50 protein-coding genes (1 of these 50 running past the window's edge) are annotated in these 56,426 nt (G+C 68.4%); 18 read left to right on the top strand and 32 right to left on the bottom strand.

Annotated elements, in window-relative coordinates:
• A protein-coding gene (locus tag ASG79_RS14730) for a glycogen debranching N-terminal domain-containing protein (RefSeq protein WP_056392194.1) crosses the window boundary here: on the top strand, positions 1-1,652 show its 3' portion. It extends 517 nt beyond the left edge of the window; the window shows 1,652 of its 2,169 coding nt (coding positions 518-2,169); its start codon lies off the left edge, out of view; its stop codon occupies positions 1,650-1,652.
• Between the two features lie 31 nt (positions 1,653-1,683).
• Here the strand turns inward: ASG79_RS14730 and ASG79_RS14725 are convergent, their stop codons facing one another.
• Together ASG79_RS14725 and ASG79_RS14720 are read right to left on the bottom strand one after the other, a co-directional pair.
• Complete coding sequence (locus ASG79_RS14725; protein WP_056392192.1) at positions 1,684-2,217, bottom strand: GNAT family N-acetyltransferase; 534 nt, start codon at positions 2,215-2,217, stop codon at positions 1,684-1,686.
• Between the two features lie 14 nt (positions 2,218-2,231).
• A complete protein-coding gene (locus tag ASG79_RS14720; RefSeq protein WP_056392191.1) occupies positions 2,232-3,191 on the bottom strand; it encodes a D-2-hydroxyacid dehydrogenase family protein in 960 nt (319 codons plus the stop codon).
• A 130-nt stretch (positions 3,192-3,321) separates the two neighbouring features.
• Between ASG79_RS14720 and ASG79_RS14715 the strand changes: the two genes are divergently transcribed.
• On the top strand, positions 3,322-4,515 hold the full coding sequence (locus ASG79_RS14715) for a CynX/NimT family MFS transporter (RefSeq protein WP_018771875.1): 1,194 nt from the start codon (positions 3,322-3,324) through the stop codon (positions 4,513-4,515).
• A 206-nt stretch (positions 4,516-4,721) separates the two neighbouring features.
• Here ASG79_RS14715 and aceB read toward each other — a convergent pair whose 3' ends face one another.
• From aceB to ASG79_RS24310, 3 genes are all read right to left on the bottom strand, one after another.
• Entirely contained in the window at positions 4,722-6,374 is a 1,653-nt protein-coding gene (aceB, locus tag ASG79_RS14710; RefSeq protein WP_056392190.1) for a malate synthase A, read from the bottom strand.
• Between the two features lie 217 nt (positions 6,375-6,591).
• Positions 6,592-7,908: an isocitrate lyase gene (gene aceA / locus ASG79_RS14705; protein WP_018770809.1), complete on the bottom strand. Its 1,317-nt coding sequence runs from the start codon at positions 7,906-7,908 to the stop codon at positions 6,592-6,594.
• On the bottom strand, positions 7,892-8,020 hold the full coding sequence (locus ASG79_RS24310; RefSeq protein WP_261377443.1) for a hypothetical protein: 129 nt from the start codon (positions 8,018-8,020) through the stop codon (positions 7,892-7,894). Before ASG79_RS24310 ends, aceA begins: the two co-directional genes overlap by 17 nt.
• 37 nt (positions 8,021-8,057) lie before the next feature.
• Here ASG79_RS24310 and ASG79_RS14700 point away from each other — a divergent pair, with 37 nt between their 5' ends.
• On the top strand, positions 8,058-9,569 hold the full coding sequence (locus ASG79_RS14700) for a helix-turn-helix transcriptional regulator (protein ID WP_056392189.1): 1,512 nt from the start codon (positions 8,058-8,060) through the stop codon (positions 9,567-9,569).
• A gap of 109 nt (positions 9,570-9,678) precedes the next feature.
• Here the strand turns inward: ASG79_RS14700 and ASG79_RS14695 are convergent, their stop codons facing one another.
• From ASG79_RS14695 to ASG79_RS14685, 3 genes are read right to left on the bottom strand one after another with little or no spacing between them, the layout of a single operon-like run.
• Positions 9,679-10,701, bottom strand: a complete 1,023-nt coding sequence (locus ASG79_RS14695; protein ID WP_056392188.1) for a TAXI family TRAP transporter solute-binding subunit — start codon at positions 10,699-10,701, stop codon at positions 9,679-9,681.
• Positions 10,685-12,136, bottom strand: coding sequence for a sensor histidine kinase (locus ASG79_RS14690; RefSeq protein WP_056392187.1), 1,452 nt, complete (start codon positions 12,134-12,136; stop codon positions 10,685-10,687). Before ASG79_RS14690 ends, ASG79_RS14695 begins: the two co-directional genes overlap by 17 nt.
• Entirely contained in the window at positions 12,133-12,804 is a 672-nt protein-coding gene (locus tag ASG79_RS14685) for a response regulator transcription factor (protein ID WP_056392517.1), read from the bottom strand. Before ASG79_RS14685 ends, ASG79_RS14690 begins: the two co-directional genes overlap by 4 nt.
• Positions 12,805-13,035: 231 nt before the next feature.
• Here ASG79_RS14685 and ASG79_RS14680 point away from each other — a divergent pair, with 231 nt between their 5' ends.
• Both ASG79_RS14680 and ASG79_RS14675 read left to right on the top strand, forming a co-directional pair.
• Complete coding sequence (locus ASG79_RS14680; RefSeq protein WP_056392186.1) at positions 13,036-14,427, top strand: MFS transporter; 1,392 nt, start codon at positions 13,036-13,038, stop codon at positions 14,425-14,427.
• 162 nt (positions 14,428-14,589) lie between these two features.
• On the top strand, positions 14,590-16,338 hold the full coding sequence (locus ASG79_RS14675; protein ID WP_056392184.1) for a pyruvate dehydrogenase: 1,749 nt from the start codon (positions 14,590-14,592) through the stop codon (positions 16,336-16,338).
• A gap of 93 nt (positions 16,339-16,431) precedes the next feature.
• Here ASG79_RS14675 and ASG79_RS14670 read toward each other — a convergent pair whose 3' ends face one another.
• From ASG79_RS14670 to ASG79_RS14655, 4 genes are all read right to left on the bottom strand, one after another.
• Positions 16,432-17,289, bottom strand: a complete 858-nt coding sequence (locus ASG79_RS14670; RefSeq protein WP_056392182.1) for a hydroxymethylpyrimidine/phosphomethylpyrimidine kinase — start codon at positions 17,287-17,289, stop codon at positions 16,432-16,434.
• Between the two features lie 71 nt (positions 17,290-17,360).
• The gene (locus tag ASG79_RS14665; protein WP_156400217.1) at positions 17,361-17,606 is read right to left on the bottom strand and encodes a hypothetical protein; all 246 of its coding nucleotides are present in this window, start codon (positions 17,604-17,606) and stop codon (positions 17,361-17,363) included.
• Positions 17,607-17,766: 160 nt separating this feature from the next.
• The gene (locus ASG79_RS14660) at positions 17,767-18,678 is read right to left on the bottom strand and encodes a TIGR01777 family oxidoreductase (RefSeq protein WP_056392179.1); all 912 of its coding nucleotides are present in this window, start codon (positions 18,676-18,678) and stop codon (positions 17,767-17,769) included.
• A 22-nt stretch (positions 18,679-18,700) separates the two neighbouring features.
• Positions 18,701-19,357, bottom strand: coding sequence for a TetR/AcrR family transcriptional regulator (locus ASG79_RS14655; protein ID WP_056392177.1), 657 nt, complete (start codon positions 19,355-19,357; stop codon positions 18,701-18,703).
• Between the two features lie 197 nt (positions 19,358-19,554).
• Between ASG79_RS14655 and ASG79_RS14650 the strand changes: the two genes are divergently transcribed.
• Positions 19,555-20,316: a queuosine precursor transporter gene (locus tag ASG79_RS14650; protein ID WP_056392175.1), complete on the top strand. Its 762-nt coding sequence runs from the start codon at positions 19,555-19,557 to the stop codon at positions 20,314-20,316.
• Between the two features lie 123 nt (positions 20,317-20,439).
• On the opposite strand, the gene ASG79_RS14645 is transcribed toward ASG79_RS14650, so the two are convergent.
• The 7 genes from ASG79_RS14645 to ASG79_RS14615 form a co-directional block, all read right to left on the bottom strand.
• Entirely contained in the window at positions 20,440-21,378 is a 939-nt protein-coding gene (locus ASG79_RS14645; protein WP_056392174.1) for a type IV toxin-antitoxin system AbiEi family antitoxin domain-containing protein, read from the bottom strand.
• Between the two features lie 167 nt (positions 21,379-21,545).
• On the bottom strand, positions 21,546-22,295 hold the full coding sequence (locus ASG79_RS14640) for a dienelactone hydrolase family protein (protein WP_056392172.1): 750 nt from the start codon (positions 22,293-22,295) through the stop codon (positions 21,546-21,548).
• Between the two features lie 22 nt (positions 22,296-22,317).
• Positions 22,318-23,613 carry a tRNA guanosine(34) transglycosylase Tgt gene (tgt, locus tag ASG79_RS14635; protein WP_056392170.1) on the bottom strand — a complete coding sequence of 432 codons (1,296 nt, stop codon included), beginning with the start codon at positions 23,611-23,613 and terminating at the stop codon, positions 22,318-22,320.
• A gap of 51 nt (positions 23,614-23,664) precedes the next feature.
• Entirely contained in the window at positions 23,665-24,393 is a 729-nt protein-coding gene (locus ASG79_RS14630; protein WP_056392168.1) for an SRPBCC family protein, read from the bottom strand.
• A gap of 72 nt (positions 24,394-24,465) precedes the next feature.
• A complete protein-coding gene (locus tag ASG79_RS14625; RefSeq protein WP_018770826.1) occupies positions 24,466-25,461 on the bottom strand; it encodes a DUF6707 family protein in 996 nt (331 codons plus the stop codon).
• An 88-nt stretch (positions 25,462-25,549) separates the two neighbouring features.
• A complete protein-coding gene (locus ASG79_RS14620) occupies positions 25,550-26,089 on the bottom strand; it encodes an NUDIX hydrolase family protein (RefSeq protein WP_018770827.1) in 540 nt (179 codons plus the stop codon).
• 9 nt (positions 26,090-26,098) lie between these two features.
• A complete protein-coding gene (locus tag ASG79_RS14615) occupies positions 26,099-26,857 on the bottom strand; it encodes a hypothetical protein (RefSeq protein WP_056392167.1) in 759 nt (252 codons plus the stop codon).
• Positions 26,858-26,982: 125 nt separating this feature from the next.
• Between ASG79_RS14615 and ASG79_RS14610 the strand changes: the two genes are divergently transcribed.
• Both ASG79_RS14610 and ASG79_RS14605 read left to right on the top strand, forming a co-directional pair.
• Positions 26,983-27,591, top strand: a complete 609-nt coding sequence (locus ASG79_RS14610) for a YdeI/OmpD-associated family protein (RefSeq protein WP_056392165.1) — start codon at positions 26,983-26,985, stop codon at positions 27,589-27,591.
• Between the two features lie 125 nt (positions 27,592-27,716).
• On the top strand, positions 27,717-29,357 hold the full coding sequence (locus tag ASG79_RS14605; RefSeq protein WP_056392163.1) for a glycoside hydrolase family 32 protein: 1,641 nt from the start codon (positions 27,717-27,719) through the stop codon (positions 29,355-29,357).
• Here the strand turns inward: ASG79_RS14605 and ASG79_RS14600 are convergent.
• Positions 29,354-30,673 (bottom strand): glycoside hydrolase family 76 protein, encoded by a 1,320-nt coding sequence (locus tag ASG79_RS14600; protein WP_056392161.1) that lies wholly within the window; start codon positions 30,671-30,673, stop codon positions 29,354-29,356. The genes ASG79_RS14605 and ASG79_RS14600 overlap by 4 nt on opposite strands.
• A 124-nt stretch (positions 30,674-30,797) precedes the next feature.
• Between ASG79_RS14600 and ASG79_RS14595 the strand changes: the two genes are divergently transcribed.
• Entirely contained in the window at positions 30,798-31,592 is a 795-nt protein-coding gene (locus tag ASG79_RS14595; protein WP_056392160.1) for an SDR family NAD(P)-dependent oxidoreductase, read from the top strand.
• A complete protein-coding gene (locus ASG79_RS14590) occupies positions 31,589-32,794 on the top strand; it encodes an acyl-CoA dehydrogenase family protein (RefSeq protein ID WP_056392159.1) in 1,206 nt (401 codons plus the stop codon). Before ASG79_RS14595 ends, ASG79_RS14590 begins: the two co-directional genes overlap by 4 nt.
• Here the strand turns inward: ASG79_RS14590 and ASG79_RS14585 are convergent.
• Positions 32,791-33,663 (bottom strand): DUF1684 domain-containing protein, encoded by an 873-nt coding sequence (locus ASG79_RS14585; protein ID WP_056392158.1) that lies wholly within the window; start codon positions 33,661-33,663, stop codon positions 32,791-32,793. The genes ASG79_RS14590 and ASG79_RS14585 overlap by 4 nt on opposite strands.
• 132 nt (positions 33,664-33,795) lie before the next feature.
• Between ASG79_RS14585 and ASG79_RS14580 the strand changes: the two genes are divergently transcribed.
• From ASG79_RS14580 to ASG79_RS14570, 3 genes are all read left to right on the top strand, one after another.
• Positions 33,796-34,368 (top strand): hypothetical protein, encoded by a 573-nt coding sequence (locus ASG79_RS14580; RefSeq protein WP_056392157.1) that lies wholly within the window; start codon positions 33,796-33,798, stop codon positions 34,366-34,368.
• Between the two features lie 79 nt (positions 34,369-34,447).
• The gene (gene ppc / locus ASG79_RS14575; protein ID WP_018770837.1) at positions 34,448-37,255 is read left to right on the top strand and encodes a phosphoenolpyruvate carboxylase; all 2,808 of its coding nucleotides are present in this window, start codon (positions 34,448-34,450) and stop codon (positions 37,253-37,255) included.
• 124 nt (positions 37,256-37,379) lie between these two features.
• Positions 37,380-37,685, top strand: a complete 306-nt coding sequence (locus ASG79_RS14570; protein WP_056392155.1) for a hypothetical protein — start codon at positions 37,380-37,382, stop codon at positions 37,683-37,685.
• On the opposite strand, the gene ASG79_RS14565 is transcribed toward ASG79_RS14570, so the two are convergent.
• Positions 37,682-38,341 carry a DedA family protein gene (locus ASG79_RS14565; RefSeq protein ID WP_018770839.1) on the bottom strand — a complete coding sequence of 220 codons (660 nt, stop codon included), beginning with the start codon at positions 38,339-38,341 and terminating at the stop codon, positions 37,682-37,684. The genes ASG79_RS14570 and ASG79_RS14565 overlap by 4 nt on opposite strands.
• Between ASG79_RS14565 and ASG79_RS14560 the strand changes: the two genes are divergently transcribed.
• Complete coding sequence (locus tag ASG79_RS14560) at positions 38,340-38,870, top strand: O-acetyl-ADP-ribose deacetylase (RefSeq protein WP_056392153.1); 531 nt, start codon at positions 38,340-38,342, stop codon at positions 38,868-38,870. The genes ASG79_RS14565 and ASG79_RS14560 overlap by 2 nt on opposite strands.
• On the opposite strand, the gene ASG79_RS14555 is transcribed toward ASG79_RS14560, so the two are convergent.
• Positions 38,842-39,816, bottom strand: coding sequence for an RluA family pseudouridine synthase (locus ASG79_RS14555; RefSeq protein WP_056392151.1), 975 nt, complete (start codon positions 39,814-39,816; stop codon positions 38,842-38,844). The two genes, ASG79_RS14560 and ASG79_RS14555, sit on opposite strands and share 29 nt — an antisense overlap.
• A gap of 110 nt (positions 39,817-39,926) precedes the next feature.
• Between ASG79_RS14555 and ASG79_RS14550 the strand changes: the two genes are divergently transcribed.
• Together ASG79_RS14550 and ASG79_RS14545 are read left to right on the top strand one after the other, a co-directional pair.
• Positions 39,927-40,565: a winged helix-turn-helix domain-containing protein gene (locus ASG79_RS14550; protein WP_056392149.1), complete on the top strand. Its 639-nt coding sequence runs from the start codon at positions 39,927-39,929 to the stop codon at positions 40,563-40,565.
• A complete protein-coding gene (locus ASG79_RS14545; protein ID WP_056392148.1) occupies positions 40,562-41,254 on the top strand; it encodes an SRPBCC family protein in 693 nt (230 codons plus the stop codon). Before ASG79_RS14550 ends, ASG79_RS14545 begins: the two co-directional genes overlap by 4 nt.
• A gap of 145 nt (positions 41,255-41,399) precedes the next feature.
• Here the strand turns inward: ASG79_RS14545 and ASG79_RS14540 are convergent, their stop codons facing one another.
• Entirely contained in the window at positions 41,400-42,881 is a 1,482-nt protein-coding gene (locus tag ASG79_RS14540; RefSeq protein WP_056392146.1) for a PLP-dependent aminotransferase family protein, read from the bottom strand.
• A gap of 61 nt (positions 42,882-42,942) precedes the next feature.
• On the opposite strand from ASG79_RS14540, the gene ASG79_RS23740 reads away from it, so the two are divergent.
• Entirely contained in the window at positions 42,943-43,578 is a 636-nt protein-coding gene (locus ASG79_RS23740) for a YczE/YyaS/YitT family protein (protein WP_056392143.1), read from the top strand.
• A gap of 22 nt (positions 43,579-43,600) precedes the next feature.
• Here ASG79_RS23740 and ASG79_RS14530 read toward each other — a convergent pair whose 3' ends face one another.
• The 7 genes from ASG79_RS14530 to ASG79_RS14495 all read right to left on the bottom strand — a co-directional run bounded on the left by ASG79_RS14530 (position 43,601) and on the right by ASG79_RS14495 (position 53,910).
• Complete coding sequence (locus tag ASG79_RS14530; RefSeq protein WP_056392142.1) at positions 43,601-44,431, bottom strand: Fpg/Nei family DNA glycosylase; 831 nt, start codon at positions 44,429-44,431, stop codon at positions 43,601-43,603.
• Complete coding sequence (locus ASG79_RS14525) at positions 44,424-49,445, bottom strand: ATP-dependent helicase (RefSeq protein ID WP_056392140.1); 5,022 nt, start codon at positions 49,443-49,445, stop codon at positions 44,424-44,426. The genes ASG79_RS14530 and ASG79_RS14525 overlap by 8 nt, the downstream gene beginning before the upstream one ends.
• Positions 49,446-49,610: 165 nt before the next feature.
• Positions 49,611-51,218: an FAD-dependent oxidoreductase gene (locus ASG79_RS14520; protein ID WP_056392138.1), complete on the bottom strand. Its 1,608-nt coding sequence runs from the start codon at positions 51,216-51,218 to the stop codon at positions 49,611-49,613.
• 90 nt (positions 51,219-51,308) lie between these two features.
• Complete coding sequence (locus tag ASG79_RS23870) at positions 51,309-51,962, bottom strand: DUF4232 domain-containing protein (protein WP_200953184.1); 654 nt, start codon at positions 51,960-51,962, stop codon at positions 51,309-51,311.
• Positions 51,963-52,063: 101 nt separating this feature from the next.
• Positions 52,064-52,834, bottom strand: a complete 771-nt coding sequence (locus ASG79_RS14505) for a YcnI family protein (RefSeq protein WP_056392135.1) — start codon at positions 52,832-52,834, stop codon at positions 52,064-52,066.
• An 83-nt stretch (positions 52,835-52,917) separates the two neighbouring features.
• Positions 52,918-53,550: a hypothetical protein gene (locus tag ASG79_RS14500; protein ID WP_056392133.1), complete on the bottom strand. Its 633-nt coding sequence runs from the start codon at positions 53,548-53,550 to the stop codon at positions 52,918-52,920.
• A 150-nt stretch (positions 53,551-53,700) separates the two neighbouring features.
• Positions 53,701-53,910: a hypothetical protein gene (locus ASG79_RS14495; RefSeq protein ID WP_018770853.1), complete on the bottom strand. Its 210-nt coding sequence runs from the start codon at positions 53,908-53,910 to the stop codon at positions 53,701-53,703.
• A 215-nt stretch (positions 53,911-54,125) separates the two neighbouring features.
• Here ASG79_RS14495 and ASG79_RS14490 point away from each other — a divergent pair, with 215 nt between their 5' ends.
• On the top strand, positions 54,126-54,473 hold the full coding sequence (locus tag ASG79_RS14490; RefSeq protein ID WP_018770854.1) for a hypothetical protein: 348 nt from the start codon (positions 54,126-54,128) through the stop codon (positions 54,471-54,473).
• A 59-nt stretch (positions 54,474-54,532) separates the two neighbouring features.
• Here ASG79_RS14490 and ASG79_RS14485 read toward each other — a convergent pair whose 3' ends face one another.
• A complete protein-coding gene (locus ASG79_RS14485) occupies positions 54,533-56,248 on the bottom strand; it encodes a thiamine pyrophosphate-dependent enzyme (RefSeq protein WP_018770855.1) in 1,716 nt (571 codons plus the stop codon).
• Between the last annotated feature and the right edge of the window lie 178 nt (positions 56,249-56,426).

Here is a 56,426-nt window from a genome sequence, read left to right as displayed (position 1 = left end):
TCGGGGCACGGGGTGCAGAGGTGGACACGGACGGGTTGCGTTTTCACATCACCGTCCCTGCCCGGGGCAAATGGGCCACCAGCGTGATTGTGGTGCCGCTGGTGAACGGGGAGGCGCCGGAAAAGCCCTTCAAGGAAGGGCAGCTTCCGCACCACCGGGAAGGTGTGCGGCGGCATCTGGCCTGGGAAGAGAACGTCCCGCGGATCAGCGTCGAGGACGCAAGCTTCCAGAACGTGCTCAACCGGAGCCAGAGCGATCTTGGTGCCCTGCGGATCTTCGACGCCCATCACCCCGACCGCGCGGCCGTAGCCGCAGGTGCGCCCTGGTTCATGGCGTTGTTCGGACGGGATTCGCTGCTGACTTCCTACATGAGCCTGATGGTCAACCCGAACCTTGCGCTGGGCACGCTGCAGACCCTGGCCGGGATCCAGGGGAAGAAGGTTGACCCGGACTCAGAGGAGGAACCCGGCCGCATACCGCACGAGGTCAGGCTTGGTGTCACCGCCGGCCTGTCGTTGGGCGGCACCGCGTATTACGGCACCGTCGACGCAACCCCCCTGTTCGTCTCCACCCTGGGCGAGTTGAGCCGGTGGGGGCTCTCCCGGGATGCGATCCAGCCCTTGCTGGCGCACGCGGACCGGGCCCTGGAATGGATCGAAAAGTACGGCGACCGCGACGGCGACGGCTTTGTGGAATACCTTCGTCCCAACGACCATGGCCTGGTGAACCAGGGCTGGAAGGACTCCTGGGACGGGATCAACTTCGCGGATGGGACCATCGCGGAGGCGCCGATCGCCCTCTGCGAGGTCCAGGCTTATGTGTACTCCGCCTACCTGGGCAGGTCCTTGCTGGCCCACTGGAGCGGCGATTCGGGGCTGGAACAGCATTGGGCCGGAAAGGCGGCAGCTTTCAAGGAGGAGTTCAACAAGAAGTTCTGGCTGCCGGACAAGGGGTACTTCGCGGTGGCACTGGACAAGGACAAGCGGCATGTTGATGCGCTGACCTCCAACATTGGCCATTGCCTATGGACGGGGGTGGTGGACGAGGACAAAGCCACGTCCGTCATGGAGAACCTGATGTCCCCGCAGATGTTCACGGGCTGGGGCATCCGCACGCTGGCGTCGGACATGGGCGCCTACAACCCCGTCAGCTACCACAACGGCTCGGTGTGGCCACACGATACCGCGCTGGTGGCCACCGGGCTGATGCGCTACGGATTCGTGGACGAAGCCAGGCGGGTGGCCTTGGGCATCCTCGACGCTGCCGAGCACTTTGACGGCCGGCTGCCGGAACTGTTCTGCGGCTTTGACCGCGGCGAATTTCCCGGCCCCGTTCCGTATCCCACCGCTTGCTCACCGCAAGCCTGGGCTGCGGCCGCGCCGGTGCAGCTCGCCCGGATCCTGCTCCGGTTCGACCCCGTCTTCACCCGCGGGGTGGTGCACCTCGCACCGATCCTGCCGGAGTCCGTGGGCTCGTTCCGGGCGGAAAACGTCCTGCTGGACAGCAGCCGGGTGACCATCAGCGCCGCCGGATCCACCGGCACCATCGACGGTCTCCCGCCGGGGCTGAAACTCCTGGACGAACCGCGTCCGCCGCTGGCCTACCCGGTGGAAAGGGTGGGCGCCGGCGCGAACGCCAGCAGGCTGCACTGACAGCGGCGCTGCTAAGCAAGGACCTGGACCGCTACGGCAGTGCGCGCTCCAGCACGAAATCATGCTCCACTGTGCTGCCCAGCCGGAAGGATTTGGTACCCACCCTCCGGAAGCCGGACTTTTCATAGAAGCGGATGGCGCGGGCATTCTGGCTGTTGACACCCAGCCATGCCCCGGCGCCGCCGGACGCTGCGGCAGCCGCCAGGCTGGCATGCATGAGTTCGGCGGCGGCGCCCAGTCCGTGGTAGTCCGGGTGGACGTAGCATTTGCTGATTTCCACGGACGGCAGCAGGGTCAGGACGGACGCCACATCCGGATCCGCGGCTGGCCGGTCCACCAGCAGGCTGTAGCCGTTGAGCCGGCCGTCCGCGTCGATGACCAGGATGGTGGTGTCCGGGTCCGCGAGGTATCCCTTGAAGTGTTCCTCGCTGAGCGTGTTGGCCAGGTGCGCGGCGATGTCGGCAGGTGACGACGACGGCGGGCAGGCCAGCGGAAAGGTGACGGAAGCCAGGGCGGCGAGCGGGCCGGCGTCGTCCGTTGTTGCCCTGCGGATGGTGTGGGTCATGCGTTTCTTCCAGGTCAGGCGGTGAGGGTCCGGATGGGGGCGCCGGCGAGCCAGGCGGTGATGTCCTCAAGGGCGCCGCCGTAAAACAGCCGGTAGCTTTCCTGGGTGACGTAGCCCAGGTGGGGGGAGAGCACGGTGTTCGGCGCGGCCAGGAGCGGATGGCCGGCCTGAAGGGGCTCCTGGTCGAAGACGTCCAGGGCGGCGCCGCGGATCCACCCCTGGTTCAGCGCCGTGACCAGCGCGTCCTGGTCAACCAGCGGGCCGCGGGCGGTGTTCACCAGGATGCCGTCCGGGCCCAGCAGCCGCAGCTCGGCCTCGCCCACGGTGTTCTCGGACCGCGGGGAGAGCCGCAGGTGGAGGGTGGCGACGTCGGCTGCCGTGAAGAGCTCCTCCTTGGACACCAGCCGGGCGCCGGCCTGTGCGGCGTCCTCAGCCGTGAGATTCTGGCTCCAGGCCACCACGTCCATGCCGAACGCCTGCCCGTAGGCGGCCACCCGCCGGCCGATCTTCCCCAGACCCACGATGCCCAGGGTTTTGCCGGCGAGCTCCACCCCCACCGTCGACTGCCAGGTGCCCGCCCGGAGCGAGTTTTCCTCCGCCGGCAGGTGCCGGGCGATAGCCAGCAGCAGGGCCCAGGTCAGTTCCGGCGCAGCGGAGGGCGAACCCGGCGTACCGCACACCGTCACCCCGTGTTCAGCAGCTGCCGCCAGGTCGATGGAGGCGTTCGCCATCCCGGTGGTGACCAGCAGCTCAAGTGCCGGCAGTTTTTCGAACACCTCACGGGGGAAGGCCGTCCGTTCGCGCATCGCGATGACCATGGTGGTGTCTGCCAGCGCCGACACCAGCGCATCCGGGGATGTGAAGGGCTCCCGGTAGGACGTCACGGTGACATCCTTCGCCTCCAGGGCCGCGAAGTCGGCGAAGCCGTGGGCCACGTCCTGGTAGTCGTCGAGGATGGCAAGGCGGTGCGTCATGGCTGTCCTTCGCGGTGTCCTACGTCCTTGGGTCACGTTCATCGTATGGCAGGGTGCCTGAAACTCCCGTCACGCCGGGCATGATAGCAATGGGAGTGATGAATCCACGCCCATTCCCGATTTTGCCCCTGTGAGCGGCCACGTCCTCTCCCGTGTCCCGAAGAGTTGGGTCCTGCTGGCCTGCATCGGCCTGCTGGCGCTGAACCTCCGCGGCCCCTTCGTCGCCGTCGCGCCCCTGGTGGACCCCATGCAGGCGGAACTGCACTTTTCGCCGGTCCTGCTGGGACTGCTCACCAGCATTCCGGTGCTCTGCTTCTCGCTCGCGGCTCCGCTGGCGTCCCTGGCCGCCCGGAAATTCGGGGCCGAGTTCGCGGTCACGCTGACCATCCTGGGCGTACTGGCGGGCGTGCTGGTGCGCTCCGCCGGGGGCCCGGTGCTGGTGGTGGCCGGCACGGTGGTCATCGGGTTGGCCATCACCGTGGGGAACATCGCGGTGCCGCTGATCATCCGCCGTGATTTTGCGCCGCGCCGGCAGGGGACAGCGATGGGAATCTACACCGCCGCCCTGAATATCGGGTCCTTCCTGACCTCGGTGGCCATGGCCCCGCTGGCGGCCGTGACGGGGTGGAGGCTGGCCCTGGCCGCCGTCGCCGTCCTGGCAGTCGCCGCGGTGGTGGTGTGGGTCCTGGCCGTGGGACCGCGGACGGCGTTCCTGGTATCGGGGGACGACGGCGGGGACGCGCCGCTGCCCCGGGCGGCCGGTTCGGGCTGGACCACCTTCGGCCTCACGGCCGGCTTCGGCGGCCAGGCGTTCTCCTACTACGGCGTCACGGCATGGTTGCCCAGCTACCTCCACGACGAGCTCGCCATGTCCACGTCCGAGGCGGGCGCCGCGTCCTCGATCTTCCAGATCCTGGCCATCGTGGGCGGCCTCGGCGTGCCCTTCGCGGCCAAATACATGAGTACGACGGCGGTGGCGGTCACCCTGGGTACGTTGTGGCTGGCGGTTCCCCTCGGGCTGCTTTTGCTGCCTGAGCTCTGGTGGCTGTGGTCCACGTCCGGCGGCATTGCGCAGGGCGGCGGCATTACCCTGATCTTCATCGCCATCATCAAGCTGGCACGCGACCAGGCTTCCGCCGGCCGGATGTCCGCCACCGTCCAGGGCCTGGGCTACTGCCTCGCCGCAGTGGCCCCGCCGCTGGTGGGCTTCGTCCACGACAGCTCGGGATCATGGACTCCCGCACTGCTGGTCATCCTGGTGTCGGTACTGGCCTTCTTCGTCAGCACTACCCTGTCTGTGCGGAAGGTGCCGAAAGGGCGCTGAGGCGGGCGTCCGCCGTCGAACGTTCCGCCACTCAAACGCCCGCCCACTTTCTTTGGGAAAGTGAGCGGGCGTCTTGGTTTTCCCGCACCAAGTGAGCGGGGGTGTGGCGGTTGCTCCGTCGCCGGGCCGGCGCCCCGGATTTCGGGGGGCCTGTTGCGGAGGGCGTGCCGGCCCGGCGGACGGAAGTGTGTGGTGCTGGTCCCTGGCTAGGCTGCGGCCAGCTCCTCGACGGTGGCCTTTTCGCGGGCCTCGGTGAGGTAGCGGGCGTAGGCGGGGAGGGTGAGGAAGGACGGGAACTCACGGGCCAGCGTTACTTCTTCGAAGATGTCCCGGGCGTCTTCGAAGCGGTCGCCGTCGAAGCGTTCGAGCCGGGCGAATTCTTCGTCGAGGAGTTCTTCGATCCAGTGGTGGGTGATGATCTCGCCGTGGTCGGTGATGGCGCGGGCGTAGATCCACTGCCAGAGCTGGGACCGGGAGATTTCGGCGGTGGCGGCGTCTTCCATGAGGTTGTGGATGGCCACCGCGCCGTTGCCGCGGAGCCAGGATTCGATGTAGCGGATTCCGACTTCGATGTTGTTCCGGATGCCCTGTTCGGTGATGGTGCCGGTGGTGGCGGCCACATTAATCAGGGCGCGGTCATCGGGGGTGACGTCCTCGCGGAGCCGGTCCAGCTGGTTGGGCTTGTTGCCGAGGACGCCGTCGAACACTTCGCGGCAGACGGGCACCAGGTCCGGGTGGGCTACCCAGGAACCGTCGAAGCCGTCGTTGGCCTCGCGGGTCTTGTCCGCACGGACCTTTTCGAGGGCGTTGGCGTTGGCTTCCGGGTCCTTGCGGTTGGGAACGGCCGCGGCCATGCCGCCGATGGCCATGGCGCCGCGCTTGTGGCAGGCCCTGACCAGCTGTTCGGTGTAGGCGCGCATGAACGGCTGCGTCATGGTGACCTGGCCGCGGTCCGGGAGGACGAAGCGGGGGCCGCGGGTGCGGAAGTTCTTGATCAGGGAGAAGATGTAGTCCCAGCGGCCGGCGTTCAGGCCCGAGGCGTGGTCGCGCAGTTCGTAGAGGATTTCCTCCATTTCGAAGGCCGCGGTGATGGTTTCGATGAGCACCGTGGCGCGGATGGTGCCCTGCGGGATGCCAAGCAGGTCCTGGGCCAGGATGAAGATGTCGTTCCAGAGCCGGGCTTCGAGGTGGTTCTCGATCTTGGGCAGGTAGAAGTACGGGCCCTTGCCCTGGGCCAGGAGACGGCGGGCGTTGTGGAAGAAGAACAGGCCGAAGTCCACGATGCCGCCGGCGATGGGCTGGCCGTCGATGAGCATGTGCTTTTCCGGCAGGTGCCAGCCGCGGGGGCGGACCACGATGGTGGGCAGGTCACCGGCGGGGCGGAGCTTGTATTCCTTGCCTTCTTCGCTGGTGAAGTCGATCCGGCGTTCCAGGGCGTCGGTGAGGTTCAGCTGGCCCTTGATGACGTTCCGCCAGGTGGGGGTGGAGGCGTCCTCCATGTCCGCGAGCCACACCTTCGCGCCCGAGTTCAGGGCGTTGATGGTCATCTTCTTGTCCACCGGGCCGGTGATCTCCACACGGCGGTCCTCCAGCCCGGGTGCCGGGGGAGCCACCCGCCAGGACGGATCATTCCGGATCTCCTCGGTCTCCCGCAGGAAGCGGGGGTCCGCCCCGGCGGCAATGTCGGCCCGCCGTGCCCGCCGTGCCTGCAGCAGCTCCTGCCGCCGCTCAGCGGTGGCCCGGTGCAGCTTGGCAACGAACGAGAGGGCGTCCGGAGTCAGCACCTCGTCCTGCCGGCAAATGGGCTGGGCGGTCAAGGTAATGCCATTGATCGTGAAGCTGTCAGTAAAGCTGTTCATCTCAGTCTCCTTAAAGACGAAAGGGAAGTTCGACGGCGGGTAGCAGCAGGGTGGCGACTGAGGCACGAGGCCGAGGAGCCGGTGTCGCGGCAGCCTGCGTAAAAGGGGCCCTGCGTCCGGCCTCGGCGAGTTCTACGAGCCCAAGGCCGGACGTGGGGAATAGCAGGCAGAGCGATGCCGGTCCGAAGGCCGGACGGAAGCGCCGCCGTCGTAAGCGTTAGTGGAACTGGCCCTCTTCGGTCGATCCGACCAGGGCGAGGGTGGAGGCGTTGGGGTTGAGCGCCGTGGAGATGGTGTCGAAGTAGCCGGTGCCGACTTCGCGCTGGTGCTTGGTGGCGGTGTAGCCGCGGGATTCGGAGGCGAATTCCTTTTCCTGGAGCTCGACGTAGGCGCTCATGCCTTCACGGGCGTAGCCGTGGGCGAGGTCGAACATCGAGTAGTTCAGGGCGTGGAAGCCGGCCAGGGTGATGAACTGGAAGGTGAAGCCCATGGCGCCGAGTTCGCGCTGGAACTTGGCGATGGTGGCATCGTCCAGGTGCTTGCGCCAGTTGAAGGACGGCGAGCAGTTGTAGGAGAGCATCTGGTCCGGGAACTCGGCCTTGACGGATTCGGCGAACTTGCGTGCCAGTTCCAGGTCCGGGGTGCCCGTCTCCATCCAGATCAGGTCGGAGTACGGGGCGTAGGCCTTGGCGCGGGCGATGCAGGGTTCGATCCCGTTGCGGACCTTGTAGAAGCCCTCGGCGGTGCGCTCGCCGGTGATGAATTCCTGGTCGCGTTCGTCGACGTCGGAGGTGATCAGGGTGGCCGCCTCGGCGTCAGTGCGGGCAATGACGACCGTGGGGGTGCCGGCGACGTCGGCTGCCAGGCGGGCGGCGTTCAGGGTGCGGACGTGCTGCTGGGTGGGGATCAGCACCTTGCCGCCGAGGTGGCCGCACTTCTTCTCCGAGGCGAGCTGGTCCTCCCAGTGAACGCCGGCCGCGCCGGCCTGGATCATGGATTTCATGAGTTCGTAGGCGTTCAGCGGACCGCCGAAGCCGGCCTCGGCGTCCGCGACGATCGGCACCATCCAGTCCTCGACCGTCTGGATGCCCTCGGAGAACTCGATCTGGTCCGCCCGGAGCAGGGCGTTGTTGATGCGGCGGACCACCGTGGGAACGGAGTTGGCCGGGTAGAGCGACTGGTCCGGGTAGGTGTGGCCGGAGTTGTTGGCGTCGGCCGCCACCTGCCAACCGGAGAGGTAGATGGCACGCAGGCCTGCCTTGACCTGCTGCACGGCCTGGTTGCCCGTCAGGGCACCGAGGGCGTTGGTGTATCCGCCGGTCTTGTGCTCCTCGGTGAGCTGCTTCCACAGCTTCTCCGAACCGCGGCGGGCCAGGGTGTGCTCTTCGGAGACGCGGCCGCGGAGACGGACGACGTCGGAGGCTGAGTAGTCCCGGGTCACACCTTCCCAGCGGGGGTTGGCGGCCCACTCGAGCTCCAGGGCGGCGGCCTGCTGTTCGGGCGTCTGCTGGGTGGGCTCAAATGCTGCGGTCATCGTTGATCTCCTTGATTGAGCTCCGGATGGGGTAGGTGGGAACCGCGCCGTTGAGGTTCCCACCGGCTTTTCCGGTGCGGTGTTTCTTTCCGTAGCCACTACTTTTCAGCACTTCCAGCCCCCTTTCTAGAGAAAAAGGGTGGAAAGAAATGCAGTTCTTCACGTATTCTTCAGAAATGTCACCTTCAAGCTGGAACAGGGACGTTTCCCAGCCGTCGTCCACCGCCGCCCCGGAACTGGACGTCATTGCCCTGGGTCGCCGCGTCCGCCATCTGCGCAAACAAGCCCGGCTCACGCTCGATGACCTGAGCGCCGCCGTCGGCACCGCTCCCAGCCAGCTCAGTTTGATCGAAAACGGCAAGCGTGAACCCAAGCTGACCCTGCTCCAGCACCTCGCGGGGGCGCTCAATGTCACCATCGACCAGCTGCTGGGGGCCGAGCCGCCCAGCCGCCGCGCCGCCCTGGAAATCGAGCTGGAACGGTACCAGCGCGGTCCGCTCTACGAATCCCTGGACCTGCCGAAAATCCGCATCAGCTCAAGGCTGCCGCTGGATGTGCTGGAGGCCCAGGTGGGGCTGCTGCATGAGCTCGAACGGAAGATGAACGAGCAGGTGGCCACCCCCGAGGAAGCCCGCCGCGCCAACGGGGAACTGCGGGCCATGATGCGGGAACGTGGGAACTACTTTCCGGAGTACGAAGCCGAGGCCCAGAAGGTCCTCAAGGAGGTGGGCTACACCACCGGTCCGCTGAGCCAGCACGTCATCGCAGATATCGCCGCGCACCTCGGTTTCACCCTGCACCACGTGGGTGATTTGCCGCATTCCACCCGCTCAGTGACGGATTTGAAGAACCGCAGAATTTACCTGACCCAGAGCCAGCGGCAGGACCACGACCCCCGCTCCGTGCTGCTCCAGGCTCTTGGCCACTACGTCCTGGGCCACGAAACGCCCCGGAACTACGGCGACTTCCTGGCCCAGCGGGTGGCCACCAACTATTTCGCCGCCGCCCTGCTCCTGCCCGAGCAGGCCACCGTGGAATTTCTGCAAAAAGCCAAGGCGGCCAAGGAAATCGCCGTCGAGGACATCCGGGACGCGTTCGCTGTATCCTACGAGACCGCCGCGCACCGGTTCACCAACCTGGCCACCAAGCACCTGGGCATCACCACGCATTTCCAGAAGACACACCAGAGCGGCATCATCTACAAGGCGTATGAGAACGACGGCGTGAACTTCCCTCAGGACCATACCGGCGCCATTGAGGGCCAGCCGTCGTGCAAGGCCTGGACGTCACGTGCGGTGTTCGACGTGCCGGACAAGTTCAGCGCGTACAGCCAGTACACTGATACGCCGTCCGGGACCTACTGGTGCACCGCCCGTACCGAGCGCTCGGCCGCCGGGGAGTTCTCCCTGAGCATCGGGGTCCCGTACCAGCACGTGAAGTGGTTCCGCGGCCGGGAGACCACTGCGCGGGCCACATCCAACTGCCCGGATCCCACCTGCTGCAAGCGGCCACCAGCCGAACTGGCCACGCAGTGGGCCGGCAACGCGTGGCCCTCAGCGCGGGCGCACTCGCACCTGCTCGCCGCCATGCCTCCGGGAGCCTTCCCGGGCGTGGACGAAACCGAGGTGTACAGCTTCCTGCAGGCCCACTCGGGGAGCTGAACAACGCCCCATCACTTTCTGCAGGTTTCTTCCTGACGCCCCATCACTTTCTCGGCGAAAGTGATGGGGCGTTTCGGTTTGTGGGACAGAAAGTGATGGGGCGTTTTGGTTAGCCGTGCAGCGCCCGGTACGCGTCCGCCGCGGCCGGGTGCAGGGGGACCCCGGCGGTGTTGATGAGGCTCTCGGCGCTGAGGAACTGCACGCCCAGGCTGGACTGCGGGATCAGCTCGGCGGCCGAATGCACCAGCAGCTGAACCGTCCGCTCCACGGTGGCATTGTCCAGGTCCCGGCGGCACAGGAGCAGGTTGGGAGCGCCCACCGTCCACACCTCCGGCACTCCGGGATAGCTGCCCTCCGGGATGAGCACGCGGTCGTAGATGCCGCCGTACCGCCGCCGCAGTTCCGGCAGCAGGCCGGACAGGTCCAGAAGGCCCAGGGCCACCTCCTGCTGTGCCGCGGCGATGGCGGCAGTGGGAACGCCACCGGACCAGAACAGGGCGTCGACGGCCCCTGCCTTGAGGGCGGCGATGCCGTCGTTCAGGCCAAGGTTTTCGACGGCGGCGCTTCCGGCCGGGGGCGCCGCGGCACCCGTTGAGGTACCCAGTCCCGCCGCTTCGAACAGCCGCGGCGTGGTCAGCGACGTGCCGGAGCCGGGCTGGCCCACGGCAACCCGGCGTCCGGCCAGACCGGAGATGTCCCGGATGCCGCTGTCCTTCCGCACTACACAGTGGACATAGTTTTCGTACACCTTGCCGATCGCGGCGATCCCGGCAGCATCAGGGCCCGGCTCCTGGCCCGCAGCGTCCGCCAGGGCAACGGCAAACGCGGCGCGCCCAGCCCGCAGTTCCGCGATGTTGTCCAGGCTTCCCCCGGTGGTCACGGCCCTGGCGTGCTGCGCCAATCCGTGGCGTTCCAGGGCAGCGGCCAGCAGGGTTGCGAACTCAAGGTAGAAACCGCCCGGTTCGCCGCCCGCCACAATGAGGCTCTCCGGCCGGTCCCCGCCGGTGCAGGCACTGAGCGCAGGCGGCAGGCATGCGGAGAGTCCGACGGCGAGGGCTGACTTGAGCACGGAACGCCGCCGCGGGTGGGCGGCAGCACCGCCCGGGGCGCCAGGTTCACGCACGGGCACCATCCCTGCCGGAGCCAACTGCCAGCTGGGCCGCCGATGGGGTGGGGAACCGGATCCGGGCCGCGAGACCGTGGGGGGCCGCTTCGGCCAGCACCAGCCGGGCCCCGTTCGCGGCGGCAAGCTCGCCCACAATGGTCATGCCCAGTCCGGTCCCCGGAACCGAAGAGTGCCTCGGAGACCGCCAAAACCTGGTGGCAGCCGAGGCGCGCTCGGACTCCGAAAGCCCCGGCCCGTCGTCGGAAATCTCCACCACCACCGCGTCCTTTTCCGTCCGCACGGCAGCGGTGACGGTGGCACCCGGGGCGTACTTGATGGCGTTGTTGAGCAGTTCGCCGGCCATCTGCGCCAGTTCTGCCGGGTGGCAGGCAACCAGTGCCGCCGGCTGCGGCGCCGCGGCAAGGACCAGCCGGCAACCGGCCTGCTCCGCCAGCGGTGCTGCCCGCTCCAGCTCCCCCTGGAGGATGGGAAACGGGTCCACGGGCTGGGCGGCCGCATGGTCTGCGGGAGTGCCGGACGCCCGCAGGTACCCTTCGGATGCCCTGTGCTCCGCGGCGGCGAGCTTCAGGACCCCGTCCAGGATCTCCTCCACCCGCTCAAGCTCCGTCAGGGCGCGCTCGGCGGCGTCGTGCTCGCGGGCGGTCTTCAGCTCGAGCTGGAGCAGGTCCAGCCGCAGCCGGAGTGCCCCCACCGGGTTCCGCAGCTGGTGGGACGCGTCCGAGATCAGCTGCCGCTGGGCCGCCATGCTGGCGCTCACGGTCCGTGCCATCGCCGTGAAGGACCGGCTCAGTTCCCGCAGTTCGGGCGGTCCGTCGTCCGGGAGGCGCCCGGCCCGCCCGGTCCGCTCCAGCTCGTGTACCGCTGAGTCCAGCCGCAGGACGGGCCGCAGCACCCAGCCGGTGACCCGCGCGGCGCCCACCAACAGCACGGCGGCCAAGGCAAGCGCAGCGATACCCACCGCGAGCCACCGCTCCCGGAGTTTTTGCTGCGCCGTGCCGGCGCGGACGTCAAGGACCACGGCGCCCAGGACCTGGCTGGCACTGCCGAAGGGCCTGAAGATGACGCGGGAACTGGAACCGAAGGGCTCCAGCGGTTCCAGGGATGTGTTGCTCACGTTCAGCCGGGCAAGGGACAGGGCATCCTGCACGTCGGACCGCCCTGCATCCAGGCCGCCGGACGCCAGCGTGTCCTGCTGGACCCGTACTACGATTCCTTCCCCGTAAAGCCCGGAATAGGTGTCCATCTCCCGCTGCAGCCGCACGGTGTCGCCGTCGCCCGCGGCATCAAAAGCGACCTGCGCCAGCCGGTTCAGGGACGCCGCCCGGTTAATCTGGAGTTCCTGCGTCAGCTCGCGGGAGGCAGACCCCAGGATGGTCCCCGAAATCAGGAAGACCACCACCAGGCAGAGCACGCTGAGGACGCCCAGCACCCGGAGCCTCATGCGCCGGCCGCCTCCACCCGGTAGCCCACCCCGCGGACATTGATGATGAAACCTGGTTTCTGCAGTTTTGCCCGCAGCCCGGTGAGGTGCACGTCCAGGGACCGGGAAGAGGCCAGGAACGCATCGCCCCACAGGGCGTCCAGGATCTGCTCACGCGTGACCACAGAGCCGGCATGCCGTGCCAGCAGTGCGAGGAGTTCGAATTCCGTGGCCGTGAGGGGGAGCGGGTCACCGCCCTTGGATGCGGTGCGCCGGTTGAGGTCGACGGCAAGGTCGTCCAGGACAATAACGTCCTCCTGCGGTGTCCCGCGGCTCCGTCCCGCCCGCCGCGTCACGGCTTCAATCCGGGCCAGCAGCTCCACCAGCTTCACGGGCTTGACCAGGTAGTCGTCGGCGCCGGAGCGGAGCCCGAGCACCACGCTGCGTTCGTCGTCGCGGGCGGTCAGGATCAGGATGGGCACGTCGGTGACCTGCCGCAGCTTGCGCAGCACCTCCAGCCCGTCCATGTCCGGAAGCCCCAGGTCCAGGAGGATCACCTGGAAGTTCCGATGCGAGAGCAGCGCGTCCGCACCCCGGGACAGCCGCTGCGGGTGATGGCCGGCGCTTTCGACGGCAGCGGTCAGGGCACCGGCCATGGCGTCGTCGTCCTCGACGATCAGCACGTCCATGGCCATCTTCCTTGCTGTAGTGCGGTGTCCGGTTCACCCCCGCTTGGTGAGATTACCGCGTGCCGGCCCGATTTGCCCGGCTGCAGCGGGCAGAACAGCGGAGCCGGGCGCCGAATCCTAAGGAAGTGTTAGGAAATGCCCCACAACGTTGGTTGTGCGGTGGATCACCCATACCGTGGATGAGGCCCTCCGCTGCCGGAGGCCGCCGTCACTACAAGGAGGAACTCGCCGATGAGCACCCAACAGACCGCACCCCCATCGGAGGCAGCCCAGACCCGACGGGCCGTGGGCAATATCCTGAAGGGCTCCGCCGGCAACCTTGTGGAATGGTACGACCTTTACGTCTACACCGTCTTCGCCGCCTACTTCCAGGCCCACTTCTTCAACTCCAAGGACGAGCTCCAGGCCGGCCTCGAAGCGATGGCCGTGTTCTCGACGTCGTTCCTCATGCGCCCCATCGGCGCCTGGTTCTTCGGCCGGTACGCGGACCGCAAGGGCCGCAAGGCGGCGCTCACGCTCAGCGTCACCATGATGTCCGCCGGCTCATTCGCCATCGCGGTGCTGCCCACGCAGGACGTGATCGGCCTGTGGGCCATGATCCTGCTGGTGCTCATCAGGGTGATCCAGGGCTTCTCGGTGGGCGGTGAATACGGCACCAGCGCCACCTACATGTCAGAGGCGGCCACCACTAAGCGCCGCGGCTTCTTCTCCAGCTTCCAGTACGTCACCCTGATCGGCGGCCAGATGCTGGCCCTGCTGGTCCTGGTGATCCTGCAGAACGCCATGCCCAAGGGCGACCTCAACGAGTGGGGCTGGCGGATCCCGTTTGCCATCGGCGGCGTGGCGGCCCTTGTTGTCCTGTGGCTGCGCCGCTCCATGGAGGAGACCGTCTCCGCCGAACAGATCAACGCCGCAAAGACTCCCGCCGTGGCCGGCCAGGCCCAGCCGGGCACCATGAAGCTGCTGTTCACCGGCTACTGGAAGCCGCTGCTGGTCTGCATTGGCATCACCCTTGGCGGCACCGTGGCCTTCTACACCTACACCAACTTCATCCTGAAGTTCATGAACGATACGTCCGGCATCGCCAAGACCGACACCTCCGTGATCAACTTCTGGGCCCTGTTTATCTTCATGCTGCTGCAGCCCGTCTACGGCATCATCTCGGACAAGGTGGGCCGCAAGCCCCTGCTGCTCTGGTTCGGCATCACCGGTGTGCTGTTCACCTGGCCGCTGCTGTCCACGCTGGCCGGCACCAAGGATCCATTCACCGCGTTCCTGCTGATGATGGGCGGCCTGCTGATCGTGGGCGGCTACACCTCCATCAATGCCCTGGTGAAGGCCGAGCTCTTCCCGGCCTCCATCCGTGCCCTGGGCGTGGGCCTGGGCTACGCGATCGCCAACTCCCTCTTCGGCGGAACCGTGCCGCTGATCGGTGCCGCCTTCCAGAAGTCCGGACGGGAGGACCTGTTCTTCACCTACGTCACGGTGGCGGTGGCCATCTCGCTGGTGGTCTACATCTTCGCCCTGAAAAACAAGAAGGCCACGCACCTCGACGCCGAACAGGGCCACGCATGGGCATCCAACGCGGCCGACGGCGAAGAGCGCGTGGGTGCCGGACGGTAGCCTTTAGCGGCACCCGGGGGCCAGCTCCCCAAGGAGGCGTACGACGGCGGCTGCCAGGCCGCCGTCGTACGCCTCCTCTGCATGCCCGTCAGGTGCCAGCCCAGGTGGGCGGACTATATTGGGCCATGTCAGCCACCACCACAAATGCGGGAGTCTGCACCCATGGCCAAGGAACTTGCCACCCAGCTCATCGAACAACTCCAGGCTGCCGGCGTGCAGCGGATCTACGGGATTGTGGGTGACAGCCTCAACCCGATCGTGGACGCCGTCCGCCAGACGGGTGGCGCCGCGAAGGGCGGCATTGACTGGATCCACGTCCGCCATGAGGAAGCGGCCGCCTTTGCCGCGGCTGCAGAGGCGCAACTCACTGGCAAGCTCGCAGTCTGCGCCGGCTCCTGCGGCCCCGGGAACCTGCACCTGATCAACGGCCTCTACGACGCCAACCGGTCCGGCGCGCCGGTGCTGGCCATCGCCTCGCACATTCCCAGCAAGCAGATCGGCAGCAGCTTCTTCCAGGAGACCCACCCGGACCGGCTGTTCAACGAGTGCTCGGTGTATTCGGAGCTGGTCAGCACCGCGGAGCAGGCGCCCCGCGTGATGCACAGCGCCATCCAGCACGCGCTGGGACTCGGCGGAGTCGCCGTCGTGACCCTTCCCGGCGACATCGCAGGCCTGGAAGCCACGGCACCCACGCCGCTCCCGGCCACCTTCCGGCCGGCCAGCCTGGTCCCGGACCCGGCAAGCGTCCAGTCGCTGGCGGACGCCATCAACGACGCCGGGAAGGTGGCCATTTTCGCCGGTGCCGGCGTGGAAGGCGCCCACGGCGAGCTGATGGCGCTCGCGGAGCTGGCGAAGGCGCCGGTGGGGCACTCGCTCCGCGGCAAGGACTTTGTCCAGTACAACAACCCGTTCGATATCGGCATGACCGGTTTGCTGGGCTACGGTGCCGCGGCGGAGGGGATCGAGGACGCGGACCTGCTGATCCTCCTCGGCACGGATTTCCCGTATGACCAGTTCCTGCCCGACACCAGGACCGCGCAGGTGGACCGGGCGGCGCACCGGCTGGGCCGCCGGACGGACGTGGACATCGCCGTCCACGGCGACGTGCTCCCCACCCTGCGCGCACTGCTGCCGCTGGTGAAGGCGAAGAAGAGCCGCCGGTTCCTGGACCAGATGCTCAAGAAGCACGACCGGCTGATGAACAAGGCGGTGGGCGCCTACACCCGCAAAGTGGAGAAGAAGCAGCCCATCCACCCGGAGTACGCGGCCTCGCTGCTGGACCAGGTGGCGGCGGAGGACGCCATTTTCACGGCCGATACCGGCATGTGCAACGTCTGGACCGCGCGCTACATCAACCCGCTGGGCACCCGCCGGCTGATCGGGTCCTTCTTGCATGGCTCCATGGCCAACGCCCTCCCGCATGCCATCGGGGCCCAGTTGGCCAACCCGGGCCGCCAGGTCATCTCGGTTTCGGGTGACGGCGGGCTGTCCATGCTGCTGGGCGAGCTGATCACCGCGGCCGCGTACAAGCTGCCAGTCAACGTGGTGCTGTTCAACAACTCCACCCTGGGCATGGTCAAGCTGGAGATGCTGGTGGACGGGCTGCCCGACTTCGGCGTGGACGTGCCGGACGCCAACTATGCGGCCGTGGCCAAAGCCCTGGGCTTCCATGCCGTGCGGGTGACCGATCCTGCGCAGATCGAGTCGGCGTACCGGGAGGCCTTCGCCCACCCGGGCCCGTCACTGGTGGAGCTGATCACCGATCCCAAGGCGCTGTCCATCCCGCCCAAGATTTCCGGCTCGCAGGTGATCGGATTCGCCACCGCCATGTCCAAGGTGGTCCTGAACCGCGGGGCGGGCGAGGCCGTGAGCATGGCCCGCAGCAACCTGCGCAACATCCCCCGGCGCTAGCCACACGTCGAGCTCGCCGGGAACTGCCGGGTTCGCCGGAAATTCCCGGCGATCTCGAGGGTTTCCGGCGAACCCGGCGCGGGGAGATCGGTTCTACCGGGCGCCGCCCTGCCAGAGGGCGTCGAACGGGGCGCCGGAGGCAACACGGTTGCGGATGCCGGCGGTGACGAAGTCCTTTGCGGTCCGTGCAGCCTCCAGCGGGCTGGCGCCCTTGGCCAGCTCCGCGGTCACGGCCGCGGCGAGTGAGCAGCCGGCACCGGAGACGGCAACTTCGCCCACCTTCGGGGCGGTGAGGACTTCCAGGGTTTCGCCGTCGTAGAAGACGTCGACGGCGTCCGGGCCTTCCAGCCGAACCCCGCCCTTGGCAAGAACTGCCGCGCCGCTGAATTCGTGGATGCGGACGGCGGCGGCCTTCAACGACTCGATGTCGGTGATTTCCAGGCCGGACAGGGACTCCGCCTCGAAGTGGTTGGGCGTGACGAACGTTGCCAGCGGCAGGATCTGCGCCTTCAGGGCCTGGTCCGTGTCCAGTGCATGCCCGGGCTCCTGGCCCTTGCAGATCAGCACCGGATCCAGGACCACGTTGGCGAAGCTGTTCTCCTGCAGGGCAGACGCCACCGTGCTGATGGTCGCCGGGCTGCCCAGCATGCCGATCTTCACCGTGTCCAAAGCCGAGGGGGCGCCCGACGCCGGACCGTACGCCGCCGTCGTCGCCTCCAGTTGGTCGGCGATCACCTGCTGGTCCACCGGCACGAAGCGGTGGTTCCAGCTGTCCTTGGGGTCGAAGGACACGATGCAGGTCAGGTTGGCGATGCCGAAGACGCCCAGTTCCTGGAAGGTCTTCAGGTCCGCCTGCGCGCCGGCGCCGCCGGTGGCTTCGGAGCCGGCGATAGTGAGGACGACGGCGGGGCCGGCGGCGGACAGCGTTGCGTCAGGGGTAGCGGAAGTCATGCACCCATCCTGCCACCCGCCGTCGGACGCTTTCCATGTGTCACCGGACAGGGCGCCAGGACGCCGTATGGTCAGGGTTCCAGCGGTGGGCCGGGCTTCTGCGCAGCCACGGGTTCCCGCGCGGGCGCGTCATGGATTGTGACGAGGCCGGACACAGCTGCCCGCCCCAGCGCCGCGCAGCACCCCGTCCACAGGACCATGCCCCGCATCGCGGACCAGTGGCTGCCTGTGATGAACATGAGCGTAAGCATCCCGGTTGCCAGCCCTGCCACGCCGACGGCCAGGACGTGCAGCAGCTGGTTGCGGACGGTCCGCATGCAAATCCCGGCAGCCGGCGCCAGGGGCATTCCCAGAAGCAGTGCGGCGAGCGTTCCGTAGAGATAGCCGGGGAAGCCCAGGGGGAACCCGAAGACCAGGACCGTAAGGCCCGCGCCGGGAAGGAACGCGCAGGACCGAAGGTGACGCGGAGCGGGCGGCTCATTCCCGGCCCTTGGCGATCTGCAGCAGTGCCCGGCCCAGCTCCGGCTGGCTGTAGACGAAGCCCGCGTCGAGGAGTTTCTGCGGCTGGACCCACCTGCTTTTGAGCACAAGCTCGGTTTCGGTGCGGATCAGGACGGCCCCTGCACGGAGGAGCCACGCAGGGGTGGGGAGCCCGAAGCGGGCGCCGTAGGCGCGCCGCACCAGGCGCATCATTTCCCGGTTGCTCACCACGTCCGGCGACGCCACATTAACGGGTCCGGTGACGTCGGTCCGCATATGCAGGAAGCGGATGCTGCGGTACAGGTCCTCCACGTGGATCCAGCTGAACTTCTGCCTGCCGTCGCCCATGTGGCCGCCCAGGCCCAGCCGCGCCAGGTTGGCGAACGGCGCCAGCGCGCCGCCGCCGCGGCCCAGCACGATGGCGATCCGCAGCGGGATCTTCCGGGTGGCCGGCGTGGTGGCCGCCGCGAGGGCGGCCTCCCACGCTTTGGCCACGTCCACGGAGAACCCGGAGCCAAGCTCGCCGTCGGTTTCAGGCTGGGGGCGGTCCCTGGCATCGCGGTAGATGGTGCCGGTGCTGGCGTTCAACCAGGTCGACGGCGGCTCCGGGCATTGTGCGATGGCACGCCCGAGCGCCTGGGTGGTGGCCACGCGCGAGTCCATGATGATCGCCTTGTTCCGCCGGTTGTAGCGGCAGGAGACGGACCGTCCGGCGAGGTTCACCACCAGCCCGGCGCCGTTGAGCACCCGGGCCATGCCGGCGTCGTCGGCCCATACTGCCGCGGAACTGCCGGTTCCCTTGCGTCCAATGGTGCTCACGGTCCATCCGTCTTCCTGGAAGCGCCGGCGAAGGTACGTGCCGATGAAGCCGGAAGCCCCCGCCACCACAACGGTCTTTGTGCAGCCCATCTTTTCCCCCAATGTTTCTTCTCTAATCGCGGATGCTGCGGCCCAGGTCCAGGACGTCGTCCAACACCTTGCTGACTCCCGGGATGCGGGCCAGAGCGAGACCGCGGGCAATGAGTGGGGCCGCGCCGTCCACCAGCCTCCTGGTCCGCCTCTGGCTCTCCGAGGCGTCATAGACCCAGAAGAGGGTGATGCCCATGTAGCAGAGCCACAGCAGCTCCGGCAGATCGGTCCGCAATTTCTTCGGTACGCCGGGCCGGGCCCCATCCACAGTGCGCCTGAAGATGTCCAGGGAGGCCTCGCGCGCAGGCGTGGACCGTGCTGAGAAGGGGTTCACCGGTGATGTTGGCCGGATTGCGGTGGCCACGAAGTCCGCGCCGAACCGGTGGTAAGGGGCCATGACGTCCAGGCCGGCATGCAGCGTGGCCTTCAGGCGCTCAGCCAGGGAAGCGGTCCCGTCCAACGCTTCCGAGGCCCGCGCCGCGTGCTCTGCCTGCACCTGGATGTACAGCTCGTGGACCAGGTCATCCTTGGACGCGAAGTAGTAATAGGCGTTGCCGACGGAGACGCCTGCCCCGGCGGCGATGGCGCGCATGGTGGTCTTCTCGAACCCGATATCTCGGAACATGCGCAGCGCCGTGTCCGCCACCAGCTGCCTGGTCTGTTCGCTCTTCGCTGCCATCGGCATCCCCATTTTTTGAACATGTTCAAAAGCAGTGTGCCACAATAGTTGAACATGTTCAAAAACTGTCGGGGCTAATCAACCCTTCTCCTTTGGGGAGCTTTGCCACGCGGCCCGGTGCGAGAATGGCACGAGTGCTAATACAACCGGCCGCCCAGTACGGCAGGCCGGCCAACCACTCCTGAACGGATCCCTCGATGACCTCCGCCCCCGGCCACAGTGCCCTGCCCCAAACCGTCCAACCCACTGCCGCAGGTCCCGCCGCCAGATTCGCGGACATCGGTTCGCCCTACTTCGGGATCATGCTGGCAGCCATGGCAGTGGTGCTGATCCTGTCAAACATCGGAGCGTCCAAGGGGGTGGCATTCGGCCCCATCGTCACCGACGGCGGCTTCTTCCTCTTCCCGCTGGCTTACATCCTCGGCGACGTGATCAGTGAGGTCTACGGCTTCAAGGTGGCCCGCAAAGCCATTTTCACCACATTTGCGCTGTCCGTCTTCGCTTCCCTCTGCTACTGGGTAGTCATTGCGCTGCCCGGATTCGACGACGAGTACGGTGCCGCCAAGCAGTCCGCCCTGGAAGGGGCGCTTGGCCCCGTGCCACAAATCGTCCTGGCCTCCCTGCTGGCATTCCTGGCGGGGCAGACCATCAATTCCTGGATCCTGGTCCGGATGAAGGCCCGCACCGGGGAGAAGTCCCTATGGGCGCGGCTCATGGGATCCTCGGGCGCCGGGGAGTTTGTGGACACGATGATCTTCTGCAGCATCGCCGCACCCGTCATCGGCATCGCCGACCCCGGCAGCTTCGTGAACTACGTGCTGGTGGGTTTCGTCTACAAGACCGTGGTGGAGTTCCTCTTCGTCCCCGTGACCTCGCTGGTCATCAACTGGGTCAAGCGTCGCGAGCCCAGTTACGGCGTCGCGGGCCCCGCCGCGGAAGCGGTGACAAACGCCGCATAGCTGCCGCCCGGCGTCGTACGTTCCAACTGCTGATCGCGTGGGATCGCCGGAAAGCTGCCGGATCGCCGGAAATTACCGGCGGCCTGGTCCCGTTCCGGCGATTTGGCGCTCCGGCCGGCGTGGCTAGGGCCGGAGCGCAGCAAGGACACGGGCTTTGAACTCATGTTCACGGAAAAGGTCGGCCCATGTCAGGCGAAGGAAGGTCCAGCCATTCTCGGTGAGGGCCTTCTCCCGCTGCCGCTCCTGAAACAGCACCTCAGCCGTTGGCCCATAGTCGAAGTACTTCGTTTTCCCGTCGAATTCGAGTGCCACCTTCTTATCCTTCCAGGCGAAATCCAGCCGGTACCGGCCAGCACGTGTTGCCACCAACACTTGAGGCTCCGGCAGGGGAAGTTTCAGCCGCGTCAGGAGTTCGCGGGTTAGTGTTTCACCAGCTGACTCCGAACGTGGATCTGCGTGGGTAAGGGCGCGCCGGAGGGTCCGGACCCCGCGGCGTCCCTCCAGGCCCTCGGCCATGCTTTCCAGGAGGGTTTTGTCGGCCCCAAGCCGGAGGGCGTGATCGGTGAGCACCAGGGCCTGCCGGTAACCCAGCATCATGGCGCAATCCACTACCGTCCGCTCCAGCGAGGTCGCTCTGAGGCCGCCGAGGGTTACCACCTCCGACGCTGTCCACGGCCGGGTATGGCCCCGGACATCCTTGCCGAGCCGCTCGCTGGAAGGGTTCCCCGGCAGCAGAAGGTGGATCGTGTCATCGACTGCCCACAAGTGCAGACCGTGCAGCCGGGCGGCAGAGGTATGGCTGTACACATAGCCGCCCGCAGACCTGGTCAGCGTCCCGTGCGCGTGGGCGCGAATCAACTGCTTGCTGCGGACGGGACTTGTCTGCTTCTCCCACAGCTCAGCGCGGATGTAGCAGCCGTGGCGAAGACGTACCAGCTTCCCGTGGAGGACCAATGCCTTGATGGCCCGGGAATTGAGGCCTCTCTCGTGCAACTGCCCCGTCCGCCACAGGTTGCCGGTGCTCGGAAGGGAGGGGAGGCGGACTGGCGGCTGGGGTGTCATCCCGACAGGATCCTGCCGCTGCGACAGCTCAGGAAGGCGCCGCCGTCGTCATGTGGAAAACCTGCCAGGCCCGTCCTGCCTCCCGGGATCGCCGGAACCCGTCCGGCTCGCCGCAACGTTCCGGCGATCCGGCAGCTTTCCGGCGAGTTCGACGGCGGCCGGCCGGGTCAGCCCTTCAGTGTCCCGTCCAGGAGGGCACGCAGCTCACGGAAATGGCGTTCGGTGGCATCAGGGTGGAAGGCCGACGTGTCCGCCATCGTGTACCCGTGGGGCGCCCCTTCATAGACGACGTTGGACGCCTCGAGCCCCGCAGCCTGGAGCGCCTTGCCCAGCCGGGCGACGGCGTCGGGAGCCATGCTCCGGTCATGGTCCGCGTGGCCGAACACGAACCGGGCCCGCGCCTTCCCGAGCCCAAGGTGCGGGCTGTCCGGCTCGTCAGTGGCCAGTCCGCCGGCGTGGAAGCCGCCGCAGGCAGCCACCACTTCAGGGTGGGAGGTGGCGGTGCGCACAGCCAGCCGGGCGCCCATGCAGTAGCCCACGGTGCCGATGGGGCCGGGGGTGACGCCGTCCAGTGCCGCCAGCGCCGAAATCCACGCGTCGATGTCCGGCAGCGCCTTGTCAGGAGTCAGGCGGCCAATCCGCGGGAAGGCGGCCCTGCCCGCCGCTTCCCGGCCTTGCTGGGTGGTCATGTCCGTGGCGGGGGCGAGTTCGGCGGCCGTTCCGTCCCGGTAGAAAACGTTGGGGGCCAGCACCACGTAGCCCCAGTCGGCGATGCGCTGGGCCATCTCCTGGATGCGGGGGCGCAGGCCGAAGGCGTCCATGTAAAGGATGACGCCGGGAAAAGGACCGGTTCCGGTGGACGGGCGGGCCACCAAGGCCTCTGCAGTACCTTCCGCGGCAGGGATATCAATGAGCATCCGGCCAGCCTAGCGGACGTGCCTAGGAGTAATACCGGCCCAGGGTTTCCGCCTTGAAATCGAAGAAGGTGCCGGACTCGATGGCCAGCCGGGCGTCATCCACCATCTTCACCACGAACCGCTCGTTGTGGATGGAGATCAGGGTGGCGGACAGCATCTCCTTGGCCTTGAACAGGTGGTGGATGTACGCCCGCGAGTAGTTGGCGCAGGCGTAGCAGTCGCAGCCTTCCTGCAGCGGCCCGAAATCGCGCTTGTACTTGGCGCCCGAGAGATTGAACCGGCCGTCCGGGGTGTAGAACGCGGAATTCCGGGCCACCCGGGTGGGGGAGACGCAGTCGAAGGTGTCGGCACCGTTTTCGATGGCCGTGAAAATGTCATCCGGCTCGGAGATCCCCAGCAGGTGGCGTGGCTTGTCCTCCGGCAGTTCCTCGTTGCACCACCGCACGATGGTGCCCAGGTTCTCCTTCTCCAACGCCCCGCCGATCCCGAACCCGTCGAACGGCATGGCACCCAGGTCCCGGCAGGCCTTCCGGCGAAGGTCCTCGTACTGGGCGCCCTGGATCACGCCGAACAGGGCCTGGTAGGGCTTGCCGGCCCGGGCCTCCGTGAGGCGGAAGTGCTCCTCGAGGCACCGCTCCGCCCATAGGCGCGTGCGCTCCAGCGACTCCTCCTGGTAGCCACGTGAGTTCTGCAGGGTGGTGAGCTCGTCGAACGCGAACATGATGTCCGCCCCGATCTGGTGCTGGACCTGCATGGAGATCTCGGGGGAGAACCGGTGGCGGTCCCCGTTGAGGTGGCTCTTGAACCAGACGCCATCGTCGTCGATATGGGCCAGGCGTTCCTTGCCGGGGGCCACGGCATCGTCCGGTCCGGGCGCGCCCGCGGCGGCCACAGTCTTCATGTCGATGACCTTCTTGAACCCGGAGCCCAGGCTCATCACCTGGAATCCGCCGGAGTCCGTGAAGGTGGGGCCCGGCCAGTTCATGAAGGCCCCCAGGCCGCCGGCCGCGTCCAGGATGTCCGGCCCCGGCTGCAGGTACAGGTGGTAGGCGTTGGCCAGCAGCGCCTGGGCGCCCAGGTCTGCCATGGATTCCGGCAGTACGGACTTTACCGTGGCTTTGGTCCCGACGGCGATGAACGCCGGCGTCTGGATTTCACCGTGCGGCGTGGTGATGGTGCCGGTGCGGCCCAGGAACTCCCCGCCGTTTTCAGCCGTCCGGGCGGCAGCCGGCGGACAGGTCTCCGCCAGGCGGGTGCCCACCGTGAAGGAAAACTGTGACCGGGTATCAGGCAGGGCAAAGGCGGGATCGGCAGGCACGGTACCAGTGTGCCAGCAATTGCCGCTGCCTCAATAAACCAGCCGGCGCCGTCAGCTGACCGGTTCCGAGTCCGGGTAGTTCCTGGAGCGCCACGAATCCCAGGCGGACCGGATGGCGTCAACCTTGCCGGCGCCCAGGTCGTAGGTGGAGGCGATGACCAGCGACCCTTCACCCTCTGCCCGGACGTCCTTGATGGCGGGATGGTCGGCCACCACCAGCAGCCCCTCGCCATGCTCTGCGTAGCCGTGCACGGTGAGTCCCACCTGGTGGCTGGTCCGGTACCAGACCTTGCCGCTGATTTCCTCTCCGGTATCCAAGGTGACCTGGTACGGCTCGCCCGGGGCAGGGAGGTCGGCCAGCCCCAGCTTCTCGATCGCGGAGCCCTTCCCCTCTGTCAGGTGCAGGAACAGGGTGTGCCGCTTGCCGTGCGGGTGGCGTTCCAGGGCAAAGCGGAGCTGCTGCAGGAAGGTCAGCCAGCCCTGGGTGATGTCCTCGTCCCAGGCAGCCCACTCGGAGTCGTGATCCATGGCCCCGCGGGTGACGCTGACCCGGGTTCCGCCGGCCACCGGGTGAAGCTCGAACGTGTCCCCGCCGTGGACGGTGAGGCTGGTATGGTCCGCGGATTCCTCCACGTCGCTGGAAAAGTAGATCTCCTTGATCTCGGACTCCAGGTCCTCGGCCTGCCAGCCGTGCCACTGGGCTACCTTGGACGGTTCACGCAGCATGGTCCAGACCTGCGGCGCGTCGGCGTTGATCACTACGCTGAGATTGTTGGTCATAGCCCCGAATGTACAACTCCGGCTACGCCCCGGGTAGGGGTAATTTCCCCCGCCCCGAAGCCGGTCCTGCGGTCAGGACCGGACAGCCTCCAGCTCATTGCTGATCCGGCGTTCCAGCTCGGGCATCCCGATGGTTTCCGAGCCGCCGTGGGCCCGCAGGAACAGCAGGCTTTCCAGCCGCAGCAACCGCCATTCACGCTCGGCATCGTGGTTGGAGTTGTCGATGGAGCGGAAGATTTCCTTGTCGTACAGGTTGGGTTCGTTGAGTGAGCGCTGCCGCACCTTGGCGGCCATGCGTGCCTTGAACGCATCCGTTTCCTGGTTTTCCGGGGTGCGGATCAGCTTCTCATAGACCTCGGCGCGTTCGTCCTGGCCGTCCTGCCGGCAGATGTAGCTGGCCAGGGCGAGGGAGGCCTCCACCGAGGTCCACCGGCCGGGGTTCCCGTCATAGGGCAGCACGGTGAGGAGGTCAGCCACGGCCAGAGCCCCGTCGGCATCCTTGAGCGTGATGAACAATTCGTGCGCCAGGTCGGTAAGGTCCTTCAGGCAGCTGCCGGACTTGAAGTTGACGCCCTTGGAGAGCCGGTCGGCCAGGAGCAGGACGCCCTCGGCATCCGGGTGGGCCTCGGCGGCGGCTTCCACCACGGACTCAGGGGTGCCGGCCGGAGCCGGGATGAGGGCGAGTTCCTCCTCGCTGGGTCCGGTCGCCGCGGGCGGTACCGGCGGCAGGGGAGGTACGACGACGGCGGGCGCCACGGTGATGGGCCCGGTCCCGGCGGTTTCCACCGGCGGTGTGGCTTCCGGGAGGTCAGCCGGCAGCGGCAGCTGGGTGACGTCGTCGTGCGTTCCGTCCACAACGGTGACGGTGGCACCTATGGCGACCCGCAGCGTCCCGCCGCCGGAGAGGCTTGCCAGCACCAGTGCCGGGGAGCCGAAATCGTCCCGCTCAAGCTCCACCTGGTCGATTTCGGCGGTGCGGTGGCCGTCCGGAAGGAGGATGTGGGTGCCGGTGGTCAGAGATCCAGCCTGCTGTTCACGGTGGTGCCTGGCGGCTGGTGATTCGGTCATGGGAGTCCTTAAGTTCTCTTGCGGTCCGCCCTACAGTCTACAAAGGCGGGCGCCTAAAACCGGGGACCCCCAGGTCCCGGCGCGGATGTCAGAAGCCCACACCTGCGAACGCCAGGGCCTGCCGGATGAGGCCGCCGCGGCCGCCCGCGAACTCCATCTGGACGCCAGGGCTGAGGACTTCCTCGGGGGTCATCCATGTCAGTTCCAGGGCGTCCTGGCGGGGTTCGCACTCGCCCGTGACCGGGATGATGTAGGCCAGGGACACGGCGTGTTGCCGCTCGTCGGTGAACCCCGTCTGGGACGGTGCCGGGAAGTATTCGGCCACCGTGAACGGCACGGGGCTGAGCGGCAGCTGCGGAAACGCCAGGGGGCCCAGGTCCTTCTCCATGTGCCGCAGCAGGGCGGCGCGGATGGTTTCGCGGTAGATGACCCGGCCGGAGACCAGGGACCGCACCATTGTCCCGTCGGCGTCGGCCTGCAGCAGCGTGCCCACCTCGTTGACGTACCCCAGCGGATCCAGCCTGACCGGCACGGCCTCCACGTACACCATGGGCAGCCGCCCGCGGGCCTCAAAGAGGTCTTCTTCAGAGAGCCAGCCGGGATTCGGGTCAGGTGTGCGCACGTTCATGGTTAAGTTCTACCCCATGGGGCGGTGCTGGGAGATCCAGAGCGTGGCGGGCGCGTTGGGGCTGCCCACGTCCGGATTGGCCACGTGAAGGGTGCTCCCAAAGGCTTCCTCGGTCAGACTGGCCGGGAAACCGGCACCGGCGAGGCGCTCCCGCAACGGTTCCAGCCCGCCGTCGTATTCGAAGCCCAGGCCTGAGCGCGGGGGCCCCGACGCCGGGCGCACCAGGAGGACGCCGCCGTTCTTGGCCGTGAAATCGGCGGTTTCGTCGTTGTCCGGCACCGGCCGGGGACGCGCGCCGGCGTGCAGCAGGGTGCGGATGGCTGACTCCGGGTCCGGGGTGTACCAGACGCCGGCGACGGCCAGTGCGGGATCGGCATCGGCGCACTGGGCGCCGTGGACGGCCTTGTCCGCCAGGAAGCTGAATCCGTCCGGCGCGGTGACCCGGCAGGCCTCACCGTGGTCCGTTGCGACGAGTTCGGCCGGCTGCGTTGGTTCCTCTTGCGTTCCGTCCGCCTGCGGTCCGCCCTCCTGGGCGGACAGGTTGGTGCGGCGGGCGAACTCCGCCACGTCGCCCACTTCCACCCCAAACACGGTGCGGCCGTCCTGGCCGGCCCCTGCCTCGGCGCCGTGCAAAGCCAGGCGGCCTGACGCGGAGTCGAAGACCTGCCACCCGCCGTCGTCCTCTGTCTGGACCATTCCCAGGGCGGTGAGGAACTGCTTCCAGGGCTCGATGCGGGACGTGAAGTGGACGGGACGGACTCGGAGCATGGCATTGTCCTTGATGCTGGTTGACGGGCGGCCGTGGGTGACGGCTGCTGTATGGCCATGATGCCACCGGAAGCGCCGGCGCACACAGGGCTTGTGGCCTGGGATTCTCCGGGCAGAATGGGGCCATGGCCGATGACCTCGAGGAACTGCTGGTACCTGACGCTGCCGCCTGGCGTGCATGGCTGGAAGAAAACCACAGGACCAGCCCGGGAGTGTGGCTGGTCCTGCACAAGAAGGGCGGCACGGTAACCGGCCTGGACTACCCGGCGGCGCTGGACGAGGCACTCTGCTTTGGCTGGATCGACGGGCAGCTGCGGCGCCGGGATGATGAAAGCTCCTTCCAGCGGATGACGCCGCGGCGTCCGCGGAGCGTCTGGTCCGCCCGGAACGTGGGGCACGTTGCGCGCCTGGAAGAGGAGGGGAAAATGACCGACGCCGGCAGGGCGGCGGTGGAGGCGGCCAAGGCGGACGGCCGCTGGGACGCAGCGTACGGCGGGCAGGCCGACGTGAAGGTTCCGGCAGACCTGGCTGCCGCGATTGCCGCGAACCCCGAGGCCCAGGCGATGTTCGACGTCCTCACTAAAACCAACCTGTTCGCCCTGGTGTACAGGACCAATTCGGCCAAGCAGGCAGCCACCCGGGAACGCCGGATCGCGGGGTTCGTGGAGATGCTGGCCCGGGGCGAAACCCCGTTTCCGCAGAAGAAGCGCCCTGCCGGCCAGGACCGGCAATAGTTCATGACGCTCCGGGATTCGGTTCCCGGGCGCCGGGCCGGTAAAATTGACGGTTCACTTGCGCTGGTGCCGTTCCCCGAACCCGGGGGACGGCACTTGTGCGTTCAGCGACGGATTGACACGACATGCCATCCACCTTTTTCAGAACCGCGTTTGCAGCCCTTCGGCGGCGGCCCCTCCTGTGGTCCGTGGTGGCCGCGGTTGCAGCCCTGGCCCTGGCCGGTTCGCTGGTGCTCGTGGGAAATGCCCAGCGTGACGACAGCCGGCCGGCCGGGCAGCCCACGGCCGCACCCACGGAATCTTCTCCGGCTCAGGATCCCGGCTACCGCCCCGCCTACCACCTCAGCCCGGACCAGCGCTGGATGAACGATCCCCAGCGGCCCTTCCTGCTGGACGGCGTCTGGCACTATTACTACCTCTACAACGCTGACTACCCGGACGGAAACGGCACCGAGTGGTTCCACGCCACCAGCACGGACCTGGTGCACTGGAAGAACGAGGGCGTGGCCATCCAGAAGTTCCGCAATGGCCTGGGCGACATCGAGACCGGATCCGCGGTGGTGGACACCGAGGGGACGGCCGGGTTCGGCAAGGGGGCGGTGATCGCCGTCCTCACCCAGCAGCACGACGGCGTCCAGCGCCAGTCCCTGTTCTACTCCACGGACAAGGGCTACAGCTTTCAAAGCTACGGGCAAAACCCCGTGATGGAGAACCCCGGCGCCGAGCACTGGCGGGATCCGCGCATCGTCCGGGACGACGCCAACAACCAGTGGCTGATGCTGCTTGCCGAGGGTTCCAAGATCGGCTTTTACACCTCGAAGGACCTGTTGCAATGGACCTATGTGTCGGGTTTCCAGAAGGACGGGCTGGGCATCCTGGAGTGCCCGGACTTCTTCCAAATGGATGTCGACGGCGACCCCGCCAAGCGCACCTGGGTCCTGGCGGCGAGCGCCAACGGCTCCGCCGAGGGCCGCAGCACGGGGCTGGCCTACTGGACCGGCGGCTTTGACGGCAAGGCCTTCACCCCCGAGGGCAGCCATCAGTGGCTCGACGGCGGCCCGGACTTCTACGCGGCCGTCACCTGGGAGGATCCGCGCCTGGACGACGGCCGGCGGAAGGCCTCCCGGCACGCCATCGGCTGGATGAACAACTGGGCCTACGCCCGGCAGCTGCCCACAAAGGACTGGCAGGGGGCCGCCTCGGTGGTGCGGGACATCAGCCTCACCTCCGAGGGCGGCCGCCCGGTGCTGGCGTCATCGCCCACCGCCGGGCTCCGGTCGCTGGAGGGGGACCCGGCGCACCTGCAGGCCGGCAGCATCGGGGACGGGCAGCCGCTGCCGGTTCCCGAGGGCGGCGCCTTCAAGGTCGACGTCGAACTGGAGAAACCCGGGAACGGGACCGGTGAAGCCCGGCTGCTCCTGCAAAGCGGCGGGAGCACCTACGCCACCATTGGCTACGACTTCACTGCCGGGCGGGCCTATGTGGCCCGCGACGGTGACACGGTGGCAGGCGGCCAACGGAAGGCCGCCGACCCGGCAGCCGACACCGAGTACCGGCAGCCGCGTTCCGTCCAGGTCCGGCCCACGGGGGACACGGTGCACCTCACGGCATACGTGGACCGCTCATCGATCGAGGTCTTCGTCGGCGGGCAGTCCCTGACCTCCCTGGTGTTTCCGCCCGCGGGCCCCAGGGAGGCCCGCCTGGCGGCCGACGGCGGGGTGCTGCTTGGGGCCGGCACCGTCACGCCCCTGGCCGGCATCCGTTAGCCAGCGGTTGGCGCGCTGCCGTCGGGACTTGCCGCGGTGACTGCCGCGGCAACGGCCGCGGCAGCCTCCAGCGTCATCCACGCCTGCAGCTGCGTGGAAAGCTCGACGGCGGCGCCCGGGGGATACGCCTCAGCGGCCGGGTGGGCGGCATGGATGGAGAAGATGCTGGTGCCTTCAAGCCGTGCCCTGGCCTCCCCGGCGCCGACGGAGCGCCGGCCGGACCAGAACGCCTCCGCGGTGTCCGTCACCAGCCGGGCAGCCGTGGCACGGGTGGCTGCGGGCAGCCGGGTGTCGGCTGCCGCGAGCGCCAGGTAGCGGCAGAGGATCCCGGTGAAGAGGCCGCCGTCGCCCGTTCCTTCGCACCGGAGCACTGGGCTGTCCACGGCCGTGAGCTTCATGTTTACCGCGTCCACCAGGGCTGCCGCCCGGGCGAGGTTGGCGTCGCCGCCCAGTTCCAGGAAGGCCCCCAGCACGGGACCCTGGTTGTAGGTGTACACGGCGCGTTCCACCACCACGCCGCCGGCGGGGTCCGGGCGCACACCGTCCAGGTACAGGCCCTGGTCCAGGTCGAAGAGGGTGGCGTCCAGCCAGTCCAGCAGCGCCTGCGCCTTGCCGCGCTGCCCGGTGCGGGCGTAGAACAACGCCACGGGGGCCGTGGCAGGGGTGTTCTTGAAGTCCCGCTTCTTGCTCCAGAACGTGCCGCCGCCCAGGTCATCGGTGCATGCGGCGTCGAACTGCAGCGTCAGCGATGCGCGGACCGTGGCGTTGCGGCGGCGGCCGGGGCGCCGTGTCTCCTCAGCCAGCCCGTCCAGCCTCAGCGTTGCCAGCGCCAGCCACGCCATGTCGTCGTAGTAGCTGTTCACGAAGGTCAGGGCGTTGCGCAGCCTGATGCCGGTGACCAGGCGCGAGGCCAGGCGTCCGGCGCTGGGCCGGTCCGGGCCGTTGAACCGGGCCGCGGGGGTGGCTCCGCCGCCCAGCTCCCGCCGGCCGGTATCCACCAGGCAGTCCACGTAATGGGCCTGCCACCAGTAGTGCCACGGGAGGACCAGGCCCGCGGCCGGCCGGACGCGCCGGAGCGCCGCGAGCCACCGTCCCAGCCGCCGGCCGCCGGGCTCCTGTCCCTGCCCTGCCGCAGGCTGGTCCTGCTCCGCCGCAGGCTGGTCCTGCCCCGCCGGGTGCTTGCTCTGCCACAGCACGGCGCCCAGGTGGGTTCCGGGCAGCAACAGCAGTTTCCGGCCGAACAGCGCGGTCACCGACTGGGCCGCGTGGTTCGCCCTGTCCTGCCAGGCGGTCAAGGAGGTGCTGCTGGAGGTCATGCCGTCCACCCTAACGGGGCACACGCAGCCCGGGCGCGTGCGGCGGTGGCGCATTTCAGTTAACATTCATTAACTGTTGCTCGAGGCCGCGCCGCGGCATGGGGACACGCATCAAGGAGGATGTATGGACATTAAGGGCTGCGTCGCATTGGTGACAGGCGGTGCCTCCGGGCTGGGAGCTGCCACGGCGCGGAGGTTGTTCGACGGCGGGGCCTCCGTAGTGCTCGTTGACCTCCCGTCCTCCAACGGGCAGGCAGCCGCGGACGAACTCAACGGCCGGGCCGAAGCCGGCCAGTCCGCCGTCTTCGCCCCCGCTGACGTGACCAGCGAGGCGGACGTGCGGGCCGCCGTCGGGACCGCCGCAGGGATGGGGCCGCTCCGGATCGTGGTGAACTGCGCCGGGATCGCCACCCCCGGAAAGGTCCTGGGACGCGACGGCGTGCTGCCGCTGGAAACGTTCAGCCGTGTCATCCAGGTGAACCTGATCGGCACCTTCAACGTCCTGCGGCTGGCGGCCGAGGCGATGGTGGCCACCGAGCCTGCCGTCACCGCGCTGGGCGGCCCGGAGCGCGGCGTCATCATCAACACCGCCTCCGTGGCGGCCTTTGAAGGGCAGATCGGCCAGCCTGCATATTCCGCGTCCAAGGGGGCGGTGGCCGCCATGACGCTGCCCATCGCGCGGGAGCTGGCGCGCTCGCTGGTCCGCGTGGTCACCATTGCGCCGGGAATCTTCGAGACCCCCATGATGGCCGGCCTGCCCCGGGAGGCCCAGGACTCGCTGGGCGCCCAGGTTCCGCACCCGTCCCGGCTGGGCAAGCCGGCGGAGTACGCCAGCCTGGTGGCGCACATCGTGGACAACGCCATGCTGAACGGCGAAACCATCCGCCTTGACGGTGCCATCCGGATGGGGCCGAAATGAGCGCGCCTGACGTGTCACAGCTGCCCGCGGCGGACTTCTTCGCCGTCGAATCCCTGCTGGGCCAGGCCGAGAGGAACAAGCTGGCCGAGCTGCGGGACTTTCTGGCCGCCGAGGTGGCGCCGTACGCCGGGGACTGGTGGAACAAGGCCGAGTTCCCCGCCCACATCCTGCCCAAGCTGGCTGCGCTGGAACTGAGCACGCCCGCCCACCGCGGCTACAGCCACCTGTTCGCCGGGCTGGTCATTGCGGAGATGACCCGGGTGGACACCTCCATCGCCACCTTCTTCCTGGTCCACCACGATCTCTTCGTTGAGTCCCTGCACACCTTCGGCAGCGAGGACCAGAAGCAGCGGCTGCTGGCTGACGCCTCGGAGCTGCGCACCACGGGCGCCTTCGCCCTCACCGAACCCCTGCACGGGTCCGACGTGGCGGGCGGCATGGAGACGCGGGCACGGCGGATATCGTCCAGCACCGGGGAACCGGACGACGGCGGCGACACCTGGGTGCTCAACGGCGCCAAGCGGTGGATCGGCAACGGGACATTCTGCGACTACATGCTGGTGTGGGCACGGGACGAGGGGGACGGTTCCGTGCGGGGCTTCGTCGTGGACGCCACCCTGCCGGGGGTCAGCCGGAGCAGGATCGAGAACAAGATCGCGCTGCGCACTGTCCAGAACGCGGACATCGTGTTCCGGGACGTCCGGGTACCGGAGGCGGACCGCTTCAGCGGGATCAACAGCTTCGAGGACACCAAGGAACTGCTGCGCAGTTCGCGGATCATGGTGGCCTGGCAGACGGTGGGCCAGCAGCTGGCGGCGTTCGACGTCGCCCGGCAGTACGCCGTGGAACGCGAGCAGTTCGGCCGCCCGCTGGCACACTTCCAGCTGATCCAGCAGCAGCTGGTGACCATGCTGGGCAACGCCGTGGCCAGCATGGCCATGATGGCCGGAATCGCCAGGCTGCAGGACCAGGGTGCTGCCGACATGCCGCAGGTGGCGCTGGCCAAGTCCTACCTGAGTGCCAGGATGCGGGAAACCGTGGCGCTGGGCCGTTCCATCCTGGGCGGAAACGGCATCGTCACCGATTACCGGATGGCCAAGATCTTCGCCGATGCCGAGGCCATCTACACCTACGAGGGATCGTTCGAGGTGAACACCCTGATCGTGGGCCGGGCCATCACCGGGATCTCCGCCATCTCCTAGGCAAGGTACGGCTGCTTCTCGCCTGCCTCCACCCGGATGTCCAGGCTGTTGTTCCTCACCGGCATGGGGCAGGTGCCGTAGGGCGTGAAGGCGCTGGGGTAGTTGATGGCCCGGTTGAAGTCCAGCACCACGGTCGCCCTGCCCGAGGCATCGTGCCGGGGCTTGGGCATGGAGAGTTTCCGCCATTCGTCGGTGGTGTCGCCGTTGGTCTCGTCATGGAACGTGACGGTCAGGGCGCCGAGCTTCTCTTCCTCCGCCTGGAGCCGGAACTCATGGTTGCTGCCGGGCAGCCTGAACACCACTTCCCCCACGCTGCGGTGCACGCCGTCCACCAGGGGGTTCGCGGTGCTGATCGGCACGTCCACCGGGGCCGGGTAGGGCTCAAACCGGCCCGCCACCTCCCAGTCCGGGTTGTACGGGTAGGTGGGGACGCCGTCAAACCCGGTGAAGGCCGGAGATGCAGAGTCCCGGGTGCGGATGGCGTACCGCCCGCCGCGCATGGCCAGTTCCACCACCACCTGGTCCCCATTGGGGCCGCCGAACTGCACCCACATCAGCGACTCCTCGTCCGCCAGGACGGCGGACACCGTGCCGTCCACCTTTTCCCCCGTCCCCACCAGCGTGAGCCCGTCCGGCGGAGCAGCGGTGAGGAACGCCGCGGTGCCTCCGGGGTCCGTGGACCACAGGCCCGGGGCCAGGTCGACGGCGGCGGGGGCGTCTTCGAGCCACTGGAACGAGGTGAGGGTGAGCCAGCCGTGCGGCGCTGCCAGGGCTTTGTCCCGGTTGGTGCGGAAGCGCTGCCAGCGCTCGACCTTGGCGGCGGGAATGGCGGCGGGGGCGTTAGCGGGGGTGGCTGGGGTGGTGGCCATGGTTCCTTCCGGTTGCGTTGCCCCCGCTACAACCGCAGGCATGGACGGTTCATTCCGCCGGACGGACGCCGGCAACCCGCTGGGCATCCCGGATTCCAGCTGCACGGTGGTCCGCCGGGGTTGAATGGAGGGGTGGACATCCTTGCCGGAGTGAATCGGGAGTGGCTGGCGGCGCTTACCTGGCTGGCGGCCATGGTTGCCGGCGCCATGGTGCTGGCATGGCGACGCAGGCGGGCCGACCTCGCCGCGCTCGCCGCCGTCGTCGTCTTCATGGCAGCCAATGTTGGCGCCGGCATCTACGTCCTGAACCACCTGGCGGACGGGCGCTGGGGCGGGGACGCGCAAGCCAAGCTCGTTCCGCCGCCGCTTTCCGGGACCCCGGTGGTGGGCCGGTTCCTGGAGCCGCTTGATGGGGCCCTGGCGGGCATGGCCGGCGGGGTCAACGACTTCATCGACTTCCGCGCTGCGTTGCCTGTGGCCCTGGACTTCTTCGCAGCCGCCGGCTGGGCCCTGGCCGTTTCGGTGCCGGTGGGGCTGGCGGCCGCCGCCGTTCAGGCGGGGAGGGCCCGCCGTCGTAAGGCTGACGATGCCGCCTGGCGCAGCGAGGTGGAGCAGCTCCGCGTGGAACTGGACGCCGTGAAGCGCCATGTGGGGTACCGCGACATCTTTGAGACGGATTCCACTGCTGCACCGCACCGGGGGTAGCATCTTTAGCTAGTAACGTGGCTCACAGTATCCAGCGCAGTGTACGAGCCAAGTCCATAACCCTCGAAAGATTGCTTCAATGGCACACACTGCAACAGCGCCCGAAACAGATCTCGCCTCCGAACTGCGCGCGGACGTCCGCCGCGTTTCCACCCTTCTGGGGGAATCGCTGGTCCGCCAGCACGGACCCGAACTCCTGGACCTGGTGGAGCAGGTCCGGCTCCTGACCAAGGAATCCAAGGAAGCAGCCCGCGGCGGTGCACATGCCACCGGCCCCTGGAGCGCGCACGACGTCGTTGCCCAGGTCCGTGAACTGCTCGGATCCCTGCCCATCGAGCAGGCAACCGACCTGGTGCGCGCCTTCGCGTTCTACTTCCACCTGGCCAACGCCGCCGAGCAGGTCCACCGCGTTCGCGGCCTGCGGACCCGGGCCGAGAAGGACGGCTGGCTGGCCAAGACCGTGGCGGAGATCGCCACCCAGGCCGGCCCCGGGGTGCTGCAGGAAGTGGTCAACGGGCTGGACGTGCGCCCCATTTTCACGGCGCACCCCACCGAGGCCTCCCGCCGCTCCGTCCTGGACAAGATCCGCAAGCTCTCCGACGTCCTGGCCCAGCCCACCGCCGAAGGGTCCACCGCACGCCGCCGGCAGGACCGGAAGCTGGCCGAGATCATTGACCAGATGTGGCAGACCGACGAGCTGCGCCAGGTTCGGCCCACCCCTGTGGATGAGGCCCGGAACGCCATCTACTACCTGGGCGGCATCCTCACCGATGCCATGCCGGAGATGCTGTCCGAGCTCTCCGAGCTCCTGGGCGAACACGGCGTCACCCTGGCGTCCAAGGACGCCCCCATCCGGTTCGGCTCCTGGATCGGCGGCGACCGCGACGGCAACCCGAATGTCACCGCCGCCGTGACCCGCGAAATCCTGCAGATCCAGAACCAGAGCGCCATCCGGATCAGCATCGGCATGATCGATGAGCTGATTTCCATCCTGTCCAACTCCACGGCACTGGCAGGCGCGGACGAGGCATTGCTGAAGTCCATCGATGAGGACCTGAAGAAGCTGCCCGGCCTGGACAAGCGGGTCCTGGAGCTGAACGCCCAGGAGCCGTACCGGCTGAAACTCACCTGCATCAAGGCCAAGCTCATCAACACCGGCAAGCGGGTGGCCGCAAACTCCAACCACGAGCACGGCCGCGACTACAACGCAACCGATGAACTCATGGCAGACCTGCAGCTGCTGGAACTGTCGCTGCGCAACCATTCCGCCGCCCTGGCCGCGGACGGGTCCCTGGCCCGCGTCCGCCGCGCCATCGCCTCCTTCGGCCTGCACCTGGCCACCCTGGACATCCGCGAACACGCGGACCACCACCACGACGCCGTGGGGCAGCTGATGGACCGGATCGGCGGCCCGGGGCTCCGCTACGCCGAACTGAGCCGCGAGGAACGCTTCGAGGTCCTGGGCTCCGAGCTGGCCTCCCGCCGCCCGCTGTCCGGCCACCCGATCAAGCTCGACGGCGCCGCGGACGGAACCTATGACGTCTTCCGCGAGATCCGCCGGGCCCTGCGCATGTACGGCCCGGACGTCATCGAGACCTACATCATCTCCATGACCCGCGGCGCCGACGACGTCCTGGCCGCCGCCGTGCTGGCCCGCGAAGCCGGCCTGGTGAACCTTTTTGGCGACAAGCCCTACGCCAAGCTCGGCTTCGCGCCGCTGCTGGAGACCGTCGAGGAGCTGCGCGCCTCGGCCGAGATCGTGGACCAGCTGCTGTCCGACCCCTCCTACCGCGAACTGGTGCGGCTGCGCGGGGACATCCAGGAAGTGATGCTGGGCTACTCGGACTCCAACAAGGAATCCGGCGTGATGACCAGCCAGTGGGAGATCCACAAGACCCAGCGCAAACTGCGCGACGTGGCCGCCAAGCACGGGGTGCGCGTCCGCCTGTTCCACGGCCGCGGCGGCTCCGTGGGCCGCGGCGGCGGGCCCACCTACGACGCCATCCTTGCCCAGCCGAACGGCGTCCTGGAAGGCGAAATCAAGTTCACCGAGCAGGGCGAAGTCATCTCCGACAAGTACTCCCTGCCCGAACTCGCCCGGGAAAACCTGGAGCTGTCCCTGGCCGCGGTGCTGCAGGGTTCGGCCCTGCACCGCGATCCGCGGACCTCGGCGGACCAGCGGGAGCGTTACGGGCACGTCATGGAGACTATTTCCGACGCCGCCTTCGACCGCTACCGCAAGCTGATCGACCACCCGGACCTGCCCGCCTACTTCATGGCCTCCACTCCGGTGGAACAGCTGGGCTCCCTCAACATCGGCTCCCGCCCCTCCAAGCGCCCTGACTCCGGCGCCGGGCTGGGCGGCCTGCGCGCCATCCCCTGGGTGTTCGGCTGGACCCAGTCGCGCCAGATCGTGCCCGGCTGGTTCGGCGTCGGTTCCGGACTGAAGGCGGCCCGTGAGGCCGGACATTCCGCCCAGCTGGTGGAGATGATGGACCACTGGCACTTCTTCCGCTCGGTGCTGTCCAACGTGGAAATGACGCTCGCCAAAACGGACATGGACATCGCCGGCTACTACGTGGCCACCCTGGTCCCGGAGGAGCTGCACCACCTGTTCCGGAGCATCCGGGACGAGTATGAGCTCACCGTTGCCGAGGTCCGGAAGCTGACCGGCGAGAACCTGCTCCTGGACGCGCAGCCCACGCTGAAGCGCTCGCTGGAAATCCGCGACCAGTACCTGGACCCCATCAGCTACCTGCAGGTGGAACTCCTGCGCCGCATCCGTACCGAAGCCGGGATCAGCGGAGCGGAAATCGACGAACGCCTCCAGCGGGCCATGCTGATCACCGTCAACGGCGTGGCGGCGGGCCTCCGCAACACCGGCTAGGCACACGCCCGCTCACGTTTGGCGGCTTTCCATGGAACGCCCGCCCACCTCCCGTCCGGAAGGTGGGCGGGCGTTTCGGGTCCAGGAGCAGGATGTGAGCGGGGGTGTGGATAGGGTTGGAGGCATGCCTTCCTTCCAGACCCGCCTCAAGATCACCGGGCTGCGGCCGGGCAATCCGCCGGAGGCTGTCATGGACGCGGCCGTGGAGGCGCTGGGCACCCGCCACCACGTGGAGGCGCACCAGCTCCAGCTCGCCGGCGGCGTGCCGCAGCTGAACCTGCGCTTCCTCGTCGAAGCCAGCGGGTACAGCGGCGAGAACCGGCAGGCGGTGGAGTCGGCAGCCATGATGCGCGACGCCGTCGAACGCGTTGCGCTGACAGGCTCGCTCAGCGTGCTGCGGCGCAGCCGCGGCAAGTGGCTGCCCGTCTAGCCTGCGTCGGGGATCGGCTCGTCCTCCACCGGCGACCGGTCACCGCGCCGCCGGGTGACGATGATCCCCACGACGGCGCCGATCACCAGGCCAACGGCCACGCCGATGAGTGAGCTGGCCCAGAACGGCAGCTTGGTGGCCGAACCGGTGAAGTAGCCCAGCCCCACCAGCCAGCATGCCCACAGGACCGCCCCCAGCCCGGCGCAGAGGCTGAAGCCCCGCACGGAGACGTTCGCGATCCCGGAGGCGGCCGATGTGGCCAGCCTGCCGCCGGGGATGAACCGGGCCCCGATGATGGTGCCGTAGGTGGATGAACGGCCCGCCTTGGCCAGTCCGGCGTGGATGCCGGCGTGGACGCGGCGGCCCCATTTCCAGCGGTCCAGCACATGGCTCAGCCGCCGCCGGAAGAGCTGGAACACCACCATGTCTCCCATCCAGGAGGCCAGGGCGGCCAGGACAAGCACCAGGAACACGTTGGCCCGGCCGTCGGCGGACAGCGCGCCTCCGGTAATCACCACCATCTCCGACGGGATGGGCGGAAAAATGGCGTCGCCGATCACCACCGGGATGACCCAGAAATAAAGGGCCGCCCCCCAGCTGTCAATGCCGCCGAAGTCCATTGCCACAAGGTACCGCACTTGGGAAACTGGCGGCATGCGGATCTCGGTTCTGCAGGGCGACATTACGCAGCGGCGGGTGGACGTGGTGGTGAACGCCGCCGACCCTTCGCTGCTGGGCGGCGGGGGAGTGGACGGTGCGCTGCACCGGGCCGCCGGGCCGGAATTGCTGGCATCGTGCCGGGAGCTGCGTGTCACGGCGCTGCCGCACGGCCTGCAGACCGGGGCCGCCGTGGCCACGCCGGCGTTCCGGCTGCCGGCCCGCTGGGTGATCCATACGGTGGGACCCAACCGCCGCGCCGGACAGACCAACCGTGCGCTCCTGGTGTCCTGCTTCAGCGAAAGCCTGCGGCTGGCCGACAGGTTGGAAGCCGGGGAGCTTGCCTTCCCGGCCGTGGGGGCCGGAGCCTATGGGTGGCCGGCTGCGGCGGTGGCGCAGGCGGCGCTGGAGGCCGTTGATGGTTTCCGGGCCTCGCATCCGGCAAGCGGCCTGGAACTGGTGGAGTTTGTGCTGCACACCGCGGACGTGGAGGCGGTGTTCAGGGACGTGTTGGGGCCGCTTCGCTGAGTTCCAGGCTGCTGCGGTACTCCACCGGCCGGCCGGAGATCGGATCCACGAACCGTATGCCGCGTGCCAGCAGCTGCAGCGGTCTGGCGTAGTCGTCCGGGGCTTTGTCCAGCAGGTCCGGGTAGAAGGCGTCGTTCACGATCCCCAGCCCCAGTGAGGCCATGTGCACCCGCAGCTGGTGGGTCTTTCCGGTGTGCGGTTCCAGCCGGTACCTGGCCAGGCGCGGCCTGCCGCGGGCACCGGTGCCCGCGGCAACCGCCGCCGGGCCGCCGTCGAACGTTTCCAGCCGCTCAATCCTGGTTTCCGCGTTCGGCTCGCCGTCGATGACCTCCGCCAGCAGGTAGCTGCGCGACTTGGTCATCCGGTTGCGCACCACCACGGGGAAGTCGACGGCGGGATGTCCCGGCGCGGGCTCAGCGGCCGAGACGCACTCGTATTCCTTCTGCACCTGCCGCTTCTCAAAAAGCACCTGGTACCGGCCGCGGGTCTGCGGGTTGGTGGAGAAGAGCAGGACGCCGGCGGTCATCCGGTCCAGCCGGTGCATGGGGATCAGGTCCGGCAGGTCCAACTGGTTGCGCAGGCGCACCAGGGCCGACTCCTGGATGTACGTGCCGCCCGGGGTGGTGGGCAGGAAGTGCGGCTTGTCCACCACCAGTAGGTGGTTGTCCTGGTGGAGGATGCTGATTTCCACGGGCAGCCGCGTCTCCGGCGGCAGCGTGCGGTAGTACCAGATGAAGGTGTGGTCCTGCAGCGGAGTGGCGCGGTCCAAAGGGACGCCGCCCTCGCCAACGATCTCGCCGGCGTCGAACCTGTCCTCGATGCCCTGCGGATCGATATGTCCCCAGCGGTGCATCATGTAGTCCATTGCCGTGTCCCACGGACCCTCTTCCGGAAGGCGCAGGCGGGTGGCGTTCACGCCGTCGCGCACGGGAAGGGGGGATTGCATCACCCGCCCATTCTACCGGGGCGGCCGTGGCCCTCCGGGGCCGGGTCCAGCCGCCACCGACGATAAAAAAGTTCTTGACAATAAAAGTTGTCGGTTGCGATAGTGGAGGCATGCAGGACATCGCCGTCATCGAGGACCCGGCCACGGCCGAGGTATCCCTGGACCCCATCCGCACCCGGATCCTGCGCGAGCTGGTCCAGCCGGCTTCCGCCACGCAGCTGGCTGTCCGTGTCGGCCTGCCCCGGCAGAAGGTGAACTACCACCTCAAGGCGCTGGAGCGGCACGGGCTGGTGGAACTGGTGGAGGAACGCCGCAAGGGCAATGTGACCGAGCGGGTCCTGCAGGCCACGGCGGCGTCCTACCTCATCTCACCCATCGCGCTGAACGAAGTGTCCCCGGACCCGCGACGGTTTGCAGACCGCTTCTCCGCCTTTTGGCTGCTGGCGCTCGCGGGCCGGATGGTCCAGGAGGTGGGCAAGCTGATTGCCGGCGCCGCCGCTGCCCGGCAAAAGCTGGCTACGTTCGCCATTGATGGCGAGATCACGTTCCGCACCGCGGCGGACCGTGCAGCCTTCGCCGAGGAGCTCGGCACCGAGGTCACCCGGCTGGTGGACAAGTATCACGACGACGCCCTGTCACCACGGGGGCGGCGGCACCGGCTCGTCGTGGCGCTGCATCCGGCACTTAAAGAAACCGGTGCCCCCGCGGCAACCAACCAATCCCATCCAGGCAAGGAGCAGGACAAATGACCGACAACCGCAACTTCGAAATCGTCTACGACACGGAGCTCCCCGGCACGCCCGAGCGCGTGTGGGAAGCGGTGACCAATGGAACGCCCGCATGGATGTTCCCCACGGACCAGTGGCCGGACGTCAGGACGGTGGAGGAGTACCCGCACCACCTGGTCTCCCGGATGGACGGGCCCGACGGCTGGTTCAACCAGCTGGAACATGTGCTGGAACCGCTGGACGGCGGCCGGGCCCGGCTCCACTACGTCCACAGCGGCATCTTCGCGGACAACTGGGACCAGCAGTACGACGGCGCCAGCCGCCACACCGAGTTCTACCTGCACACGCTGGGCCAGTACCTGCAGTACTTCGACGGCAGGCCTGTGGTGTTTACGGACGTCCAGGCACCGGCGGCATCCCAGGCCCCCGATGGTTTCATCCGGCTTCGCGAAGCGCTGCGTGCCGGCTCGGCCGGGCAGGGCGCTGCGGTGGATGTGGAGCTCGACGGCGTGGGCCGGCTGACAGGCGAGGTGGACTTCTCCAATGAGCACTTCCTGGGCGTGCGCACCCCGGACGCCCTCTACCGGTTTTTCGGCCGCAACGCTTTCGGTGCCCCCGTTGGCATGACCGTGCACGACTTCAGCGGCACCGCCGATTCCGCGACCACGGCCAAGGCCTGGGGCGGTTTCCTGGAGCGCGTGTACGCGTAACTGCCCCTAACGTTCCGTGTGGCGCTCCAAATCGCCGGAACGGTGCGGGATCGCCGTACCTCTCCGGCGGCTTGGCACCGGTCCGGCGATTTGGCACCGTTCCGGTGGTTCCGGCGATTCCGACGGCGGCCGGTCCGGGCCCGGGTCAGGCGATGGCGACGGCGGGGGCATGGGTGAGCGAGCGCCGCAGCTGGGGAGCCGAGTCCAGCTTGTCCTGGGCGGCGCGCAGCGCCAGCACCGCCGTTTCGAGCTTGTCCGGTGGAAGGGCGAACGGCACCCGCAGGTTGCGTTCGAACGCGCCGCCGATGCCGAACCGGGGTCCCGCCGCCAGCCTGACCCCGAAGTCCGGCGCGAGCACTGTCAATGCCGTGCTGATGGGCGTGGGAAGCCGGCACCAGATGGACAGGCCGCCGGCTGCACGCGTGGTGCGCCAGGTGGGCAGATGTTCGGCCAGGAGGCCGAGAAGTGCTGCCCGGTTGCCGCGGAGGGTCTCCAGCAGCGCGGGCAGCGGTTCGTCCAGGGCCCGCACCAGGTGGGCGGCGGCGAGCTGTTCCATGACGGGTCCGCCCAGATCCAGGGTGGTGCGTGCCGCGGCAAACCGCTGGATCATCGTTTCCGAGGCCCGGATCCAGCCGGTGCGCAGGCCGCCCCAATGCGACTTGCTGAGGGATCCGATGGACACCACCGTGCTGCCGAAGGCGGCCAGTGGAGTGGTGGCGACGCCGTCCAGGTTCAGTTCACGGAGTGTCTCGTCCGCTACCAGCACGGTTCCGGCAGCGGCGGCGGCGCGGACCAGCCGCCGGCGCTGGGCGTCCGGCATGATCATGCCCGTGGGGTTGTGGAAGTCGGGGACCAGGTAGGCGAGCCTTGGCTTTTGCTGGGCCATGGCCGACTCCATGGCGGGCAGGTCCCAGCCGGACTTCGTGAAAGCCACCGGGACGGCACGGCAGCCGGCCGTCCGGATGGCATCCAGCGCGTGCGGGTAGCTGGGGTGTTCCACCATGACCCGGTCCTGCCGGCCTGCCAACGTGCGGATGATGATGGTCAGGGCATGCTGCGCGCCGGACGTCACCATGATCTGGCCTGCCTGGGTGGGCGCCCCGGCTGCCGAATACCTGTCCGCAATCGCCTGGCGCAGGGGCATTAATCCCAGGGCGTCGTAGCCGAATCCCGGCAGCAGGGCGGGAAGCTCCGTCAATGCCGCGGCGAAGGCCCGGTGCACCACCTCGCCGCTGGCAGGCAGGGCCGAATAGGCAAGGTCGATCAACCCTTCCGGTGCGGTGAGGCCAGGTGCGGTAAACGGTTCGGCCGGCCGCGGCTGCGGGCCGTAAAGCGCCCGGCCGAACGGCGTGAGTTCGGGGATGCGCGTCTTGCCGCGGCTGCCCTGGCCGCTGCTGAGGAAGCCCTGTTCCCGGAGGCTGGAGTAGGCGGCGGTAACGGTTGTCCGGCTGATGCCGAGGGCTGCCGAAAGGGACCGTTCGCTGGGCAGCGCGCTGTCCAGGGCCACACGGCCATCCAGGATCAGGAGCCGAACCACATCGGCCAGTTCCCGGTAGGCCGGGCCGGTGCCGTTGTTCCAGGTGCCAAGCAGGCGGGACAGGGCGGTGGCGCTCAAGGTGGTGGACATGTAGCCAGTATCTCAAACTGGCTATGTATTCCAATGCCAGTTGCATGGAATGGTTGTTTGCATGATGACCCGCAGACTCCTCCAGCTCTTCACCGGCCTCGCCATGTACGGCATCTCTCTGGCCATGTTCATCCGCGCCGGGCTGGGGCTGGACCCCTGGGACGTGTTCCACCAGGGGCTGGCGAACCGGACGGGTCTGAGCATCGGTGTGGTGGTCATCGCTGTGAGTTTCCTGGTGCTGCTGCTCTGGATACCGCTCCGGCAAATGCCCGGCTTCGGCACTCTCTGCAACGCGGTCATGGTGGGCGTATTTGCGGACGTCGGCCTGGCCCTGATTCCTGCCGTACCCCACGTGGCCGGCCAGGCCGGGCTTCTTGCAGGGGCCGTCCTGGTGAACGGCGTCGCCTCGGCCTGCTACATCGGGGCCGGGTTCGGGCCGGGTGCCCGCGACGGGCTGATGACGGGACTGGCGCGCCGGACCGGGTGGTCAGTCCGGCTGTCGCGCACGCTGATTGAGGTGTCCGTGCTGGCCATCGGCTGGCTGCTGGGAGGCTCGGTGGGCGTGGGCACGGTGGTCTACGCCCTGGCCATTGGTCCGCTGGTCCACGTGCTGCTGCCGCGCTTCATGGTTCCTGCCGCCGTTCCGAAGACCGACGGCAAGGCACGGACCGCCATGGCTCCGGAGGGCTGCGCCTGACAGGACCACCTGCGCCTAAAGATCAACTGGGTACGGGCTGGCATGTCGGGCAGAAGTAGATGTCCCGCTCCTCCTCACCGTTTGGCTTGCCCAGGAGTCCGCGCTGGATGGGCGTGCCGCATTTCAGGCAGGGCTGGCGTTCCCGGCCGTACACCCAGTAGCCGGGCCTGCCTGCCATCCTGCCCACCGGCATGCCGCGGGCATTCAGGATGGTGACGCGGCGGCCGGGCCCGAGGTTCACTTCCAGAAGCTGTTTGGCATCGGTCATCAGGGTCCGCACGTCCGTGACCCCGGAAACCGGCGTGGCGGGATGCACCCCGGACAGGAAGCACGTTTCGCAGCGGTAAATGTTCCCGATGCCTGCGAGGTTCCGCTGGTCCAGCAGGGCAACCCCCACCGGCACCTCAGGGCGCGAACGGATGCGCCGTTCCGCCTCGTCCGGGTCCCAGTCCGGGCCCAGGAGGTCCGGGCCGAGGAATCCCACGATGGAGTCCTCATTGGCTGTGGCCACCACTTCCACAATGCCAAGGGAAAAGCCGACGGCGTCTGCCACGGCGGTGCGGAGCACGCACCGGGCGGTGAATCCCGGCTTCCGCCACCTTCCGCCAGACGGATACACCTGCCAGGCGCCTTCCATCTTCAGGTGCGAGTGAATGGTCAGCCGTTTGTCCTCCGGGCTGACCACCCGCATCAGCAGGTGCTTGCCCCTGGGAACCACCTCGGCAACGGTCCAGCCGGCCAGGTTGAGGGTGGCGAACCGGGGCACGCGGAAGTCCGAGGCGAGCAGCGTCTGTCCGGCTAAAGCCTGGTGCAGCTGGCGGGCGGCCCGCCAAACCGAATCGCCCTCAGGCACGGACCCTCAATCCCTTCGGGGTGGAGTAGGCGCCGGCGGAGCTGAGGGCAGCGGCCACCGGGGTGTCCAGGATGCCGTGCCCGTTCACTTTCTCCATGATCAGCTTGTCCACCGCACCGCGGGTGACCACCCCCACCAGCGCGGCACCCGCCGCCGCCAGGACGGCCTCGTCATCGCTGAAGGCCAGCAGGGTCTTCCCGCCACGCTCGACGTACAGGACCAGCGCACCGTCCACCAGGACCACCAGCGCGCCGGCCTTCCGGCCGGGACGGTGGCCGGTTCCGGCGTCGTCCTGCAGCGCGGGCCAGGGGAGGGCCGCACCGTAGGGGTTGGCGGGATCGGTGGCGGCGAGGGCCAGGGCCACCGGTTCGGCCTTCGCCAGCTGCGTGTCTTCCGAGTAGGAGCGGAGCCGGTCCACGGTGGCCGGAACAGCGAACTGGGCGGCACCAAGATGTTCGATGAAGTACCCCCGGCGGCAGCGGCCCGCCTCCTCCAGCCGGGCCAGGACCTTGTACATCAGGCCGAAGCCACCCACGATCTGTTCGGCCATGACCGAGCCCCGGGTGACCACGCCATAGCGGTCCAGCAGGAGTTCCGCCGTGGCGCGGGCATGGATGGTGGGATCGAGTTCAGGCTCGGGAAGCGCCGACCACCGCCCGGCGGCGGTGGGCGGAGTGGCGGCACCCTGCGTTCCATACCGGCCGCCGGCCAGCCCGGGGGAGCCCATCAGGCCGGTGCCGTGGGAGCGGCCCAGCCGGCTGAGCCGCGGCGCCCTGGCACGTGGTGCCCTTGCCACCTGGCGGTGGGCCGTGTGGCCTCCCGCGATCAAGGCCCGGACCGGGGCGAACGTGTCACCGGTGATCCTGCCGGCCCATGCGAGGTCCCACAGCGCAGCCACCACCTCCTGGTCGCTCAGCACGGCGTCCATACCGCCCGCCACTTCGGTCAGCTGGCGGAAGAAGTACCCGCCGCCGTTGTTCCGCAGGTGGTCCAGGAGCCGCTGGCCGGCGTCCCCCGGTTCAAACTCGGGCGATGGGTTGAGGGTCAGTTCCACCGAGTCCGCCAGGTGAAGGCTGATCCAGCCATCGTTTCCCGGGAGCGCCCCGGCCCCCGACCACAGGACTTCACCTGCAGCCATCAGTTCATCCAGCATCGCGTGCTGGTAATTGGATACCCGTGTGGCCAGCACCAGGGGCTCCCAGGCTGACGCGGGGACGGGCACCCCTGAGAGCTGGTCGATGGCGGTGATGATGCCGTCCAGGCCGCGCAGCGAGGGCTGGCCGCGGCCGCCGCCGGGAGTCCTGACATGCTGCCACGCGGGCAGGAAGCGTCCGTAGGCGGCAGCGTCCACCGGCTCCACTTCGGCACGCAGCGCGGCCAGGGAACGACGGCGGAGCTTGCGCAACACCTCGGCGTCGCACCATTCGCTGGCGATAGTGTGCGCAACGTCGGGGACGGGAGCGCTGGCGGCTTCATCGGCTGGCGGTGGTCCGGCAGGTTCGTCGGCCTCCGGCGGCGCGGTTTCGGGCGGGGTGACGTGGGGCCGGAATTCCCCCTCCACCACGCGTCCATCCGCTGCCAGGCGTTTCAGGGCCGTACCCACCACAGCCACACCGAGGCCCAGCCGGGCAGCGGCTTCGGCAGCGGTGAAGGGCCCATGGGTCCGGGCATACCGGGAGACAAGGTCGCCCAGGGGATCGGCCACCGGCTCGATGAAGGCCAGCGGAACGCCCATGGGCAGCGGAACGCCAATGGCGTCGCGGAGTCGGGCTGCATCCTCCACGGCGGCGAAGCGTTCAACCCCGCCGATGTTGACCTTGATGGCGCGGTTGGCGCGCTGGAGCGCGGCCAGGTGGGCCGCCGCCTCCTGCACGGTTGCCGCAGCCTCGACAGGCGGAGCGTCACCGGGCTCGGGCACCTGGATTGCGTCCCCTGCCGGCTGTGAACCCTGGAGCCGTGCCGCCGTTTCCCCAGCCGTCAGCGGGCCCAGCAACCGCAGGAGGTCCGCGACGCCCTCCATGCCCCGTGCACGCCGGTCCGGGGCCAGCCGCTGCAGCTCGCGTTCGGTGGCCTCGATGACTTTGGCGTCCAGGAGTTCGCGCAGTTCCACCCGGCCCAGCAGCTCGTTCAGGAGGGTGGAGTCCAGGGCCAGGGCGGCGGCCCGCCGTTCGGCGAGCGGGGAATCGCCCTCATAGAGGAACTGGGCCACATAACCGAAGAGGAGGGACTTGGCGAACGGCGAGGGCTGTTGGGTGGTGGTCTGCAGGATCCGCAGCTCACGCCGTTCCACGGACGCGGCGATGTCCTTCAACGCCGGCAGATCGTAGACGTCCTGCAGGCATTCGCGCACTGTTTCCAGCACGATGGGGAACGTGGGGTACTTCCTGGCCACGTCCAGCAGCTGGGCCGACCGCTGGCGCTGCTGCCACAGCGGCTGGCGCTTGCCCGGGGTCTGGCGGGGCAGCAGCAGCGCACGGGCGGCGCACTCCCGGAACCTCGAGGCAAACAGGGCGCTGCCGCCGACCTCTGCCGTGACGATCTGCTCGAGTTCCTCGGGATCGAAGAGGAACAGCTCGGCGCCGGGCGGCTCGTCCTCCATCATGGGCACCCGCAGCACGATGCCGTCGTCGGCGGCCATGGCGGAGCCGTCCAGTCCGTAGCGCTGGTGCAGCCGTTGCCCCACAGCCAATGCCCAGGGCGCGTGCACCGGCATGCCGAACGGGCTGTGCAGGATCACGCGCCAGTCGCCCAGTTCGTCGTGGAACCGCTCCACCACCAGGGTGGTGTCGCTGGGGACCACCTCGGTGGCCTGCTTTTGCTCGTTGAGGTACTGGATGAGGTTGTTGGCGGCGAAGTCGTCCAGGCCGCTGGCCTTGCAGCGCTCGGTGGCAGGGCCGGCGTCGGACGCGGACAGTTCGCGGACGAAGGCGCCAAGTGCGCGGCCCAGGTCCACGGGCCGGCCCAGCGAATCGCCCTTCCAGAACGGCAGCTTTCCGGGCTGCCCGAACGCGGGGGAGACCAGGACGCGGTCGTGGGTGATGTCCTCGATCTTCCAGCTGGTGGCGCCCAGGGCAAAGACGTCGCCCACCCGGGACTCGTAGACCATTTCCTCGTCCAGCTCGCCCACGCGCCGGCCGCCCTTTGGTGCGCGCGCCGGTTTGCCGTCCCCGGAGGGGGAGGCAGCACCCTCCTGTTCGGTGCCGATGATGTAGACGCCGAACAGGCCGCGGTCCGGGATGGTGCCGCCGGACGTAACGGCCAGGCGCTGGGCTCCGGGCCGCCCCTCGATGGTGCCGGCGTTGCGGTCCCAGATGATCCGTGGCCGCAGCTCGGCGAACTCGTCGGACGGGTAGCGCCCCGCCAGGAGGTCGAGGGTCGCCTCGAATGCTGACCGGGGGAGGGAAGCAAAAGGCGCCGAGCGCCGGACGGTGCTGAACCACTCCTCCACGTCGATGCTGCCCAGGGCGGTTGCGGCAACGGTCTGCTGGGCCAGGATGTCCAGCGGATTGGCCGGGATGCTGAGCCGCTCGATCTTGCCACCCAGCATCCGCTCCACGGTGATGGCTGTGTGGACCAGGTCTGCCCGGTGCTTGGGGAAAAGGACGCCCTGGGAAATCTCGCCCACCTGGTGCCCGGCGCGTCCCACCCGCTGCAGGCCGCTGGCCACGGACGGCGGCGACTCCACCTGCACCACCAGGTCCACGGCACCCATGTCGATGCCCAGTTCCAGGGACGACGTAGCCACAACGCAGCGCAGCCGCCCGGACTTGAGGTCGTCCTCGATGAGCGCGCGCTGGTCCTTGGACACGGAACCGTGGTGGGCGCGGGCCAGGACCGGATCAGCGCCCGCGGAGCTGCCGGCCTGGGCCATCATGTGCGCAGGGGTGGCGGTTGAAGCGGGAATGCCCGACGGCGGTCCCCCCGGCGTGCCGGGCGCGCCGGCCTGCCCTTCCGGGCCGGGATCGTCCCAGCCCCCGCCGACGGCAATCAGCTGGCGTTCGGCGTAGATCTCGTTGAGCCGCGCCGTGAGGCGTTCGGCAAGCCGCCGGGAGTTGGCGAAGACGATGGTGGACTGGTTGGCCAGCACCAGGTCCACGATCTTTTCCTCCACATGCGGCCAGATGGAAGCCTGCGGCTGCAGCCCGGAAGCCGGGCCGGAGTCGAACGCCCCTGCCGCGCCCTGCAGGTCCGACATGTCCTCCACGGGCACCGATACGGTGAGGTCCCAGTTCTTCCTGGCCGGCGGGGCGACGATCTCCACGGGGGCTGAACCGGCCAGGAACTGGGCCACCAGCTCCCGCGGCTCCACCGTGGCGGAAAGCCCGATGCGCTGCGCAGGCTTGGGCAGCAGCGCGTCCAGCCGCTCCAGGGACACGGCAAGGTGGGCCCCGCGCTTGGTCCCGGCCACGGCGTGGACCTCGTCAATGATGATGGTGTCCACCTCGGCAAGGGTTTCGCGGGCCTTGGAGGTGAGCATGAGGAACAACGACTCCGGGGTGGTAATGAGGATGTCCGGCGGGTTGGTCAACAGCGTGCGGCGGTCCGCAGCGGGAGTGTCCCCGGACCGGACCCCTACCGTGATCAGCGGGGCGGGAAGTCCCAGCCGCTTTGCCGTCTGGGTGATGCCGATCAGCGGGGACCGCAGGTTCCGTTCCACGTCAACGCCCAAAGCCTTAAGGGGCGAAATGTAGAGGACACGGGTCTTGCGCTTTGGCGCCCGGGCCCGCTTGCCTTTTGCGGGCGCTTCGGCAGCGGCGGGATCAGGGGCCTGGGACGCCGAGGCGAGCAGCCTGTCCAGCGCCCAGAGGAAGGCCGCGAGGGTCTTTCCGGAGCCGGTGGGGGCCACCACCAGCGCATGCGATCCTGAGGAGATGGCGTTCCAGGCCCCGGCCTGCGCAGGAGTCGGCTCGGAAAACGCGCCAAGGAACCAGTCCCTGGTGGGCCGGCTGAACTGGCCCATGGGGGCGGCCGCACCGGAAACACTGCTGCCGGCAGGACGCTGTTCCTGGTTCATGCCTCCATCATGCCGCAAGGCACTGACACCCGACTCCCGGGCGGCCGGGGTTCCGCCCGAAGCCGAACATCACCCCGTCCACCCCCGGGATTTCGGCCAAGGCAGACGGCAGCCCTGCAGGGCCTCGGCCGGCAAATCCCTGTTCAATAGCTGATCAATTCCTGTTCAAACAGTTTCGGACTCCGGCAGGTCCTTGGTGGCCGGGCCTTCAAGCAACCTTCCCTGGTTCGTGAAGCGGGAGCCGTGCAGGGGGCAGTCCCACGTCTGTTCGTTGTCGTTCCAGTGCAGGATGCCGCCCAGGTGCGTGCAGACCGCCGAGAGCCTGCAGGTGGTTCCTTCCACGGTGGATACAGCCACCGGCCGGTTGCCCTGGCGGTAGACCTTGCCCTGGCCTTCAGCCGGGACGGCGGCAGCAGCACCCGCAGGACCAGGTGTCCCGGCGGCCGGGCCTGCGGTATCAGGTGTTGCGGGGGCAGGCGCTGCGGGAACGGTGGGTCCGCGGGTTCCCCGTTTGAGGCCGTCAATCCTGCGGCCCTCAGTGGTCACCTTCCCCCAGTCGGAGGCCATCCTCGCGGCAACGCCGGCGTTGAGCGCCACGGCGGACAACGCACCTGCCGGCGATGTAATGCGGTGGTGGATGGTGTCCGCCCAGGGCACCTGGCCGCCCAGGATGTCCGCCGAGATGCCCAGCGCGGCGGCGACGGCGTTGGTCATTCCCCACTTGTTGTAGCCGGTGCCGAAGTAGATCCGGCCCTTGCCGCGCGGGAGCTTTCCGAAGAAGGGCATGAGGTTGGTGGGCATGTAGTCCTGTGCCGACCACGTGTGCGTGGTGACCGCACCGGGGTAATGCCGGCCCGCCCAGTCGAGCAGCCCGGTGAGGTGCGCTTTCTCTGAGTCCGTCCGCCCCACGTGATGGCCGTGACCGCCCACAAGCAGCAGGTTCCGGCCGTCCACCTCATAGTCGCGAAGGGAGTGCGTGGGCTGCTCAACGGAGATATACATGCCCGGCGGAGGTGCCTGGTCCTCCTGCAGGGCAAGGGCCGCCGCGTAGGAGCGGCTTGGCTTCAGCTTGGCGAAATAGAGGCCGCGGTTCAGGACGGGGATTCCGGTGGCAAGGACGACCGTGTCCGCCCTGACACTGCCACGGTCGGTCCTGACGGCGGAGGGCGCATCGCCGGTGACGTCCTGGAGGCGCACGCCGCTGACGATCCGGCCGCCACGGCGGCGGATGTCCGCCACCAGTGCGTCGAGGACCTCCATCGGGTTGATCTGGGCCTGGTCCCGCAGCCGGGCGGCCCCGTGGACGGGAAACGGCAAACCCGCGTCGCGGACGTAATTCACGTCCAGCCCGGCGGTGGTGGCGGCGCTGACCTCCTCCCGCAGCTTTTCCGTTCCCTGTGCTGACGCAGCATAGGTGTAAGCGGTGCGGCGCTGGAAGGGCACGTTGTGCTCCTCCAGGTAGCGCAGCAGCCAGGCCTGGCCCTCCCGGTTTCCGTCCACGTACGCCTGCACCTGTTTCTGCGAATACTGGCGGGCCAGCTGGGACAGGAACGTGCCCTGCAGCAGCGTTACTTTTGCAGTGGTGTTGCCGGTGGTCACGGCCCCCGGCCGGCGGGCCTCCAGTACCAGTACGCTTTGCCCGGAGCGGGCCAGCAGCAGTGCGGCGACCAGGCCGGTGAGGCCGGCCCCCGCCACCACCGTGTCATACCTGGTGTCCGGTTCAAACGGATCAGAAATGAAGGGATCCCTGCGGTCCAGCCAAATCGACGTCATGCCAGTCCAACCTGCCTACGGTCCACGGCCCTCGCAGGCCAGTTTGTGCCTCCCTCCATTCCCGGTTCCCTCCTGGGTCAGGTCCCGGGGTCAGGCGGGCTGGAACGCTCCAATGCTGAGCAGTGTGATGTTTGCGTTGCCGCAGGCCCGGGTAGGTTGCGGGAGGAACAGGGAATCGGTGTCCTCGGGCGGATAGATCCGGTAGCCGGCAGCATCCACGGGGGAGCAGTCCATGTAGTTGCCTGCCTGCGTGTAGCGCAGCACCGCAGTGGCCATCTGGCCGGGGGCCAGCAGAACGTCCACGACACCTGCGGACTCATCCCGCGTGGCGGGGGCGCCAATGGGGGCGCCGGCGGCGTCTGCCACCAGGGAGACGCCCGGGAAGCCCCTGAGGATGCACGGCTCGGAGCCGCTGTTGGTGAGGTTGAGCTTCATGTAGACACTGCCGGCAGCGCCGCCACCGGACGGATCCGTGGCCGCCGTGAGCCCGGCCGCCTTGCACAGGCCCGGAGTGCCGGCAGGGCTGACGGGGGACGGGGAAGCCGGCGTCGACGTGGCCGGCGCCGAGGACGCCGGAGGCGCCGTTGACGCGGTCGGCGAGGGGGACTGGCTGGCCTGCCCGGTGGCGGGCGCCGTCGTAGTCTGGGACTGCGGCTGGCTTGGACCGCACGCGGTGAGCAGCAGCGCTGCCGCTGCGGCCGCCGTCGTCATGGCAAACCCCTGGGAAATTTTCTGAGACCTCATGGGACCACCTTCGCGGTAGCCGTTGCCCGCGTCAACGATGCCACCTGCAGTAGGGGCAATTTGATGCCCGGATCGTGATGATCCGGGCACCAATTACGACCCTAGGGCTTGCCGGCCGGCTCCCGGCCGGCAGTGCCGGCGGCAGTGTTGCTGCCCGGCGCGCGGAGCCTGCCCTTGCTCCGCAGCAGTGCCGCCCCGCCCAGGACCAGTCCGCCCACGCCGGCAGCAAGCCCGGTCCAGCTGCGCGCCTCCGCGCCGCTGTCCGTCCCCGCCGCCTGTCCGGTGCCGTGGGCAGCTCCTGCCGCGCCGTGGGCGTCCGCGCTGTCCGCCGCCGTGATGGTGAGCGAGGGGGCGGGGGCTTTCAGCCCGTGGGGGTCCTGGCCGTCAGCGGCGACCTGGGACCAGTCGGTCTGGCCGCTTTCGCAGGTCTGCAGCGTGGGGAAGTTCAGGGTTGTCCCGGCCATGTCCGGCAGGTGCACGGAAAGGACCAGGGCGTCGCGCAGTTCGGGGCTCAGCGGCGTCTTGGCCGTATAGACGATCTGGCTGGTCCGCTGCGTGATGGCGGTTCCGTCCGGGAGCTTCCGGGGTTCGGCGAACTGTTCGGTCACCTTTTCCGCTGTCCAGTTGGGGTTGACTGTGGGTTGGGCGTCATTCAATTCCGGGGGCAGCGTGATGGCCACCTTCGTGGTGGGGGACGTGCCGCAGCCGTGCGGAATGCCGAACGTCAGCAGGGCATAGGAACCGGCGCCGGTCTTGTCCGGCGTCACGCCAACATGCGCTGAGGCGCCGCCCGCCGCGGCGAGCAGGAGAACGGCTGAGCCTGCGGCGGCTGCGGATGCGGTCAGGGTACGGCGAAAAAACGGGGTTGTCATGGGTTGCCTTTCTGGCGCACACCACTGATTCAGGGCGTGCAAAATGTGTACCCCGACGCCGGGCGGAAGGCCGGTGCGGGGCTTTAGCAGGGAAGCACGACGGCGGAAGGCGGGCCGCGCCGGCTGTCCTGGCGGACGTTGCGCCAGGGGGAGCGGTACAAGGGAACGTGCCTGAACAGTCCGTTGAGGCGGACGGCAGGGACAGGTGCCACCGGCCCGGGAAGGCCGGCAAAGGGCCGCAGCCAGTCGGCCAGTGCCCACAGGGCAGCTTCGCCTTTGGCGAGGAGGAGGGCGCAGCCCAGCGTGGCCGCCGCGTGCGCTGCGAGCATCAGTGGTGCCAACGCGGGATTCGCGGGACTCAGGTGCTCCGCCAGGGGAGCGAACGCTGCGAACCCGGCCAGGGGGACCTGGTGCAGGTGGGCCGCCGCCGGCGCACCTGCTGCGCTCTCAAGGGGAGCGGAAAAGGCGGTGAGAAGCTCGTGCAGGGCCAGCTGGCCGCCGCCCAGGAGCGCGGCCATGGCCGGAAACGCCAGCCGAAGGCGGGTTGCGGCCGTGCTGGCCAGTGCTGTCAGGGCCAGCACGGCCAGGAGGATGCCCGGGGCCGGAAGGCGGCCTCCGCCAACCACGTGGGCGCCGCCGGCGAGGGCCACGGTGCCGGCGGCCAGGGTCGAGGCACGGAGGAGGTGGAAAGGGACCTGCGGGAGGGAACCACGCACGGCTGCTCCTCCTGCTGTCCGCCGGCACTGCAGGGTGCAGGGCCGGTTCCGCCTACGGGTCCGGAGCCGGTGCCCGGACCCTCAAGATTCTACCGGCCCCTTAGTCAGTCTCCGGTCCGGTGCAGTAGGGGCAATCGTCCGGGCAGTCCGTCATGCCGGCACCCCTGCCAGGTCGTAGCCGTCGGCGATATGGAACAAGCGCCGGCCTCCCGCGGGGGCTGCCACCCACACCACGTCGCCGTCATCGGTCCGGGCATCCACCAGGCCGCTGAAGGCGGTGTGCCCATCCCTCCTGAGTTCCACGCTGTCGCCGACCTGGACGGCGTCCCAGCGGACAGGGCTCTTTACGCGGCTCGTCATTGAAGTCACGGATATTCCTTTGAAGAGGCTTGGCCGGGGCGGCTGCTGCGGCCCCGGTGATGCCATCAAACCGCTGCGCCACGGCGCGGCTCAATGGAGGAATGGCCACGGGTTCCGGTCCCTTGTTGTGCATCCCTCCAGCAGAGACCCTGTGCCGGCATGGAGCGGCAGGGTTAGACTGCCTGCATACGTGTTGGCGATCGAAGGAGAAGTTCATGGACTACACCGGAAGCCAGTCGGAGAAGGCCGTAACCGCCGGGGAACTGGGCCGCAGCCACATCGGGCAGACCATCAGCTTCAAACCGAACGAGTTCACGGTTGTGTTCGGCAAGCTCGCGGGCATCGCCCGGACTGAGGCCATGGTCTACCTGTCGCTGACGGGGGTTGGAAACGGCACCCACCTGAAGGACGAATATGACCTGCCGCTGACCCATGAGGTCTTTGTGCCGGTGGACGTCATCACCAACGCGGAATCCACCATCAAGGACCTGTTCGGCAAAGTCCAGGAAAACCTCCGCGGGGCTGGCCACAAGGGTGGCGAGGACCGGACGGACCGGCTCTAACCGCCCGCAGCAAGAGCAAGGAAGAAGGCCGGCACTTTCGTGCCGGCCTTCCGCTTGGCCTAGTACGCCTTGACCCGCTGCTCCACCACGAGATGGATGAGGGCGAATACGCCGTCCCGGTCAATCGCTGCCAGGGCTGCATCCAGCGCTGCCGGGACATCTCGGTCCTCGGTCACCGTGACCCCGAATCCGCCGAAAGCCCTGGCCATCAGCGCAAAGTCGGGGTTCTTCAGCTGGGTACCGGAGACGCGCCGGGGATAGTGCCGCTCCTGGTGCGTGCGGATGGTGCCGTACTCCTGGTTGTCCATGACCACCACCAGCGGCGTGGCCCCGTACTGGGCAGCCGTGGCCAGCTCCTGCCCGTTCATGAGGAATTCGCCGTCCCCGGCGATGGTGACCACGCGCCGCTTCGGTTCGGCCAGGGACGCTGCGATGGCCGAGGGGACGGAGTAGCCCATGGACCCGTTCCGCGCGCTGATCATGGACGCGTAGCGGCGGGTGGGGAAATACCGGTGCGCCCAGTTGGTGTGTTCACCTGCACCGAACGTCACCATCGCATCCTCCGGCAGCCGGGGGACGAGGTTGGCCATCAGGGTGTCCATCCGGGCCTGCCCGGCCGCCGGGGCAGCAGGAGGCAGCGTGGCAAAGCGCTCCTGCTCGGCGCGCATCCTGACCGTCCAGGCCTTCCACTCTTCCTTCACGGGCAGGCTGATGCCCTCCAGGCCGCGCACGAACGCTTCCGGTTTGGCCAGGATCTGCCGCGACACCGGGCCGGACCTTCCCCGCAGCGACGGGTCCACGGTGACCAGGAAATTTTCCTTGTTCCAGTCCTGCCGGCAGACGAAACCGTCCGTAATGACGTCGCCCGGCACCGTTCCCACGAAGACCAGGAGGTCGGTCTCCTCCAGCAGGTCGTAAGTGGGGCGCGGCCGGCCATAGCCGATCGGTCCCACGTAGGACGGCGAATCGAAGGGCACTGTTCCCTGCGTCCGCCATTCCGCCGCCGCCGGGATGTGGTGCCGTTCCAGCCAGGCGGTGAGCTGGTCCGCGGCCTCCTGCGTCCAGTCGTTGCCGCCGGTCACGAACAGCGGCTTGGACGATTCCGCCAGCGCCGCTTCCAGGGCTGACGCATCAGCGCTGCCCATCCCGCCTGCGGCCACGGGAATCGCAGGATGCAGCGCAGGGCTGACCTCCCGCCGGATGACGTCCTCGGGCAGGCCCACCACCACGGGCCCGGGCCGGCCGCTCATTGCCGCAAACATGGCCTCCGCCACTATCTCGGAGGCCCGTTCCGGGTGGTCAAGGACCATCACCCGCTTGGCGCCGGTGTCGAACCAGGACTTGATGTCGAATTCCTGGAACGCCTCGCGGTCCCGGTGGGCAAACGGGATCAGGCCCACGAAGAGCAGCATCGGCGTGGAGTCCTGCCAGGCGGTGTGCAGCCCTACGTGGGCGTTGGCCGCGCCGGGCCCCCGGGTCACCATCGCCACGCCCGGGCGCTGGTTCAGCTTTCCGTCGGCTTCCGCCATGTACGCGGCACCGCCTTCATGGCGGCAGACGATGGTTTCGATCTTCGAGTTGTGCAGGCCGTCCAGCACATCCAGGAAGCTCTCGCCGGGAACCACATAGGTGCGTTCCACGCCATGCGCCACCAGCGAGTCAACGATCACGTGCCCCGCGGATTTCAGGGCGGGCGCCACGGTGTCCTGGTGATGGACGACGGCGGCGGGCCGGGTGGGGGAGGAGGTCAGGGTGGGCTGCGGCTCTGGTGTCATGTTCTTTCTTTGGCTCGGAAGGTTGGCCGAAGGGATGGGGTCAGGAGATGGGGGTGCGGTTGGCGATGACGGGGGACTTTCCGGTGTAGCCGTCGCGGGTTTCGGCGATTTGGCGGATGCGGGTGCGGCAGGCGTACCAGCCGGCGACCATGAGGATGGAGGCGATGGCGGTGACGAG

The sequence above is a fragment of the Arthrobacter sp. Soil761 genome (genome assembly GCF_001428325.1).
In the GTDB taxonomy this organism is placed as follows: domain Bacteria; phylum Actinomycetota; class Actinomycetes; order Actinomycetales; family Micrococcaceae; genus Arthrobacter.
This window is presented reverse-complemented; position numbering and strand designations above follow the sequence as displayed.

Bases quoted from the DNA above. Each gene is read 5' to 3' on its own strand.
- ASG79_RS14725 (WP_056392192.1), bottom strand. From the start codon at position 2,217: ATGACCCACACCATCCGCAGGGCAACAACGGACGACGCCGGCCCGCTC.
- ASG79_RS14720 (WP_056392191.1), bottom strand. From the start codon at position 3,191: ATGACGCACCGCCTTGCCATCCTCGACGACTACCAGGACGTGGCCCAC.
- aceB (WP_056392190.1), bottom strand. From the start codon at position 6,374: ATGAACAGCTTTACTGACAGCTTCACGATCAATGGCATTACCTTGACC.
- aceA (WP_018770809.1), bottom strand. From the start codon at position 7,908: ATGACCGCAGCATTTGAGCCCACCCAGCAGACGCCCGAACAGCAGGCC.
- ASG79_RS14700 (WP_056392189.1), top strand. From the start codon at position 8,058: ATGCAGTTCTTCACGTATTCTTCAGAAATGTCACCTTCAAGCTGGAAC.
- ASG79_RS14695 (WP_056392188.1), bottom strand. From the start codon at position 10,701: ATGGTGCCCGTGCGTGAACCTGGCGCCCCGGGCGGTGCTGCCGCCCAC.
- ASG79_RS14690 (WP_056392187.1), bottom strand. From the start codon at position 12,136: ATGAGGCTCCGGGTGCTGGGCGTCCTCAGCGTGCTCTGCCTGGTGGTG.
- ASG79_RS14685 (WP_056392517.1), bottom strand. From the start codon at position 12,804: ATGGACGTGCTGATCGTCGAGGACGACGACGCCATGGCCGGTGCCCTG.
- ASG79_RS14680 (WP_056392186.1), top strand. From the start codon at position 13,036: ATGAGCACCCAACAGACCGCACCCCCATCGGAGGCAGCCCAGACCCGA.
- ASG79_RS14675 (WP_056392184.1), top strand. From the start codon at position 14,590: ATGGCCAAGGAACTTGCCACCCAGCTCATCGAACAACTCCAGGCTGCC.
- ASG79_RS14670 (WP_056392182.1), bottom strand. From the start codon at position 17,289: ATGACTTCCGCTACCCCTGACGCAACGCTGTCCGCCGCCGGCCCCGCC.
- ASG79_RS14665 (WP_156400217.1), bottom strand. From the start codon at position 17,606: ATGCGGACCGTCCGCAACCAGCTGCTGCACGTCCTGGCCGTCGGCGTG.
- ASG79_RS14660 (WP_056392179.1), bottom strand. From the start codon at position 18,678: ATGGGCTGCACAAAGACCGTTGTGGTGGCGGGGGCTTCCGGCTTCATC.
- ASG79_RS14655 (WP_056392177.1), bottom strand. From the start codon at position 19,357: ATGGCAGCGAAGAGCGAACAGACCAGGCAGCTGGTGGCGGACACGGCG.
- ASG79_RS14650 (WP_056392175.1), top strand. From the start codon at position 19,555: ATGACCTCCGCCCCCGGCCACAGTGCCCTGCCCCAAACCGTCCAACCC.
- ASG79_RS14645 (WP_056392174.1), bottom strand. From the start codon at position 21,378: ATGACACCCCAGCCGCCAGTCCGCCTCCCCTCCCTTCCGAGCACCGGC.
- ASG79_RS14640 (WP_056392172.1), bottom strand. From the start codon at position 22,295: ATGCTCATTGATATCCCTGCCGCGGAAGGTACTGCAGAGGCCTTGGTG.
- ASG79_RS14630 (WP_056392168.1), bottom strand. From the start codon at position 24,393: ATGACCAACAATCTCAGCGTAGTGATCAACGCCGACGCGCCGCAGGTC.
- ASG79_RS14625 (WP_018770826.1), bottom strand. From the start codon at position 25,461: ATGACCGAATCACCAGCCGCCAGGCACCACCGTGAACAGCAGGCTGGA.
- ASG79_RS14620 (WP_018770827.1), bottom strand. From the start codon at position 26,089: ATGAACGTGCGCACACCTGACCCGAATCCCGGCTGGCTCTCTGAAGAA.
- ASG79_RS14615 (WP_056392167.1), bottom strand. From the start codon at position 26,857: ATGCTCCGAGTCCGTCCCGTCCACTTCACGTCCCGCATCGAGCCCTGG.
- ASG79_RS14610 (WP_056392165.1), top strand. From the start codon at position 26,983: ATGGCCGATGACCTCGAGGAACTGCTGGTACCTGACGCTGCCGCCTGG.
- ASG79_RS14605 (WP_056392163.1), top strand. From the start codon at position 27,717: ATGCCATCCACCTTTTTCAGAACCGCGTTTGCAGCCCTTCGGCGGCGG.
- ASG79_RS14600 (WP_056392161.1), bottom strand. From the start codon at position 30,673: ATGACCTCCAGCAGCACCTCCTTGACCGCCTGGCAGGACAGGGCGAAC.
- ASG79_RS14595 (WP_056392160.1), top strand. From the start codon at position 30,798: ATGGACATTAAGGGCTGCGTCGCATTGGTGACAGGCGGTGCCTCCGGG.
- ASG79_RS14590 (WP_056392159.1), top strand. From the start codon at position 31,589: ATGAGCGCGCCTGACGTGTCACAGCTGCCCGCGGCGGACTTCTTCGCC.
- ASG79_RS14585 (WP_056392158.1), bottom strand. From the start codon at position 33,663: ATGGCCACCACCCCAGCCACCCCCGCTAACGCCCCCGCCGCCATTCCC.
- ppc (WP_018770837.1), top strand. From the start codon at position 34,448: ATGGCACACACTGCAACAGCGCCCGAAACAGATCTCGCCTCCGAACTG.
- ASG79_RS14570 (WP_056392155.1), top strand. From the start codon at position 37,380: ATGCCTTCCTTCCAGACCCGCCTCAAGATCACCGGGCTGCGGCCGGGC.
- ASG79_RS14560 (WP_056392153.1), top strand. From the start codon at position 38,340: ATGCGGATCTCGGTTCTGCAGGGCGACATTACGCAGCGGCGGGTGGAC.
- ASG79_RS14565 (WP_018770839.1), bottom strand. From the start codon at position 38,341: ATGCCGCCAGTTTCCCAAGTGCGGTACCTTGTGGCAATGGACTTCGGC.
- ASG79_RS14555 (WP_056392151.1), bottom strand. From the start codon at position 39,816: ATGCAATCCCCCCTTCCCGTGCGCGACGGCGTGAACGCCACCCGCCTG.
- ASG79_RS14550 (WP_056392149.1), top strand. From the start codon at position 39,927: ATGCAGGACATCGCCGTCATCGAGGACCCGGCCACGGCCGAGGTATCC.
- ASG79_RS14545 (WP_056392148.1), top strand. From the start codon at position 40,562: ATGACCGACAACCGCAACTTCGAAATCGTCTACGACACGGAGCTCCCC.
- ASG79_RS14540 (WP_056392146.1), bottom strand. From the start codon at position 42,881: ATGTCCACCACCTTGAGCGCCACCGCCCTGTCCCGCCTGCTTGGCACC.
- ASG79_RS23740 (WP_056392143.1), top strand. From the start codon at position 42,943: ATGATGACCCGCAGACTCCTCCAGCTCTTCACCGGCCTCGCCATGTAC.
- ASG79_RS14525 (WP_056392140.1), bottom strand. From the start codon at position 49,445: ATGAACCAGGAACAGCGTCCTGCCGGCAGCAGTGTTTCCGGTGCGGCC.
- ASG79_RS14520 (WP_056392138.1), bottom strand. From the start codon at position 51,218: ATGACGTCGATTTGGCTGGACCGCAGGGATCCCTTCATTTCTGATCCG.
- ASG79_RS23870 (WP_200953184.1), bottom strand. From the start codon at position 51,962: ATGAGGTCTCAGAAAATTTCCCAGGGGTTTGCCATGACGACGGCGGCC.
- ASG79_RS14505 (WP_056392135.1), bottom strand. From the start codon at position 52,834: ATGACAACCCCGTTTTTTCGCCGTACCCTGACCGCATCCGCAGCCGCC.
- ASG79_RS14495 (WP_018770853.1), bottom strand. From the start codon at position 53,910: ATGACGAGCCGCGTAAAGAGCCCTGTCCGCTGGGACGCCGTCCAGGTC.
- ASG79_RS14490 (WP_018770854.1), top strand. From the start codon at position 54,126: ATGGACTACACCGGAAGCCAGTCGGAGAAGGCCGTAACCGCCGGGGAA.
- ASG79_RS14485 (WP_018770855.1), bottom strand. From the start codon at position 56,248: ATGACACCAGAGCCGCAGCCCACCCTGACCTCCTCCCCCACCCGGCCC.